The organism is Campylobacter sp. CH278, assembly GCF_004378845.1.
In the GTDB taxonomy this organism is placed as follows: domain Bacteria; phylum Campylobacterota; class Campylobacteria; order Campylobacterales; family Campylobacteraceae; genus Campylobacter_D; species Campylobacter_D jejuni.
Window position 1 is genome coordinate 1 of sequence record NZ_RYXZ01000010.1, and the last position, 57671, is coordinate 57671.

At 31.8% G+C, this 57671-nt stretch carries 58 protein-coding genes, 5 tRNA genes, 2 pseudogenes and 1 riboswitch (1 of these 66 running past the window's edge); of the genes and pseudogenes, 50 read left to right on the forward strand and 15 right to left on the reverse strand.

The features are described from left to right. Positions 1–84 precede the first annotated feature (84 nt). Positions 85–1293, reverse strand: a complete 1209-nt coding sequence (gene murD, locus ELQ04_RS07940) for a UDP-N-acetylmuramoyl-L-alanine--D-glutamate ligase (protein ID WP_134224505.1) — start codon at positions 1291–1293, stop codon at positions 85–87. Next, positions 1293–2354 carry a phospho-N-acetylmuramoyl-pentapeptide-transferase gene (gene mraY / locus ELQ04_RS07945; RefSeq protein ID WP_002938056.1) on the reverse strand — a complete coding sequence of 354 codons (1062 nt, stop codon included), beginning with the start codon at positions 2352–2354 and terminating at the stop codon, positions 1293–1295. Before mraY ends, murD begins: the two co-directional genes overlap by 1 nt. A 79-nt stretch (positions 2355–2433) precedes the next feature. Between mraY and gpmI the strand changes: the two genes are divergently transcribed. From gpmI to sdhE, 9 genes and pseudogenes are all read left to right on the forward strand, one after another. Next, entirely contained in the window at positions 2434–3912 is a 1479-nt protein-coding gene (gene gpmI / locus ELQ04_RS07950) for a 2,3-bisphosphoglycerate-independent phosphoglycerate mutase (protein WP_002938051.1), read from the forward strand. Between the two features lie 72 nt (positions 3913–3984). Then, a complete protein-coding gene (fabG, locus tag ELQ04_RS07955) occupies positions 3985–4728 on the forward strand; it encodes a 3-oxoacyl-ACP reductase FabG (RefSeq protein ID WP_002938048.1) in 744 nt (247 codons plus the stop codon). A gap of 6 nt (positions 4729–4734) precedes the next feature. Then, complete coding sequence (locus ELQ04_RS07960) at positions 4735–5145, forward strand: pyridoxamine 5'-phosphate oxidase family protein (protein ID WP_079264677.1); 411 nt, start codon at positions 4735–4737, stop codon at positions 5143–5145. A gap of 337 nt (positions 5146–5482) precedes the next feature. Further along, positions 5483–5575: a twin-arginine translocation signal domain-containing protein gene (locus ELQ04_RS07965; RefSeq protein ID WP_002938041.1), complete on the forward strand. Its 93-nt coding sequence runs from the start codon at positions 5483–5485 to the stop codon at positions 5573–5575. Positions 5576–5589: 14 nt separating this feature from the next. Continuing rightward, on the forward strand, positions 5590–5898 hold the full coding sequence (locus ELQ04_RS08960; protein ID WP_250482470.1) for an FAD-binding protein: 309 nt from the start codon (positions 5590–5592) through the stop codon (positions 5896–5898). Continuing rightward, on the forward strand, positions 5895–6677 hold the full coding sequence (locus ELQ04_RS08915; protein WP_250482468.1) for an FAD-binding protein: 783 nt from the start codon (positions 5895–5897) through the stop codon (positions 6675–6677). Before ELQ04_RS08960 ends, ELQ04_RS08915 begins: the two co-directional genes overlap by 4 nt. Positions 6678–7067: 390 nt before the next feature. Continuing rightward, on the forward strand, positions 7068–7196 hold the full coding sequence (locus ELQ04_RS08920; RefSeq protein WP_243833008.1) for a hypothetical protein: 129 nt from the start codon (positions 7068–7070) through the stop codon (positions 7194–7196). A gap of 113 nt (positions 7197–7309) precedes the next feature. Continuing rightward, positions 7310–8274 (forward strand): annotated as a pseudogene (gene sdhB / locus ELQ04_RS07975) (8-methylmenaquinol:fumarate reductase iron-sulfur subunit). Between the two features lie 14 nt (positions 8275–8288). Continuing rightward, the gene (sdhE, locus tag ELQ04_RS07980; protein ID WP_134224508.1) at positions 8289–9134 is read left to right on the forward strand and encodes an 8-methylmenaquinol:fumarate reductase membrane anchor subunit; all 846 of its coding nucleotides are present in this window, start codon (positions 8289–8291) and stop codon (positions 9132–9134) included. Positions 9135–9157: 23 nt separating this feature from the next. Here sdhE and tenA read toward each other — a convergent pair whose 3' ends face one another. Beyond that, complete coding sequence (tenA, locus tag ELQ04_RS07985; RefSeq protein ID WP_079264676.1) at positions 9158–9826, reverse strand: thiaminase II; 669 nt, start codon at positions 9824–9826, stop codon at positions 9158–9160. Between the two features lie 109 nt (positions 9827–9935). Between tenA and acpP the strand changes: the two genes are divergently transcribed. The 5 genes from acpP to ELQ04_RS08010 all read left to right on the forward strand — a co-directional run bounded on the left by acpP (position 9936) and on the right by ELQ04_RS08010 (position 15234). Then, positions 9936–10169 (forward strand): acyl carrier protein, encoded by a 234-nt coding sequence (acpP, locus tag ELQ04_RS07990; RefSeq protein ID WP_002854831.1) that lies wholly within the window; start codon positions 9936–9938, stop codon positions 10167–10169. Between the two features lie 25 nt (positions 10170–10194). Next, positions 10195–11409 (forward strand): beta-ketoacyl-ACP synthase II, encoded by a 1215-nt coding sequence (locus ELQ04_RS07995; protein WP_002882383.1) that lies wholly within the window; start codon positions 10195–10197, stop codon positions 11407–11409. Position 11410: 1 nt separating this feature from the next. Continuing rightward, positions 11411–12349 (forward strand): acetyl-CoA carboxylase carboxyltransferase subunit alpha, encoded by a 939-nt coding sequence (locus ELQ04_RS08000; protein WP_002854780.1) that lies wholly within the window; start codon positions 11411–11413, stop codon positions 12347–12349. A 151-nt stretch (positions 12350–12500) separates the two neighbouring features. Next, positions 12501–14555 (forward strand): TonB-dependent receptor, encoded by a 2055-nt coding sequence (locus ELQ04_RS08005; RefSeq protein ID WP_032595180.1) that lies wholly within the window; start codon positions 12501–12503, stop codon positions 14553–14555. An 82-nt stretch (positions 14556–14637) separates the two neighbouring features. After that, on the forward strand, positions 14638–15234 hold the full coding sequence (locus tag ELQ04_RS08010) for an NUDIX domain-containing protein (protein ID WP_002920998.1): 597 nt from the start codon (positions 14638–14640) through the stop codon (positions 15232–15234). Between the two features lie 30 nt (positions 15235–15264). On the opposite strand, the gene ELQ04_RS08015 is transcribed toward ELQ04_RS08010, so the two are convergent. The 3 genes from ELQ04_RS08015 to rpmB form a co-directional block, all read right to left on the reverse strand. After that, on the reverse strand, positions 15265–16362 hold the full coding sequence (locus tag ELQ04_RS08015) for a methyl-accepting chemotaxis protein (RefSeq protein ID WP_002938031.1): 1098 nt from the start codon (positions 16360–16362) through the stop codon (positions 15265–15267). Positions 16363–16371: 9 nt separating this feature from the next. Then, positions 16372–16587, reverse strand: a complete 216-nt coding sequence (locus ELQ04_RS08020) for a YdcH family protein (RefSeq protein ID WP_002855201.1) — start codon at positions 16585–16587, stop codon at positions 16372–16374. A gap of 184 nt (positions 16588–16771) precedes the next feature. Beyond that, positions 16772–16966, reverse strand: a complete 195-nt coding sequence (gene rpmB, locus ELQ04_RS08025) for a 50S ribosomal protein L28 (protein ID WP_002854974.1) — start codon at positions 16964–16966, stop codon at positions 16772–16774. Between the two features lie 139 nt (positions 16967–17105). Here rpmB and rpe point away from each other — a divergent pair, with 139 nt between their 5' ends. The 3 genes from rpe (at position 17106) to thiC (ending at position 19986) form a co-directional block, all read left to right on the forward strand. Then, a complete protein-coding gene (gene rpe, locus ELQ04_RS08030; RefSeq protein ID WP_002859889.1) occupies positions 17106–17753 on the forward strand; it encodes a ribulose-phosphate 3-epimerase in 648 nt (215 codons plus the stop codon). Beyond that, positions 17750–18511 carry a 3'-5' exonuclease gene (locus ELQ04_RS08035; protein WP_044778196.1) on the forward strand — a complete coding sequence of 254 codons (762 nt, stop codon included), beginning with the start codon at positions 17750–17752 and terminating at the stop codon, positions 18509–18511. The genes rpe and ELQ04_RS08035 overlap by 4 nt, the downstream gene beginning before the upstream one ends. Positions 18512–18532: 21 nt before the next feature. Next, a riboswitch (TPP riboswitch) is annotated at positions 18533–18637 on the forward strand. A gap of 56 nt (positions 18638–18693) precedes the next feature. Continuing rightward, positions 18694–19986: a phosphomethylpyrimidine synthase ThiC gene (thiC, locus tag ELQ04_RS08040; protein WP_002933069.1), complete on the forward strand. Its 1293-nt coding sequence runs from the start codon at positions 18694–18696 to the stop codon at positions 19984–19986. On the opposite strand, the gene ELQ04_RS08045 is transcribed toward thiC, so the two are convergent. The 6 genes from ELQ04_RS08045 to ELQ04_RS08070 are packed head-to-tail and all read right to left on the reverse strand — an operon-like array spanning position 19978 to position 24124. Continuing rightward, the gene (locus tag ELQ04_RS08045; RefSeq protein WP_002938029.1) at positions 19978–20496 is read right to left on the reverse strand and encodes a hypothetical protein; all 519 of its coding nucleotides are present in this window, start codon (positions 20494–20496) and stop codon (positions 19978–19980) included. The genes thiC and ELQ04_RS08045 overlap by 9 nt on opposite strands. Further along, positions 20486–21013: a hypothetical protein gene (locus ELQ04_RS08050; protein WP_002858498.1), complete on the reverse strand. Its 528-nt coding sequence runs from the start codon at positions 21011–21013 to the stop codon at positions 20486–20488. The genes ELQ04_RS08045 and ELQ04_RS08050 overlap by 11 nt, the downstream gene beginning before the upstream one ends. Next, a complete protein-coding gene (locus ELQ04_RS08055; RefSeq protein ID WP_134224510.1) occupies positions 21010–21969 on the reverse strand; it encodes a clan AA aspartic protease in 960 nt (319 codons plus the stop codon). The genes ELQ04_RS08050 and ELQ04_RS08055 overlap by 4 nt, the downstream gene beginning before the upstream one ends. Position 21970: 1 nt before the next feature. Further along, positions 21971–22600, reverse strand: coding sequence for a lysophospholipid acyltransferase family protein (locus ELQ04_RS08060; RefSeq protein ID WP_002938027.1), 630 nt, complete (start codon positions 22598–22600; stop codon positions 21971–21973). Beyond that, complete coding sequence (miaB, locus tag ELQ04_RS08065; RefSeq protein ID WP_002857621.1) at positions 22584–23885, reverse strand: tRNA (N6-isopentenyl adenosine(37)-C2)-methylthiotransferase MiaB; 1302 nt, start codon at positions 23883–23885, stop codon at positions 22584–22586. The genes ELQ04_RS08060 and miaB overlap by 17 nt, the downstream gene beginning before the upstream one ends. Beyond that, positions 23882–24124, reverse strand: coding sequence for an HP0268 family nuclease (locus ELQ04_RS08070; RefSeq protein WP_002851103.1), 243 nt, complete (start codon positions 24122–24124; stop codon positions 23882–23884). Before ELQ04_RS08070 ends, miaB begins: the two co-directional genes overlap by 4 nt. Before the next feature lie 126 nt (positions 24125–24250). Between ELQ04_RS08070 and nusA the strand changes: the two genes are divergently transcribed. Next, entirely contained in the window at positions 24251–25339 is a 1089-nt protein-coding gene (gene nusA, locus ELQ04_RS08075; RefSeq protein ID WP_002938025.1) for a transcription termination factor NusA, read from the forward strand. 15 nt (positions 25340–25354) lie between these two features. Here the strand turns inward: nusA and ELQ04_RS08080 are convergent, their stop codons facing one another. Then, complete coding sequence (locus ELQ04_RS08080; RefSeq protein ID WP_044778197.1) at positions 25355–26542, reverse strand: MFS transporter; 1188 nt, start codon at positions 26540–26542, stop codon at positions 25355–25357. A 73-nt stretch (positions 26543–26615) separates the two neighbouring features. Between ELQ04_RS08080 and ELQ04_RS08085 the strand changes: the two genes are divergently transcribed. From ELQ04_RS08085 to recG, 3 genes are read left to right on the forward strand one after another with little or no spacing between them, the layout of a single operon-like run. Then, a complete protein-coding gene (locus tag ELQ04_RS08085; RefSeq protein ID WP_002938020.1) occupies positions 26616–27662 on the forward strand; it encodes a dehypoxanthine futalosine cyclase in 1047 nt (348 codons plus the stop codon). Next, positions 27662–28882: a pitrilysin family protein gene (locus ELQ04_RS08090; RefSeq protein ID WP_002938018.1), complete on the forward strand. Its 1221-nt coding sequence runs from the start codon at positions 27662–27664 to the stop codon at positions 28880–28882. The genes ELQ04_RS08085 and ELQ04_RS08090 overlap by 1 nt, the downstream gene beginning before the upstream one ends. Continuing rightward, a complete protein-coding gene (gene recG / locus ELQ04_RS08095; RefSeq protein WP_002938013.1) occupies positions 28872–30695 on the forward strand; it encodes an ATP-dependent DNA helicase RecG in 1824 nt (607 codons plus the stop codon). Before ELQ04_RS08090 ends, recG begins: the two co-directional genes overlap by 11 nt. Here recG and ctb read toward each other — a convergent pair. Then, the gene (ctb, locus tag ELQ04_RS08100) at positions 30692–31075 is read right to left on the reverse strand and encodes a truncated hemoglobin Ctb (RefSeq protein WP_002938007.1); all 384 of its coding nucleotides are present in this window, start codon (positions 31073–31075) and stop codon (positions 30692–30694) included. The two genes, recG and ctb, sit on opposite strands and share 4 nt — an antisense overlap. 94 nt (positions 31076–31169) lie before the next feature. Here ctb and nssR point away from each other — a divergent pair, with 94 nt between their 5' ends. The 19 genes and pseudogenes from nssR to rpoC all read left to right on the forward strand — a co-directional run bounded on the left by nssR (position 31170) and on the right by rpoC (position 47794). Then, the gene (gene nssR, locus ELQ04_RS08105; protein ID WP_002868789.1) at positions 31170–31766 is read left to right on the forward strand and encodes a nitrosative stress-sensitive transcriptional regulator NssR; all 597 of its coding nucleotides are present in this window, start codon (positions 31170–31172) and stop codon (positions 31764–31766) included. A gap of 16 nt (positions 31767–31782) precedes the next feature. Beyond that, entirely contained in the window at positions 31783–32484 is a 702-nt protein-coding gene (locus ELQ04_RS08110; RefSeq protein ID WP_002858512.1) for an amino acid ABC transporter permease, read from the forward strand. Further along, the gene (locus ELQ04_RS08115; RefSeq protein ID WP_002937993.1) at positions 32477–33133 is read left to right on the forward strand and encodes an amino acid ABC transporter permease; all 657 of its coding nucleotides are present in this window, start codon (positions 32477–32479) and stop codon (positions 33131–33133) included. Before ELQ04_RS08110 ends, ELQ04_RS08115 begins: the two co-directional genes overlap by 8 nt. A gap of 1 nt (position 33134) precedes the next feature. Further along, positions 33135–33895, forward strand: a pseudogene (locus tag ELQ04_RS08120) (amino acid ABC transporter ATP-binding protein). Between the two features lie 91 nt (positions 33896–33986). After that, a tRNA-Thr gene (locus ELQ04_RS08125) sits at positions 33987–34062 on the forward strand. Positions 34063–34111: 49 nt separating this feature from the next. Further along, positions 34112–34197, forward strand: a tRNA-Tyr gene (locus tag ELQ04_RS08130). A 6-nt stretch (positions 34198–34203) separates the two neighbouring features. Then, positions 34204–34280: transfer RNA gene (locus ELQ04_RS08135), tRNA-Gly, on the forward strand. Between the two features lie 104 nt (positions 34281–34384). Beyond that, positions 34385–34459 (forward strand) — tRNA-Thr (locus ELQ04_RS08140). A gap of 68 nt (positions 34460–34527) precedes the next feature. Next, entirely contained in the window at positions 34528–35727 is a 1200-nt protein-coding gene (tuf, locus tag ELQ04_RS08145) for an elongation factor Tu (protein ID WP_002855271.1), read from the forward strand. 52 nt (positions 35728–35779) lie between these two features. Further along, positions 35780–35938, forward strand: a complete 159-nt coding sequence (gene rpmG, locus ELQ04_RS08150) for a 50S ribosomal protein L33 (RefSeq protein ID WP_002793551.1) — start codon at positions 35780–35782, stop codon at positions 35936–35938. 12 nt (positions 35939–35950) lie between these two features. Further along, a tRNA-Trp gene (locus ELQ04_RS08155) sits at positions 35951–36026 on the forward strand. Between the two features lie 18 nt (positions 36027–36044). Then, the gene (gene secE, locus ELQ04_RS08160) at positions 36045–36224 is read left to right on the forward strand and encodes a preprotein translocase subunit SecE (protein ID WP_002854985.1); all 180 of its coding nucleotides are present in this window, start codon (positions 36045–36047) and stop codon (positions 36222–36224) included. 9 nt (positions 36225–36233) lie between these two features. Continuing rightward, positions 36234–36767, forward strand: coding sequence for a transcription termination/antitermination protein NusG (gene nusG / locus ELQ04_RS08165; RefSeq protein ID WP_002851098.1), 534 nt, complete (start codon positions 36234–36236; stop codon positions 36765–36767). 25 nt (positions 36768–36792) lie between these two features. Further along, entirely contained in the window at positions 36793–37218 is a 426-nt protein-coding gene (rplK, locus tag ELQ04_RS08170; RefSeq protein ID WP_002779452.1) for a 50S ribosomal protein L11, read from the forward strand. 54 nt (positions 37219–37272) lie between these two features. Further along, positions 37273–37974 (forward strand): 50S ribosomal protein L1, encoded by a 702-nt coding sequence (gene rplA / locus ELQ04_RS08175; RefSeq protein ID WP_002854928.1) that lies wholly within the window; start codon positions 37273–37275, stop codon positions 37972–37974. 151 nt (positions 37975–38125) lie between these two features. Further along, positions 38126–38605 (forward strand): 50S ribosomal protein L10, encoded by a 480-nt coding sequence (gene rplJ / locus ELQ04_RS08180; protein ID WP_002937981.1) that lies wholly within the window; start codon positions 38126–38128, stop codon positions 38603–38605. Between the two features lie 20 nt (positions 38606–38625). Further along, the gene (gene rplL, locus ELQ04_RS08185; RefSeq protein ID WP_002854820.1) at positions 38626–39003 is read left to right on the forward strand and encodes a 50S ribosomal protein L7/L12; all 378 of its coding nucleotides are present in this window, start codon (positions 38626–38628) and stop codon (positions 39001–39003) included. Positions 39004–39111: 108 nt separating this feature from the next. Further along, positions 39112–43248 (forward strand): DNA-directed RNA polymerase subunit beta, encoded by a 4137-nt coding sequence (gene rpoB, locus ELQ04_RS08190; RefSeq protein WP_074469341.1) that lies wholly within the window; start codon positions 39112–39114, stop codon positions 43246–43248. Further along, entirely contained in the window at positions 43241–47794 is a 4554-nt protein-coding gene (rpoC, locus tag ELQ04_RS08195; protein ID WP_134224511.1) for a DNA-directed RNA polymerase subunit beta', read from the forward strand. The genes rpoB and rpoC overlap by 8 nt, the downstream gene beginning before the upstream one ends. A gap of 30 nt (positions 47795–47824) precedes the next feature. Here the strand turns inward: rpoC and ELQ04_RS08200 are convergent, their stop codons facing one another. Beyond that, the gene (locus tag ELQ04_RS08200; protein WP_002793545.1) at positions 47825–48586 is read right to left on the reverse strand and encodes an IclR family transcriptional regulator; all 762 of its coding nucleotides are present in this window, start codon (positions 48584–48586) and stop codon (positions 47825–47827) included. A 229-nt stretch (positions 48587–48815) separates the two neighbouring features. On the opposite strand from ELQ04_RS08200, the gene ELQ04_RS08205 reads away from it, so the two are divergent. The 10 genes from ELQ04_RS08205 to rpsL form a co-directional block, all read left to right on the forward strand. Beyond that, positions 48816–49724: a dihydrodipicolinate synthase family protein gene (locus ELQ04_RS08205; RefSeq protein ID WP_002793543.1), complete on the forward strand. Its 909-nt coding sequence runs from the start codon at positions 48816–48818 to the stop codon at positions 49722–49724. Continuing rightward, positions 49721–49984 carry a UxaA family hydrolase gene (locus ELQ04_RS08210; protein WP_002779462.1) on the forward strand — a complete coding sequence of 88 codons (264 nt, stop codon included), beginning with the start codon at positions 49721–49723 and terminating at the stop codon, positions 49982–49984. The genes ELQ04_RS08205 and ELQ04_RS08210 overlap by 4 nt, the downstream gene beginning before the upstream one ends. Positions 49985–49986: 2 nt before the next feature. Next, complete coding sequence (locus ELQ04_RS08215) at positions 49987–51153, forward strand: UxaA family hydrolase (protein WP_002937975.1); 1167 nt, start codon at positions 49987–49989, stop codon at positions 51151–51153. Between the two features lie 11 nt (positions 51154–51164). Next, positions 51165–52451 carry an MFS transporter gene (locus ELQ04_RS08220; protein ID WP_002937974.1) on the forward strand — a complete coding sequence of 429 codons (1287 nt, stop codon included), beginning with the start codon at positions 51165–51167 and terminating at the stop codon, positions 52449–52451. After that, positions 52452–53240 carry an SDR family oxidoreductase gene (locus ELQ04_RS08225; RefSeq protein ID WP_044778199.1) on the forward strand — a complete coding sequence of 263 codons (789 nt, stop codon included), beginning with the start codon at positions 52452–52454 and terminating at the stop codon, positions 53238–53240. It abuts the gene before it with no gap. A 10-nt stretch (positions 53241–53250) separates the two neighbouring features. After that, positions 53251–54507 (forward strand): L-fucose:H+ symporter permease, encoded by a 1257-nt coding sequence (gene fucP / locus ELQ04_RS08230; RefSeq protein ID WP_002874343.1) that lies wholly within the window; start codon positions 53251–53253, stop codon positions 54505–54507. After that, entirely contained in the window at positions 54491–55261 is a 771-nt protein-coding gene (locus ELQ04_RS08235; protein WP_002872873.1) for an amidohydrolase family protein, read from the forward strand. Before fucP ends, ELQ04_RS08235 begins: the two co-directional genes overlap by 17 nt. After that, complete coding sequence (locus tag ELQ04_RS08240; RefSeq protein WP_002825110.1) at positions 55262–55579, forward strand: L-rhamnose mutarotase; 318 nt, start codon at positions 55262–55264, stop codon at positions 55577–55579. A 13-nt stretch (positions 55580–55592) separates the two neighbouring features. After that, positions 55593–57032 carry an aldehyde dehydrogenase gene (gene aldA / locus ELQ04_RS08245; RefSeq protein WP_002937972.1) on the forward strand — a complete coding sequence of 480 codons (1440 nt, stop codon included), beginning with the start codon at positions 55593–55595 and terminating at the stop codon, positions 57030–57032. Positions 57033–57359: 327 nt separating this feature from the next. Beyond that, a protein-coding gene (gene rpsL / locus ELQ04_RS08250; protein ID WP_002782934.1) for a 30S ribosomal protein S12 crosses the window boundary here: on the forward strand, positions 57360–57671 show its 5' portion. 75 nt of this gene lie beyond the right edge of the window; the window shows 312 of its 387 coding nt (coding positions 1–312); it begins with the start codon at positions 57360–57362; its stop codon lies off the right edge, out of view.

A 57671-nucleotide genomic window follows, 5' to 3' on the forward strand; every position in this document is an offset into this window, starting at 1 on the left:
GTTACTGGTTAGGGTTTTTAGAGAGAATAGGGTGTTTTTAGGGGTTTGGAAAGTTTAATATATTTGTATGGATTGTAAAATAAATTAAATTTTATTCACACATTCTTTAAAGACTTTTCCACGCTCTGCGTAAGAGTTGAACTGATCTAAACTTGCACAAGCAGGACTTAAAAGAGCCACTTCATTGACTCTTAAGTGATTTGAAATTTCATTTACAGCCTTAGATAAAACTTCACATTTATAGGCTTTCAAATTCGCTTTTTTTGCATAATCAAGCATTTTTTCGGTACTAATACCTATAGCATAGAGTTCTATGTTAAAATTTTTCATAAAATCAAATAAATTGCTAAGATCTACACCCTTATCATCTCCCCCTATGATAAGATGGATTTTTTTATCTTTATAGCGACTAAGTGCAGCCATTACAGCACTTTCATTTGTAGCTTTAGTGTCATTTACCCAAAGCCTATTTTGACTGTCTTTAAGCTCTTCGAGTTTATTTTTTTCCATTACAAAGCTATGTAAAAGCTCATAGCTTAAAGTATCAAGTAGAATTTTTTCTATAGCTAAAGCCATGATAGCATCGAGTAAAAAAGGACTTTTAAAGGAAATTTTTTCCGTATCAATGCCAAATTTAACAGCTAGATCTTTTTCATCTTCATAGCTTATTTTATGAGCTTTTGTTGGAGTATTTGCATAAATTTTAGGCAGTATTACTACATCACATTCATTCATTCTTTTTAAAACGCTTAGCTTATCTTGAACATAATTATCAAAACTTCCATGCCAAGAAAGATGATCAGGACTTATAGGTAAAAGTGCATAAATTTCAGGTTTAGCTTTATGAGTGTAGTGTAGGGTAAAAGATGAAGTTTCAAGTATCCAAAGTTTTGCATAAGGATTAAGCTCTGCTAAAGGAGTTCCAACATTTCCACCCATAACAGCACCAATGTGTGATAATAAATGTGTAGCCATTTGTGTGGTGGTGGTTTTGCCATTGGTTCCGCTTATCCAAACGGATTTTGGCATGATATCATAAAAAAAGTCATATTCGCTTTGTAAATTTTTTGCTTTTTGAATGAGTTTGTGCTTTGGTGGAAAACCTGGACTAGGAATTTCAATATCGCTTAAATTATCATCAAAATCATTAGGATTTAAAAGTAAATTTCCTAGTGTATCTTTTTTTGTTTCTGTAAAATGATCATCATAGATATCAAAAGACCCAAATTTATCTACCAAATTTTCAGCAATAGCGCGTGTGGTTTTTCCGTATCCAAAAAGTGAAATTTTCATTATCTTAGCTTTATTGATGCAAGTGCAAGTAAATTTGAAAGTAAGGCTATCATCCAAAAACGCACTATAATTTTATTTTCTACCCAGCCAACTTTTTCAAAATGATGATGAATAGGTGCCATTTTAAATACTCTTTTATTAAAAATTTTAAAACTTCCAACTTGTAAAATTACAGAAACAGTTTCAAGAACAAAAACAAAACCTATGAGTAAAAGTAAAATTTCATTTTTGCTAATAACGGCTAAAAATCCTATAAAGCCACCTAAAGCTAAACTTCCACTATCTCCCATAAAAACTTGTGCAGGATAACAGTTGTACCATAAAAATCCCATTAAAGCACCGATTAGTGCTGCACAAATAATCACTACTTCACCAAGTCCTTGAATTTTTGGCAAAAGTAAATATTCACTATAATTTAAATTTCCACTCAAATATAAGAATATCCCTAAAGTAGATAAAGAAAAAATACTTGGAACTGTAGCTAAGCCATCAAGTCCATCGGTTAAATTTACAGCATTAGAGCTAGAAATTAAAACCAAAATCCAAAAAGCAATGGCAAAAATTTCCATATCAAAAAGAGGGTGTTTGTAAAAAGGTATAAAAAGTTGAGTGCTAAGCTCTGAACTAAAATATAAAGGTAAGATGCAGATAAGTCCAGCGATGATTTGTGCTAAAAGCTTCATTCTTGGACTAAGTCCTGAATGATTATCTTTTTTTAGAACTTTGCCTAAATCATCTATGAGTCCTATCAAACAAAAAAGTATTAAACAAAGTAAAGCACTTATAGCAAAAATATTATCAAATTTGATACAAAATAAACTTGCGATTACTGCAGAACTGATGAAAATAAGCCCACCCATGGTTGGAGTATGACATTTGGTTTTATGAGTTTCTGGGGCGTATTCGTAAATAGGTTGACTAGCATTTTTAGCCTTTGCCCAAGTAATAAATTTAGGCATTAAAAATAAAGACAAACATAAAGCGATAAAAAATGCAAATCCTGCACGCACGCTAATATAAGTAAAAAAAGCATAATGACTTAAATCTGAAAGATAATACAAAACCTAGCCTTCTTTTTGGTTTTTAAAAGTTTAATTTTAGTAAAATCTAACCAAAAAAATTCTTATAAAAGAGAGAAAAATGAAGCAAAAATGCGTTTTAATTATAACAGATGGTATAGGATATAACAAAAGTAGTAAATTTAATGCTTTTGAAGCGGCCAAAAAACCAAACTATGAAAAGCTTTTTAAAGAAGTGCCAAATTCTTTACTAAAAACGAGTGGCTTGGCCGTAGGTTTGCCAGAAGGGCAGATGGGAAATAGTGAAGTAGGGCATATGTGTATAGGCAGCGGGCGTATTATTTATCAAAATTTAGTGCGTATTAATAAGTCAATTGAAAACAAAGAGCTTGAAAAAAATGAAAATTTGCAAAAACTTTTAGCAAAATGTAAAAGAGTGCATATTATAGGGCTTTATAGTGATGGCGGGGTGCATTCTATGGATACACATTTTAAAGCTATGCTTGAAATTTGTGCCAAAAATGGCAATGAAGTTTTTGCTCATGCAATCACTGATGGGCGTGATGTGAGTCCAAAAAGTGGCTTAAATTTCATAAAAGATTTAAAAGGATTTTGCGAAAACTTAGGCGTGCATTTTACTACGCTTTGTGGGCGTTTTTATGCTATGGATAGAGATAAGCGTTGGGATAGGGTGAAAGAGTATTATGAGTGCTTGTTAGGTAAGACTTATAAAGTGCCAAATTTGTTAGAATACATGCAAAAATCTTACGATGAAAATATTACTGATGAATTTATCAAAGCAGCTCAAAATGAGAATTACAAGGGCATGAGAGAAGAAGATGGCATTATCTTTATCAATTTTAGAAATGATAGAATGAAGCAACTCGTTGAAGCGTTAAATTCTAAAGATTTTAAAGAGTTTGAACGCGAAAAAGTCTTTGAAAATTTACTTACTATGAGTGTTTATGATGATAAATTTAAGCTCCCTGCGCTTTTTGAAAAAGAAAAAATTGAAAATACCTTAGCCCAAGTGATTTCTAAAGCAGGGCTTAGTCAGCTTCATACCGCAGAAACCGAAAAATATGCCCATGTAACTTTCTTTTTTAATGGTGGAAAAGAAGAACTTTTGGAAAATGAAACAAGGGTTTTAATCCCAAGTCCTAAGGTAAAAACCTATGATGAAAAACCTCAGATGAGTGCTTTTGAAGTGTGTGATGCGGTAAAAAAAGGCATAGAAAAGGGTGAGGATTTTATAGTAGTAAATTTTGCAAATGGAGATATGGTAGGACATACGGGTGATTTTAATGCTACTATAAAAGCCGTTGAAGCGGTGGATACTTGTTTGGGTGAAGTTGTAGAATGTGCAAAAAAGCATGATTATGCTTTTATCATTACAAGTGATCATGGAAATTGCGAAGCTATGCAAGATGAAAAAGGAAATTTGCTTACTAATCACACTACTTTTGATGTCTTTGTTTTTGTGCAAGCAAAGGGAATTTCAAAGATTAAAGACAATATGGGGCTTAGCAATATAGCTGCAAGCGTGCTTAAAATTTTAGATTTAGAAATTCCAAAAGAAATGAATGAGGCTTTGTTTTAGTTTGTTTGCCTTTTTTTGTAAGAAATTTGTTAAGATTGTAATTTTTAAAATTAAACTTATTAAGGATAGATAATGAAATTTAGCGGAAAAAATGTTTTAATTACCGGAGCAAGCAAAGGAATAGGTGCTTCTATTGCAAAAACTTTGGCAGGTTTTGGGCTCAAAGTTTGGATCAATTATCGTTCAAAACCTGAGCTTGCAGATGCTTTAAAAGATGAAATTATTGCAAGTGGTGGCAATGCTGCTGTGATTAAATTTGATGCAAGTAAAGAAGATGAGTTTGAAAATGGTGTAAAAACTATAGTGGAGAGCGATGGAGAACTAAGTTATCTTGTAAATAACGCAGGCGTTACAAATGATAAACTTGCTTTAAGAATGAAATTAGAAGACTTTAGTGGCGTTGTAGATACGAATTTAAGTTCAGCTTTTTTAGGTTGTAGAGAAGCTTTAAAAACCATGAGTAAAAAGCGTTTTGGTGCCGTTGTAAATATCGCTTCTATTGTCGGAGAAATGGGCAATGCTGGACAGGTGAATTATTCTGCTAGTAAAGGTGGAATGATAGCTATGACTAAATCTTTTGCCAAAGAAGGGGCAAGTAGAAATTTGCGTTTTAACTGCGTAACTCCAGGTTTCATAAAAAGCGATATGACTGAAGTTTTAAGCGATGAAATCAAACAAGCTTATCAAGATAATATCCCTTTAAAACGCTTTGCAGAGCCTGAAGAAGTGGCTAATTGTGTAGCGTTTTTGCTTAGTGATTATGCTTCTTATGTGACAGGTGATGTGCTTAAGATCAATGGCGGTTTATATATGTAAGAAAAAATGATGGATTTAAAAGAAATAGTGCAATTTTTAGATGATAATGCACCGGCATTTTTAGCCACTTTAGGAACTTGTGGAAATCCTAGAGTGCGTCCTATACAAAGTCCATTGCTTGTGGGAGATAAAATTTATTTTTGCACAGCAAATACAAAAGGACTTTTTAAGCATATAAAAAATTATAATGGTATTGAATTTTGTTCTTGTGCAAAAGATGGGACTTTTTTAAGACTTAGAGCTAATGCGGTTTTTGAACCAAATTTAGAAGTTAAAAAAATGATGTTTGAAAAATATCCTTATCTTGTAAATCTTTATGAAACTCCGCAAAATCCAAAATTTGAAGTTTTTTATCTTGATCATTTAAGCGCTAGAATGCAATTTATGAATGGAGAATTTAAGCTTTTTAAGGCTTAATGATTCGATAATTTTATTAACTATATATTAATTAATATAAATATTATATTAATTAATATTAACTTTTTGTTATTTTTTAAGGTGTAATCATTCTGTTTAATTTGCAAGGAATAGATTATGATATATTGCAAAAATTTTTTAATATTTATTTTATTATATTCATCTATTTTCTTTTTGATTACTTATTTTATACTTTTTTATATTTACTAAATTATAAATTTATTTTTAATCCATTTTATATTGAAAGGAGAGCTTGTTTTTGGATTTTTGGCATGCGGTTGTGTAAGATTGATTTACATTAAAAATTATTATTAATTTTTTAAATAAGGAGAATAATATGGATGAATTTTCTAGAAGAGATTTTATAAAAACAACCTGTATTAGCGTAGGAGCTTTAGCTGCAAGTTCAAGTGGAGTTTTTATGCCTTAGATGATTCATCTAAGATGGATAAAGATACAAATTTACCTTCTTGTGATGTTTTGGTAATTGGATCAGGTGGAGCAGGTTTGCGTGTTGCAGTCGCAGTGAGAAAAGAAAATCCAAAATTAAGCGTTGTAGTAGCTACAAAGATGATGCCATCGCGTAACGCAACTTGTATGGCAGAGGGTGGAATTAATGGAGTTACTGATTTTTCTAATGGAAATTCCTATAAATTACATGCTTATGATACTATCAAAGGCGGAGCTTACTTGGTAGATCAAGACGCGGCTTTAAAATTTTGTGAATTAGCTGGAAAGGCTATTTTAATATGAATTTTATAGGAATCTTGTTTTCAAGAAATGAACAAGGTGGAGTAGCTCAGCGTTTAATGGGAGGAGCTTCTAAGAAACGCTGTAACTATTCTGCAGATAAAACAGGTCATATTTTAATGCATTCTTGTTTAGATGATGCTATTAGTAGCGGTGTGAAATTTTTAATGGATCATGAACTTTTGGATATAGGTGTTGTAGATGGAAAATTTGAGGGTGTTGTTTTAAGAGATACACAAAGCGGTGGAATTTATCTTGTATTATGCAAAGCTTTGGTGATTGCTACAGGGGGATACACAAGGATATTTTATAATAGAACTTCAACTCCTTTTATTGCCACAGGAGATGGTGTGGCAGCTACTCTTAGGGCAGGACTTGGTTTTGAAGATCTTGAGATGATACAATTTTATCCAACAGGAGTTGCAAATGGTGGAACTCTTATTATAGAAGCGGTGCGCGGTGAAGAGGGGTATCTTTTAAATAATCGTGGTGAGCGTTTTATGAAAAATTACCATGAAAAAATGGAGCTAGTGCGAGATGTGGTTGCGCGTGTTATAGAAACAGAAATCGCGAAGGTAGAGGTTATGTCGAGGGACTTGGAGCTTATGTTTTGTGCGATGTATACCACTTTAGGAAAAGAAAAAATTTTAAAAGATTTGCCAAAAATTCGTCACACTGCAATGCTTTTTGAAAATATTGATTTAGTGGATACTCTTGTGCTTATCCGTCTAACGCGCATTATTCTATGGGTGGAATTGAAGTGGCTAAATTTGAAGATATGAGCACTAAAATTGCTGGAATTTATGTAGGTGGAGAAGCTTCTTGTATTTTTATATATGGAGCTAATAGACTAGGGGAAATTCTTTAGCCGATGCAGTTGTAACGGGGGTATTTAGTAGGCATTGCGACAAATTATGCCAAAGATGCAAGTTTTGAAAAAGGGGTAAAAACTCATGAACTTGCTCAAAAATGGCAGGCTAAATTTAAAGAAATTACAAATAATGGTGGAAATGGTCAAGAAATGTATCAATTGCGAGAAGAGCTAGGAAGTCAAAATCGGGATAATATGGGGATTTTTAGAACTCAAGAAAAACTCGATCTTCTAGCAAAAAATTTAAGAAGATATACAAGCAAGATATGAAAAAATTCGTATTCCAAATCCTAATGAAGTGATGAATACTGCTTTTACAGATTATGTAGAGCTTGGCAATTTGATTTTACTTTCTCGCTGTGCTTGTTTAGCAGCTAGAAATAGACTTGAAAGTCGTGGTGCTCATGCTAGAGAAGATTATCCAAAGTGAGATGATAAAAATTTCTTAAAACATAGCATTGTAAATTTAGAAAATGATGAATTAAAACTTAGTTATAAAGATGTCGTGGCAACTGAGTTTTCTCTTGATGGAAGGAGAGTGCAATGAAAATCATCATAGATCGTTTTAATGGCAAGGAAAAATATGAACAAAGTTATGATATTGATGATAAGGATATACAAGAAAAACTCTGCTCTCTCTTTTGCTTTTTATCAAAAAAACGAAAGATATTACTTTAAATTTTACTGCCTCTTGTCAATCTGCAATTTGTGGGGCTTGTGCAGTGCGTGTGAATGGGCATTCTTATCTTGCTTGTGATACTAAAATGCAAGATTTGTTAAAAGAATATGATAATCCTTCAAGTATACGCATTTCTCCGCTTGGAAATTTTAGAGTAATTTCTGATTTAATTGTGGATTGGGAGCCTTCTATAGAAAATTTAAGAAAAATTCGTCCTGCCATGGTGGCAAAAAATGAATTTTCAGCAGAAAAGGGCTGTAAACAAAGTCAAGAAGAATTTGATCGTATTAGTAAGCAATGGGATTGTATTTTATGTGGTAGCTGTGCTTCAGAGTGTAATAAATTAGAAGCAGATAGTAGCGATTATATGCAACCTTTTGTTTTTACTCATGCTTGGCGTGCAGCGGCAGACTCTCGAGGTAAGGATCCTATGTTGCATGTAAAACCTAGTGTAATGAATGGACTTTGGCTTTGTGTTCATTGTCAAGAGTGCGCTGATCGTTGTCCAAAGGGTATAAGTTCAGTAAGTGATATAGCAAATTTAAGAGTGATGGCGATTAAAAAAGGTTTAAATGAAGGCTTAGGGCCTGATCATGCTGAAGCTTTTTATAAAGATTTAGTTGAAGGTTCAGGACGCTTGAATGAAATTTATCTTGCTTTACGTTCTGAGGGTGTTATAGGTTCTATGGGCAAAACAGATATAGCTTTTAAACTTATGCGCGCAGGAAAAATGAATCCTATGCATGTTTTTGGCGAGGATGAAATAGAAGGGCATAAAGATTTGGTTAAAATGATAAAGGCGGCACAAGAAGCTGCTGTTAAGGAGTAAAATATGCAAAAAGAATACGCTTTTTTCCAGGTTGTGTTTTATCTCAAGCTGCAAAAGAATCTAAAATTTCACTTGAAGCTATTGCACCTATTTTGGGTTGGAAGTTGAATGAAATTAAGGGGTGGAGTTGTTGTGGAGCTTCTCAAGCGCAGTGTGTTGATCCTATTGCGACTTTGGTAGCTAATGCAAGAAATATTGCTTTAGCGGAAGAGATGAAAATGCCAATGTTTACAACTTGTAGTACTTGTATGCTAACTTTAACTAAAGCAAAAAATACTCTTGATAAGGGTGCAAAAGAACGCATTAATACTTTTTTAGCACAAGGTGGAATGAAATATCAAGGTTCAACGCCTATTACAAGTCTTTTGTGGGAGCTTTATGAGGATTTGGATAATTTAAAAAGCAAGGTGAAAAAGCCGCTTTCAAATTTAAAAGTAGCTTTATTTTATGGTTGCCATAGTTTAAGACCTGAAGATGCTTTCGGTAAAAAAGAAAGTTCAACCAATCCAAAAAGTTTTGAAAGTGTAGTAGAAGTTTTAGGGGCTAAAATAGTTCCTTTTGAAAAACGCCTTGATTGTTGTGGTTTTCACGCTTCTTATCCTGCAGAAAAATCTGTGAAAAAAATGTCTAGTCAAATTGTCAATAATGTAAGTGAAAATCAAGCTGATTGTGTTGTAACACCTTGTCCACTTTGTCAAATACAGCTTGATATCTATCAAGAAAGATTTCAAGATTATACTAATTCTAAAGCAAGATTGCCTATTATTCATTTATCACAATTAGTAGGACTTGCATTAGGACTTTCTAAAGAAACGGTTGGTTTAGATTATAATATTATTGATGCAAGTAAAATTGCATAAAAACATGGGCAAAAAGCCCATGTTTAAAGATTTAATTCCATTCTTAAAGAATGCTCCCAAAAAGCCACTTCCAAGCGTGTTACAGTATGAAAAATTTCGCTGAGTTTTTGGAATTTTTGTGCACTAACACTTGAAGTATAAGAATTAACAAAATCTTCAAATTCTTTAGCTTCATTTTGAAAATTTTCACTTCCATAGGTCAAAATCCATTCCTTGTAAGGATGATCTTTTAAATTTTCATTTTTTAAACGATTTATAATTTCAGCACCTATTTTTGCATAGCCTATAGCGCAAGCACTAAGAGCAACTAACATATCTAAAAAATCTCCATTTTCACCTATGCTTAACATATAACGCGAATAGGCTATATTGACTAAACTTTCATCTTTTGCATCGAGTTCATCTGCATTAATGCCAAGAGATAAAATTGCACGATGAAGCTCCATTTCTCCTTCAACTATATAATTTTGAAATTTCATAGCAAAACGAAGTTCTTTTGCGGTATTTGAGTTAAGTGCTAATCTTGCATAACATTTTGCGTAATTAAGCAAATAAATATAATCTTGCTTGAGATAAAAAAGAAAATTTTCTTGCTTTAGGCTTTTATCTTCCAATTTTTTAACAAAATCATGATGTAGATAAGCATTCCAAATTTTTTGATTTTCTTTGATTAAATTAGAGAAAAGCATCATTTTTCCTTTATGTTTTAATATTTTATTTTCAAGTATAATGAAAAACTATAAATATTTTAAGCTTTTTATAGTAAAATACGCTTTATTTTAATTTTTTGAAGGAGAACAAATGGCAACATTTGATGATGTAAAAGCAGTAGTAGTAGAGCAATTAAGTATTGATGCAGATGCAGTTAAAATGGAATCAAAAATTATTGAAGATTTAGGTGCTGATTCTTTAGATGTTGTAGAGCTTATTATGGCTTTAGAAGAAAAATTTGAAGTAGAAATTCCAGATAGTGATGCTGAAAAATTAATTAAAATTGAAGATGTTGTAAATTATATTGACAATTTAAAAAAATAATTTTTTTCTTGCAAGGAGCTTATTCTTGAAAAGAGTTGTAGTTACAGGTATTGGTATGATCAATGCCCTTGGTTTAGATAAAGAAAGTTCATTTAAAGCAATTTGCAATGGAGAAAGCGGAGTAAATAAAATTACTCTTTTTGATGCCACGGACTTTCCTGTTCAAATTGCAGCTGAAGTTAAAAATTTTGATCCATTAGAGGTTGTTGATGGCAAAGAAGTAAAAAAAATTGACCGTTTCATACAACTTGGAATTAAAGCAGCAAGAGAAGCAATGCAGGATGCTGGATTTAGTGAAGAATTAGACAAAGAAGAATTTGGCATTGTTTCGGCTGCTGGTATTGGAGGTTTGCCTAACATAGAAAAAAATTCCATTATTTGTTCCGAGCGAGGTCCGCGTAAAATTTCCCCTTTTTTCATACCTTCAGCACTTGTAAATATGTTAGGAGGTTTGATTTCTATAGAGCATGGACTTAAAGGGCCAAATATTTCTTGTGTTACAGCTTGTGCAGCAGGAACTCATGCTATAGGAGAAGCTTATAAAAGTATAGCTTTGGGAAATGCTAAAAAGATGTTAGTCATAGGTGCAGAAGCTGCGATTTGTCCTGTGGGTATAGGTGGTTTTGCTTCAATGAAAGCTTTATCAACTAGAAATGAAGATCCACAGCATGCTTCAAGACCATTTGACAAAGAAAGAGATGGTTTTGTCATGGGAGAAGGTGCTGGAGCTTTAGTTTTTGAGGAATATGAAGAGGCTAAAAAACGCGGTGCTACAATTTATGCTGAATTAATTGGATTTGGAGAAAGTGCAGATGCGCATCATATTACTTCACCAACTTTAGATGGGCCTTTAAGAGCTATGAAAAAAGCTTTAAATATGGCAGGGAATCCAAAGGTAGATTATATCAATGCACATGGAACTTCAACCCCTGTAAATGACAAAAATGAAACAGCAGCAATTAAAGAGCTTTTTGGCAATAATATCCCGCTTATAAGTTCCACCAAAGGACAAACAGGTCATTGCTTGGGTGCTGCAGGTGCAATTGAAGCAGTTGTTAGTGTTATGGCTTTAAGAGATGGGGTAGTTCCACCTACAATCAATCAGCTTGTAAAAGATGATGAATGTGATCTTGATTATGTTCCAAATATATCAAGAAAAGTAGATTTAAAAGTGGTGATGAGTAATTCTTTTGGTTTTGGTGGCACAAATGGCTGTGTTGTATTTAAAAAAGTAGATTAATATGGCTTCTTATTTAGATTTTGAAAAAAATATTCAGCAAATTGATGAGGACATTATCAATGCTCAGATTAAAGGAGATACTGAAGCTGTATCGATTTTAAAGAAAAATCTTGAAAAAGAAATTTCTAAAACTTATAAGAATTTAAGCGATTTTCAACGTTTGCAATTAGCGCGTCATCCAGATCGCCCTTATGCTCTTGACTATATTGAACTTATTTTAAATGACGCTCACGAAATACATGGTGATCGTGCCTTTAGAGATGATCCTGCTATTGTTTGTTTTATGGGTTATTTAGGAGAGAAAAAAATAATTGTAATTGGTGAGCAAAAAGGACGTGGAACAAAAGATAAAATCGCTAGAAATTTTGGGATGCCACATCCTGAAGGATATCGTAAAGCCTTAAGAGTAGCAAGACTTGCAGAGAAATTTCAAATTCCTATTTTATTTTTGATAGATACTCCAGGTGCTTATCCTGGAATAGGTGCTGAAGAAAGAGGGCAAAGTGAAGCTATCGCTAGAAATTTATATGAATTAAGTGATTTGAAAATACCGACCATTGCTATAGTTATCGGAGAAGGCGGTAGTGGCGGGGCGTTAGCTATAGGGGTTGCAGATAGACTTGCAATGATGAAAAATTCTGTTTTTTCAGTAATTTCTCCTGAAGGTTGTGCTGCAATACTTTGGAATGATCCTGCAAAAAGTGAAGCTGCAACCAAGGCTATGAAGGTAACGGCTGATGATTTAAAATCTCAAGGTTTAATTGATGATGTTATAGATGAGCCTACAAATGGTGCACATCGCAATAAAGAAGCTGCAGCAGTAGCTATTGCTGATTATGTAAAAAAATCTCTAAATGAACTTGAAAATATTGACGTACGAGAACTTTCTGCAAATCGTATGCAGAAAATTTTAAAGCTTGGAGCCTATCAAGAGGCTTAGGCTTTTACTTCGCTTTTTTAAATAATTTTATTATTTATAATTGTTATCAAAATTAAGTTAATTAAAAGTATTCTTTTTTTATACTTCAAAAATGATTTTAAATATCAAAATAATTATTTTTAAAGGAATTAATTTGACTCAAATTAAAAATATGAAATTTAAAAAAAGTTTACTGTGTTTTTTAATTTTATCTGGAGCTTTGTTAAAAGCAGAAGAAAAATATCAACTTAATGATGTTGTGGTTAGTGCTAGTGGTTTTGAACAAGATTTGGTTGATGCGCCTGCTAGTATTTCTATCATTACAAAAGAAGAGCTTGAAAAAAAGCCAATTAAGGATATAGGGGAGGCTATAGGAGATATTCCAGGTGTAGATGTGACTATGAATAAAACAGGCACTTATGATTTTAGCATACGAGGTTTTGGTAGTTCTTATACTCTAGTTTTAATTGATGGAAAACGTCAAAGTGTTGCAAATGGGTTTTATGATAATGGTTTTAGTGGCAGTGAGTCAGGATATCTACCACCTTTGTCTATGATAGAGCGTATTGAGGTTATACGTGGTCCAGCTTCTACACTTTATGGCAGTGATGCTGTAGGCGGTGTGATAAATATTATCACTAAGAAAAATCCTGATAGGACTGAGGCGAATATAGAATTTAACACTCTTTTGCAACAGCACTCTAATCACTATGGCAATGCTGGGGGATTTAACGCTTATGTGGCAACTCCTTTGATTGAAGATACATTATCAATTTCTGCAAGGTTGAAGTATTATGATAAGGCAGCTTCTGATTTAAAATGGCCTACACCGGTTTGGAATAGTAGTCAACAAAGACCTGATAATTATCAAATTGCTAGCCATAGTCCAGGTGCTTTTACTAGTTTAGGTTTTGGTTCTAGGCTTAATTGGACAGTAGATGATAAAAATAATATATATTTTGATATAGAACGATATATTAATGAAATTTCAGTGAATTCTACAAGTAGTAGGGCTATTAAAAGTGAAAGACAACTTTTTAAGGATAATATTGTTTTAAATCATGATGGTAACTATGATTTTGGTTCAACTAACTCATATTTACAATATGGTAGCACTAAGGATAAGGAGCTACATAGCCAAATTTGGGTAGGAGAAGGTAAGGTTGTTTTACCTTGGAATTTAGGTCAGTACGGTAATTTAGTAAATACCTTTGGTGCAAGGATTGATTATGAGATGTTAAAAAACGATCAAGCAAGCGCAGGTAGTCAAATAAGAGGTAAAAATCTTGATCAAACCACGGTTGCGCTTTATGGGGAAAATGAGTATTTTATAACAGATGATTTGATTTTTACTACAGGTTTGCGTTATATTTATAGCGATTTGTTTGATTCTGAATTTACTCCTAGGGTTTATTTGGTTTATCACTTAAATGATAATATAGCCTTTAAAGGAGGTGTTTCAAAAGGCTATAAAACTCCTGCTGCTAAGGAGTTGACAAATGGATATTATAATTATAGCAATGACAATGCTTATTTTGGAAACCCTGACTTAAAACCAGAAGAAAGTATAAATTATGAATTGGGCGTTGATTTTAGGGTATTTGATTTTGCACATTATTCTATTACAGGATTTATTACTGATTTTACAAATCAAATCAGTAGTGAAGATTTAACAGGTACGCAAAATGGTATTAATTGTAGCAATGCCACTGTTTGTACGCGTCCTATTAATCTTGGAAAAACACAGACTAAAGGTATAGAATTTGCATTTAATACTAAAACTTACAATGGTTTTAGCCTAAATTCAAGTTATACTTTTATGGATAATCGCTACAAAGATGGTCAAAAAAATTGGTTTGGTGGTGATAGAATAGAAAATTTACCAAGGCATATAGCAATGTTAAAATTAAACTATGAGCGAGGTAAATTTAGTTCCTATATAAAAACACGAGCAAGACTCGATACTATAGCTAAAGCAAAAGGTGGCGGTAATGGTAGTTTGCCATGGCAAAAATATAAGCCTTTTTATATAGTAGATTTAGGGATAAATTATAAAATCAATAAGCAATCTAGCTTAAGTTTTGCAGTACAAAATCTTTTTGATAAAAATTTCTTTGATCCGCAAGTTACTAAGTGGAACGGAGCTAATCCTGCTGGATATGCAAATCGTTATCAAGACTATACAGAAGGAAGGAGTTTTTGGTTGAGTTATAAATATGATTTTTAATTTTTTAAGGCTTTAATTACCTTTATATTTTCAAAAAAGCAAAAATAAAGTACAATGTGAAAAATAAATAAAAGGTTTTATTATGGCGTTTAAAAATTTAAAAGAACTTTCTTTTGAAAAATCAAATTATATTAAGCCTAAGAGATTTGCTTATGAAAGTAATGGTAAGTTTTGCACTTGGGATTTTATAGAATCTAAAGATAGTGTTTCAGTGCTTTTGTATCATAAAGAATTAGAAAGTTTTATTTTTGTACGCCAATTTCGTATACCACTTTGGTATCATCAAATGCATGATAAAGATTATGTAAAAGATGATAATATGGGCTATACTATAGAGCTTTGTTCTGGGCTTGTGGATAAAAAATTATCTTTAGAGGAAATAGCAAAAGAAGAATGTATAGAAGAACTAGGATATGCTCCTAAAAATTTAGAAAAAATAGGAGATTTTTATACAGGGTTTGGTTCAGGTGTAAGCAAGCAAAGCTTTTATTTCGCAGAAGTTGATGAAAAAGATAAAATTTCTTCTGGAGGTGGAGTTGATGATGAAGAGATTGAAGCTGTTTATGTTAAGGTGCAGGATTTTGAAAAAAAATGTAAAAATATGATAAGAACGCCTTTGCTTGATTTTGCTTATATGTGGTTTTTAAAGGAGAAGTGGGGAAAATTAAAGATTATTTAGGTTAAACCTTAAAAAGGTTCAACCTAGGATTTAATGATCTGACTCATCAAGCATTTCTTTAAATACATTGAAAAGATCAAGCGATGCATTTTCAGCAACTTCGCATTTATTAATTATGCTGTGTTGAGTAATATCTTTGCTAATATCTTCTGTATTTGCTATTGTTATAGCATTATTCATATTTTCATGAACTTTTTCATGTGGCTCGTTAATTTTTAAGAAGCTTTTATTTTGCCCAAATCTTTCTTTTCCTGTGCTAGCAAGCCATTTTCCTAAGCGACAAGATGTATGATCGGCTAATTGCTTTCCTGATTTGGAAAAAATTTCTTTATAACCATTTAATTTAAAAGCTATATGATCTAGTTTTGCTAAAGATACGAAAGCTTCTGAAGCGATACCAACTGCATTTGAATTAGTAGAATGCGCTTCATTTACTAAGTGAGTAAATTTTTCGGAAAAACTCATAATATGAGCATTAGAATCTATAGAAATTTTTTCAACTTGCTCACTTTGAGTATACATTTCATTTGCATTTTGCTTTAGAAGGTTGATATTCATTTCAACTTCTGTGGTTGCTTTTTGTGTTTTTTCAGCTAGTTTTCTTACTTCATCGGCAACAACAGCAAAACCACGCCCATGTTCACCTGCGCGTGCAGCTTCTATAGCAGCGTTAAGGGCTAAAAGATTAGTCTGATCAGAAACATCTTTAATTAGATTAATTACATTAGTAATTTCATCCACACTTCTATGCAATGTTCCTGCAACATCTCTTGTTTTATTGGCTGATTCTGTAATATCCCCTAAGGAAGCATTGATAGAATTAGCAATATGGTTAAGTTCATCCATTTCAGCAATAGAAGTTTTAGAATAGCTAGAGATAACTTCTGCCTTATTTACATTTTCTAACATATCGCCTTGAACAATAGTAATATTTTTTAAAACCCCAGTTAATAAAACATTTAAAAGATCTGTTTTAAGTTTAGACTCTAAAGCCGCTTGTTCTAATGATGTAATTTTATTTTTTAATTCTAAATTTTCCGATTGAAATTTTTCAATTTTATGTGCAAGATTTTTATTTTCTTCTTCAAGTTTTTGAAGATCAGAATGGTTTATTTTACTTCCAAACATTGTTTTGCCTTATTTTTTATAATTTGCTAGATATTGGCTAAGTTCATCTTTTACATGAAGCTTTTCTTTTTTTAAGGTTGAAATTTCCATGCTGCTAAGAGAAGTTCTACCTTCTTCTGCATCTTTAATCATGTCATCAAGTTCATTATGACGATCAAATAGTTTATCAAAATGAGCATCTTTACCTTTTAGCTCTGACATTAATTCTCTATATTCATGTAGCATAAACTCTCCTTGTATTAGTGAAATTTAAAATTCATTTAACAAGGTATTATACACTATTAAAAGATATTTTTGGCTTAAAAAATAATAAAATTAATAATAATTTTTAAATGTGTGTTATATAAGTGATTTATTAAAGTTTATTTTTAAATTGGAAATTTTAAAATTGAGGAATAAATCCTCAAAATTATTTAGAATTTTGTTTTTTTAGAGTTCTTAGAGTAGAAGCTGCAATTCTCATTTTTCTCGTGGTGCCATCTTCTAAAGTTACACGAACTGTTCTGAGATTAGGTAAAAAGCGTCTTTTTGTTTTATTGTTAGCATGGCTGACATTATTACCCACCATTGGACCCTTGCCTGTGATTTGACATACTCTTGCCATTTTCTTGTCCTTATGAAAATTTCTAAATGGAGATTTTATCAAAATTAAGCTTAAAATATTCCATAATTTATAGTTTTTTTAATATATAAGTCGATAAAATATTATTTATCACATTTATATATACTTTAAGGTTTTGATCATGTATGTAGCTCCAAGTTTATTGTCTGCAAATTTTTTGAAATTAGAAGAAGAAGTTAAAGCTATTGAAGCTGCAGGTGCAGATCTTTTACATATTGATGTAATGGATGGACACTTTGTTCCAAATTTGACTTTTGGACCTTGCGTGATCGAAAAAATTTCAACTATTAGTAAGTTGCCATTAGATGTGCATTTGATGGTTAAAGATGTAAGTAAATTTATAGATCTTTTTATCCCTTTGAAACCAAAATTCATTTCTTTTCATATGGAAAGCGAAGTTCATCCTATAAGACTTTGTGAATATATAAGAAGTCAAGGAATCCATCCTGCTATTGTTTTAAATCCGCACACTCCTATTGATTCTATTAAACACATGCTAGAATTTGTAGATATGGTACTTTTAATGAGTGTTAATCCTGGATTTGGTGGACAAAAATTTTTACCTTTGGTACATGAAAAAATCAAAGAATTGCGCCAAATGATTGATAAAAAAAATGCTAAAGTTTTTATAGAGGTTGATGGTGGTGTTAATGGTTTAAATGCTAGCGATTTAGAAGAATCCGGAGCTGATATTTTGGTGGCTGGAAGTTATATTTTTTCTTCTAATGATTATAAAACTGCAATTTCATCTTTAAAGCTTGAATTTTGAGTTTACGGCAAATTGATCAGATTATTTCTATATTAAATAAGCAAAGCAAGCCTTATGATTGGGTGATGCAAGAGTTTGCCAAAGTTGAAGAATTAAAAAATTTTGATTTAGATTTGGAAACTTTTGAGCTTTTGGGTTTGGGTTTAACTTTGAATAAAGATAATATTTTTATCCTTAAAACACGCACAACAAAAATTAAAGATGAAATTTTTTGCATAGTAGATATAGAAAGTACTGGCGGCGTAAGTAAGGGGGAAATTTTAGAAATTGGAGCAGTAAAAATTCAAAATTCTAAAGAAATTGGACGCTTTCAAAGTTTTGTTAAAGTAAAAGAAATTCCAGAAAATATAACCGAACTTACGGGTATTACTTATGAGATGGTGGAAAATGCTCCAAGTTTAGCAAAGGTTTTAAGTGATTTTAGGCTTTTTTTAAAAGACAGTATTTTTGTAGCGCATAATGTGCGTTTTGATTATAGTTTTATTTCTAAGGCTTTAAATGAGTGTGGTTTTGGCATTTTGCTTAATCGTCGTATTTGCACTATAGAATTTGCACAATGTTGTATAGAAAGTCCAAAATATAAACTAGAGGTTTTGAAAGAATTTCTGGGCGTGGAAAATACGCATCATAGGGCCTTAGATGATGCTTTAGCAGCTGCTGAAATTTTTAAATATTGCCTTGGAAAACTTCCTTATCATATAAAAACTACAGAAGAACTTATAAATTTTACAAAGACTGCACGCATAAAGCAAAAATAAATATTTAAAGTGTATAATTAAAACATAAATGACGGGAGCTTGTGTAACAGGCTGAGAGTAAGCTAAAAGCTTAGACCGAACCGGATCTGGATAATGCCAGCGTCGGGAAGATTTATAAATTTCAATACTTTAAAAATTTATACTCACCCTTCATTTATCCAAATTTTTTAAAGGATAAATTTATGAAAACTCAAATGAATTATGCCAAACAAGGTGTTTTTACTAAAGAAATGCAGATTGTTGCACAAAAAGAAAATTTAAGTAAAGATTTTTTGCTTGAAAATATTGCTTGCGGTAAAATTATTATCCCTGCAAATATTAATCATAAAAGTCTTGATCCAAATGGTATAGGTTTTGGACTGCGTACTAAGGTTAATGTAAATTTAGGAGTTTCAAATGATTGCGTTGATTATAGCGAGGAAATGAAAAAAGTAGAGCTCGCTCATAAATTTGATATAGAAGCGATTATGGACTTAAGCAATTATGGTAAAACAAGTCGTTTTAGAGACGAGCTTGTTAATGTTTCAAAAGCTATGATAGGAACAGTTCCTGTATATGATGCAGTAGGATTTTTAGAAAAAGATTTAAAACAAATTGGTGCTAAAGACTTTTTAGATGTTGTATATCATCATGCTAAAAGTGGTGTTGATTTTATGACAATTCATGCAGGTATTAATTCTCGCGCAGCGCATATTTTTAAACAAAGTAAAAGACTTACAAATATAGTTTCAAGAGGAGGCTCTGTGCTTTATGCTTGGATGATGATGAAAGATGCCGAAAATCCTTTTTTTGAGTATTATGATGATTTGCTTGACATTTGTTTAAAATACGATGTAACTTTATCTTTGGGCGATGCTTTGCGTCCTGGCTCTACTCACGATGCAAGTGATGGGGCGCAAATTTCAGAGCTTATAGAATTATCGCTTCTTACCCAAAGGGCTTGGGATGTTGGGGTTCAAGTAATGATAGAAGGTCCAGGGCATATGGCTATTAATGAAATAGAGGCAAATATGCAATTAGAAAAGCGTTTATGCAAAGGAGCGCCTTTTTATGTCTTAGGACCTTTGGTAACAGATATTGGCGCAGGGTATGATCATATTAGTGGTGCTATTGGAGGAGCTGTGGCTGCAGCTAGCGGTGCTGATATGCTGTGCTATGTAACACCTGCTGAACACTTAAGACTTCCAAATTTAGAAGATGTTAGAGAGGGTATAGTTGCGACTAAAATTGCAGCTCATGCAGGAGATATAGCTAAACTTCCAAAAGAAAGATCAAGAGATGATGAGATGAGTAAGGCTAGACAAGAGATAGATTGGGAGAAAATGTTTAAACTTGCTATTGATGGAGAAAAGGCTAAAAAAATGTTTAATGAGCGTCGCCCTGATGATTTAAACTCATGTTCCATGTGTGGAAAAATGTGTGCAATGAATACTATGAATCAAATTTTAAAAGGCGAAGATGTGAGTTTAGCTTGAATAAACTTTGAGAGTAAGATCTATAAAGATACCTTGCTCTCCTGCTTTAAGATTAAGTGGATAATCAAGCTTGATTAAGTTGTTATAGTTTTTTAGAGCATCAATAAAATCATAAAGTCTTCTAGGATTGTTCATTGTCGCTTTAATGGCTAAGCGGTTTTTTAGATATTTTTCTTGTTTTTCGAGCTTAGTTTCTTGAATTTTTACGTTTTGAAAATATTTTTGTAAAAAAATATCAAAATTTCCTATATTAAAATTTTGCTCAAATTGCTCTAAACTTTTGTTGTTTTCGCTTCTTAGAGTTGATATTTTATCTTCACTAAAGTCAAATTTTGATTTAGCGGCTTTTAAGATAGCAAGTTGTGAGTTTTCTCTAAGATTTGCTTGTTTGTAATTTTTTAATGTCGGTAAAAGTAAAAATAAGATCAAGGCTGTGCAAACGCTTATAAAACTTAACGCGCAAATGATAAGCTTTAATAAATCAATTTCTTCTAGACTTTTATCTTTCATCTGCAACTCCTGGAATTTGTTTACTAATACTAACAAAACGATACCACCCATTATCTAAGCGATAATAGGTTGTATAGCTTTGATCAAAGATGCTTTTTAAAGGGGTTTCTAAAAGTAGAGTAAACATTTCTCTTGTAGGAGTGACTCCGATAAGTTTTAAGGAATATTCGTCTTGTTCAACACTTTCAAGAGTTATATTATCAGTTTTTACAATAATATCAAATAGATTTCTTAAGCTTTCTTTAACAATTTGATTTTGAGTGTTAAAATTTTTCGCTATTTGGCTTTGATCAAATAAAATTTCATAAAGCATTTCATTTTGCTTAGTTTGATTTTGAAGCACTATAACTTGTTGTTTTTCATCATCGATAGAGCTATTGATTAATGCAATTTTTATTGTATATGTAAAATATACTAGCAAGATAAATAATATACTAAAACCAAAAAGTCCTAGCCAAATTTTATCAAAGAGTGTGAAAATAGGTTTTTTTCTTGGCTGTATGAAGCTATAAGTCATTTAAGCTCCTTTCGCATCAACTCTATCATAAGATCTAAGGTGTTGATTTGTTTCGTTTTTATCTCTAAAAAAGTTTCACTTTCTAAAAAATCAATAGCACTTATGTTAATATCTGATTCGCTATATAATAAAATACCATTGATAAATACCCCAGCATATTTATCATCATTGTAAAATTTTTCAATGCTCGTAATAATATAACGGCAAAGTTCCATATCATTGCTAAATTGATTTAATTCATCAAGATTAAAATTATCATTATTATCCAAAGTTTCAAGATTATTTTCTTGATCAAGTAGATCAAATTTATTATTTAAGGCTTCATTGAAGTTATCTAAGGTAACTTCAGTATCATCGTTGTTGTTTTCAATTTCTTGATTATCTTCTGATGGAAGTTCAAGCTCTAAACCTAATTCTTGCTCAAATATTTTAAAATCACCGTATAAAATAGTATTGCCTTTAGCAACAATAATTGCCAAAAGATGTCCTTGTTTAAATCCATAAAGTAAAATTTGATCATCAGGCTGTTTTTCTTTTTGTATATTGTAGTAAAGAAGGGCAAAAGGGGAATATAAAAAATCTAAACCTCTATATTCTTCAAAAAGCTCGCTATAATATTCCACATGTTCGGTAGCCGTATAAACAAGGGCATTATTAAATAAAATATGCTGTAAGCTGATTTTTCTTATATTAAAGTGCTCACAATCTTGAATATTTGTACTAGGTATTAATCCTTGTTCTTTGGCGTCTAAAAATAAAGCAGTGTGGTAAAATAAGAAATGCTTGCTTAAATTTTTTATGTATTCTAATAAATTTTCACTTTTATCAAAAGTTTTTTCATTGCTACTGATTAGTTTATTTCCTCTGTAAATAGAAGTTTTTACAATATTTTTTTTATCTTCTAAAATAATACTAATAAAAAGTTGTGGAAATATTTTTTTAAGTAAAAATAACATTTCATTCCTTAAATTGATCAGCTAAGCTAATTTTATCAAATTGTTCCATTAGAAATTCTTTAGCTTTTTCTTTATCTAAAGATAAAATATCCAAAGGTTCACTTAGACTATAAGTAATCTTACTAAAAGGTTTTGGTAAGATCATCTTATCCCAACTTTTAAATTTCCAAAAACGATTTGCTTCATAGTTTAAAATTCTTATCTTTAGTTCTTTTTTTTGAGCCAAAATGATAGAACCATCTGAAATACTATGATAAGGCCCACGTGGACCATCAGGCGTGATAACTATATCGTCATTTTGTTCTAAAACTTTAAATGCAGCTCTAAGTGCACTGCTAGCACCCCTTGAAGTGCTTCCTCTTACAGTATCAAGACCGAAAAGCTTGATGATTTTTGCAATTTGTTCTCCATCTTTATGGTGGGAGATCATGACATAGGCTTTTTTATTTTTTTGTCTATAATGTCTAAACGCAAAAGGCATGAGTGCTAATTTTCCATGCCAAAAAAGTATCACACTAGCTTTACGGTCAACTTTTTCACCTTTATAGTGCTTTTTACAGCTTAAAAAAATAAGCCATTGCAAGATGAAAATTATATATGTTAAGCAATGGATTTTAAACGATTTCCCCATATAAAACCATACGCTTTGCATTAGTGATTTTTACTTCTTTAAATTGCCCTAAAAGTTCTTCGCTACCTTCAACTTGAACTAAAAAATTATTATCTGTTCTTCCAGCAATGCTATTGCCTGCTCTTAATTCTTCAAATAAAACTTTAAAAGTTTTATTTTCTTGTTTTTTTACAATTTCATCTAAAATTTCACTATGACGATTTTGTAAGGTGCTAAGTCTTCTTGAAGCTGTTTCTTCATCGATTTGATTAGGCATGGTTGCGGCTTTTGTTAAAGGGCGTTTGGAGTATTTAAAAGAAAAAATTTGTTCAAAACGCACTTTTTCCAAAACATCCATAGTTTCTTCAAAATCTTTTTCACTTTCCCCTGGAAAAGCTACAATAATGTCTGTAGAAATGCTAACATTTGGACAAAGTTCTCTAAGTTTTAAAGCTCTATTTAAATACCATTCTTTAGTATAGCCACGCTTCATAGCTTTTAAAATTTCACTTGAGCCGCTTTGTAAAGGCATGTGCATGGATTTGCAAACTTTTGGATTATTGGCAAAAACTTCTAAAAATTTATCATCCATATGCAAAGGATGTGGACTTGTAAAGCGAATGCGTTCCAAACCTTCTATAGTGCTAAGTTCTTCTAAAAGATCTGAAAAGTCCATTTTTTTATGTTCGTTTCTAAATCTTTTGCCGTAGTTATTGACATTTTGTCCTAGCAAGAAAATCTCTTTAGCACCTTTTTCAACGGCTTTTTGAGCTTCTTTATAGATAATATTAAAAGGTATGGAAATTTCATCTCCTCTAGTATGTGGCACTATACAATAAGTGCAGTGTTTATCACAACCTATGGAGATATTAATATAGGATTTATAAATACTATTTCTAAAATCTGCAAAAGCAAATTCACTTTCATCATAGTCTATGTCCACCCCCATAAATTTTGGAGTTTTTATAGCTTGAGTGATTTTGGAAATATTTCTTGCCCCTAGAACAAAATCCACATAAGGAGCACGTTTGAAAATTTCATTTCCCAAATGTGATGCAGTGCATCCACAAACTCCTATTTTAGCACCTTCTTTTTTAACTTTTTCAAAGCCACCCACTTCTGAGAAAAGTTTATGCACAGGTTTTTCACGCACTGAACAGGTATTGATAAGAATAAGATCTGCTTCTTTGATATCTTCTGTTAGTGCGTAATTTTCTTTTTGTGTTAATTCTGCGATCATATGCTCAGAATCTCTAACATTCATCGCACAACCTAAAGTTTGGATAAAAAGTTTTTTAGCACTCAAAGAATATGTACCTCATACATAAAATCATTATCATCAAGTCCGTATTTTACGGTTCTATGATAAATGCTTACTCCTTTTTTTTCAAAATGGTTTACAAGGGCAATGAGTTGTTTGTGTGTATTATCTTTATCAAAATAAAAAAACTTTTGTCCTTCTTTTTCTATAGCCTCTTCGATTTTTTCTAGGCTAATATTTTTAGGTTTTTCATTAATCAAAGTTCTTGCCAATTTTAATTCCATAGCTAAATCCTTAAGAATTTTCATTTTAATCTATAATTTTAGCAAATTTTACTTTTAATTAAACTTATTAAGGATATAATTTTTATCTACATTTTTAAATTTCCCACAAAAAAGGTTTTATAAAATATGGAAAAGATAGCAGATATTATCGAATCTATTGCTAATGAAAAAAATTTAAACTTAGAGAATGTAAGAGAAAAGGTAGCTACCGCTTTAATCAATACTGCAAAAAGAATTTATGGACAAGAATATGAGTTTTTTGTGGATCCTAAAAATTTAAATCTTTATCAAAAAATTACCATAGTAGCAGATAATGACGAGAGATTGCAAAATAAAAGTGAGAGTTTTATCGCGTTAAGTAAGGCAAAATCAGAAGCTCCAGATGTTGAAATAGGAGATGAATTAACCTATGAATGTTCTTTGGAAAATTTAGGAAGAACTGCGGTAAATACCTTGCATAAAGAACTTGAATATCATATACAAAAATTATTAGAACATACTATTTTTGAAAAATATAAAAACAAAGTAGGGCAAATGGTTTTTGGTACAGTTGTTAGAGTGGATAATGAAGAAAATACTTTTATTGAAATAGATGAATTAAGAGCTTTTTTACCGAGAAAAAATCGCATTAAAGGGGAAAAGTTTAAAATAGGTGATGTGGCAAAAGCTGTGATACGCCGTGTTTATACAGATAAGGGTATTAAAATCGAGCTTAGTCGTACAAGTCCTAAATTTTTAGAATGTTTACTTGAAGCTGAGGTTCCAGAAATCAAAGATGGTTATGTCAATATTATAGGATGTGCTAGAATTCCAGGTGAAAGAGCAAAAATCATTCTTCAGGCCAATGGAGCAAATATCGATCCTGTAGGTGCTACAGTAGGTGTTAAAGGTGTAAGAATTAATGCAGTAAGCAAAGAGCTTCATAATGAAAATATTGATTGTATAGAATTTACAAATGAGAGTGAAATTTTAATTTCTCGTGCCTTGGCTCCTGCTATTGTAAATTCTGTAAAAATTGAAGATAAAAAAGCTATTGTAAGTTTAAATAGCGAACAAAAAAGCAAAGCTATAGGAAAAAATGGTATTAATATTCGCCTTGCTTCTATGTTAAGTGGTTATGAAATAGAGCTCAATGAATTAAGCTCATCGCAGCTAAATAATGCCATTAGCAATGAAGAAGCAATGAAAAATCTTCAAGATTTGTTTAAAATTTAAAATATTTGTGAATTTTCACAAATATTTTTTATAAAACCACTTCCAATAAAATGCCGCAAAGATAAAAATCATACCCAATAAACCTGTAATCAGTTCTAAACTCAAGCCTATTTCAAATAAAAAGCCCATAAGCATTGAAATAATAGCGCTAAAACTAAGATAAATCATATCTGTATAAGCGATTACCCTACCATGATATTCTTTGTCGGCATTTTTTTGTATCATGGTGTAGGTATAAGCCCAAAGTGCTGAGGTAAAAAAACCTGCACCAATTAAACCTAAAAAAGAAATATAAAAATTAAATTGAGTTAAAGCCCAAAGTATAATACCCAAGCCTTGACCAAGATACATGTAAAATAAATTTTTATCATTAATAAATTTGCTTAAAATCATAGGTCCTATAGCTAAAGAACAAGCACGTACCGCATTTAAAAACCCTATTACTAAAGCAGCGGATAAAACTTCTTTATATTGATGTTGTGCTAAAAGCGTAACCAAGGTTTCATAAGCAGTTAAACCTATAAAAGCGTGAAGCAAGATAAGATGAAAAATTATCTTATTGTTTAAAACATAGAAAAATCCTTCTTTTATCATGGTAAAAAAGCGACTTTGTGTTTTTTGATGAAAATCAGGAATGCTTAATCTTACTAAAAAAGAAATGCCTATGAGTATAAGTACACAGTCAAATAAAAAAGCGGTTTTAACTCCTAGAAAATAAATAAAAATTCCCGCACTTGCCATACCTGCTGTATAAGAAATCGCCCAAATGACACTGTGCATTTCATTAGCGAGTTTAAGTTCTTGAGGGGTTAAAATTTTGGCCAATAAACTCATTTCAGCTTGAAAATAAATCGAAGCAACACAAAGTCTTATGAAAATTAAAATAAATAAAAGCCAAAGCATACTAAGACTTGTGACAAAAATAAGACAAAAAATAGAAATTAATTCTATGCTAATCATACTGAGTAAAAGTTTTTTAGGTTTATTTTTCTCTACTATGACGCCATTAATAGGAGCAAGTAAAACTCCAGGTAAAAAAGCAAGCATAGCACTTGTAGCTGTTGCCCAAGTAGGAGCATTAAGTTCGACTAAAAGGGTAAAAACTCCCGTTTGAGAAAACCATGCTCCAAAATATACTATAAACTGAACCGAAGCTAATATTCTGATATTTTTATTATTTTTTAATAGTTCAATGTAATTCATAAGCGAAACTATAGCATAATTTATATTTTAAATGCTATAATTATTTTAATTATGTAAAAAACAAGGAAAAATTTTGAAAAGACTGGATAAAAAAGAAGCTTTAGATTTATTACATCATGCGAGTTTAACTGAACTTGGAGAAATGGCTTATAAAAGAAAATTAGAACTTCATCCTGAAAAAATTACCACTTTTGTTGTGGATAGAAATATTAATTATACCAATGTTTGTTGTATTGATTGTTCTTTTTGTGCTTTTTATCGCCATCATAAAGAAGATGATGCTTATATTTTAAGCTTTGAAGAGATAGGCAAAAAGATAGAAGAGCTTGAAGCTATTGGGGGTACACAAATTCTTTTTCAAGGCGGGGTGCACCCAAAATTAAAAATAGAATGGTATGAAGAACTAGTTTCTTGGATAAAAGAACATTATCCAAATATCACTGTACATGGTTTTTCAGCGGTTGAAATCGCTTATATTGCAAAAGCATCTAAAATTTCCATCACCGAAGTTTTAAAAAGATTACAAACTAAGGGTTTATTTTCTATACCAGGAGCAGGTGCTGAGGTGCTAAGCGATAGGGTGCGTGATATCATTGCACCCAATAAATGCGATACAGCTACTTGGTTAGAAGTACATTGCCAAGCTCATAAAATCGGTATGAAAAGTACAGCTACTATGATGTTTGGAACGGTTGAAAATGATGAAGAAATCATCGATCATTTTGAGCATTTGAGAAAATTACAAGATGAAACAGGGGGATTTAGGGCTTTTATTTTATGGAGCTTTCAAAGTGATAATACTGCTTTAATCCAAAAACATCCAGAGATTATGAAACAAAGTTCTAACAAGTATTTAAGACTTTTAGCTTTAGCAAGACTTTATTTAGATAATTTTAAAAATTTACAAAGTTCTTGGGTAACTCAAGGCTCACTTATAGGTCAACTTGCTTTAAAATTTGGGGCTAATGATTTAGGCTCAACCATGATGGAAGAAAATGTAGTAAGTGCCGCAGGAGCAAGTTATAGAATGAATCAAGATGAGATGATAAGGCTGATTAGAAGTTTAGGCGAAAATCCAGCTAAACGCAATACCGCTTATGAAATTTTAGAAAGGTTTTAATGCAGTATTTAGAGTGTAGGGGTATTAAAATCCCTTTTATTTTTGAAAAAAATTCTGATTTTCCCATTGTTGTTTTAAAGCTTGTTTTTAGAAATTGCGCTAGAAGTTATGATGAAATAGCAGGCTTAGCTAAGATGTTTTCACGTATTTTAAATGAAGGCGTGGATGATAAATTTTTTAAGGATTTAGAATTTAGAGCGATAAATTTAGAGGCAAGTAGTGGTTTTGAAAGTTTGGAAATCAATCTTTCTTGCTTGAAAGAAAATTTTGATTTTGCTTTAAAGAGTTTAGAAAAATTGCTTTTAAAACCAAGAATAGAAGAAAAAATTTTGCAAAAATTAAAAATCAATGCCTTAGGTGAACTTGCGAGTAAAAATAGTGATTTTGATTATTTAGCAAAAAATTTACTCAATGCTCAAATTTTTAAATGTAAAGAATTTCAAAGTCCAAACGATGGAGATGAAAAAAGTATAGAAACTTTGTCTTTAAAAGATTTACAAAATTTTTATAAAAATTTTATCCATCTTAGTGATTTGGTTGTGATTTTAGGAGGAGATTTAGAAGAAAAACAAGTTAAGGAAGATCTTTTAAAACTCTTATCAAAACTTCAAATAGGTAAGAAAAATACTCCAAAAAAATATGAGTTAAGCAAAAACATCAAAGATGAAATTTTGCTACGCCCAGAAAGCGAACAAGCTTATATTTATTTTGCTACGCCTTTTTTTGCTGATTTTAAAGATAAGGATTTATATCTTGCAAAAATTGCTTTATTTGTTCTAGGGCAAGGAGGATTTGGTTCAAGGATTATGGAAGAAATTCGCGTTAAAAGAGGTCTTGCATACTCAGCTTATGCTATGCTTGATATGAATATGTCTTTTTCTAGAGTTTTTGGATATTTACAAACTAAAAATGAAAGCGCTAAAGAAGCTAAAAAAATCGTAAAAGAGCTTTTTGAAGATTTTATAAAAAATGGCATGACTCAAAATGAACTTGATCAAGCTAAAAATTTTCTCATAGGATCAACTCCTTTGCGTTATGAAAGCTTAAGCAAGCGTTTATCTATGTCTTTTAACGAATTTTATCAAGGTTTAAATTTGGGATATTATAAAGAAGAGTTAAAACTTATGGAAAAGGTTAAACTTGAAACCATCAATGCTTATATTAAAAAACATCAAGAGCTTTTAAATATAAGTTTTGCAAGCATACAAAATGAAAATTAAAGAAAGTGATTTTGAATTTTTTAAAAAACTAAAAATTAGAAGTGGTATTGATTTAGCCCTTCTTTTACCTAAAAAAATTGAAAATTTAAATCCAAGTAAAAATCCTAAAGAAAATGAAATTTGCACCCAAAAAATCACTATAAAAAGCGTTAGTTCAAGAAAAAATCAACTTTTTGGTTTAGGTTTTTGTGAAGAATGGCAAGAAAATATTTCTTTTGTGTTTTTTCATCCTAGAGCTTGGCATTTTGGGATTTGTAAGGTAGGAAAAGAGCTTATTTTTAATGCCAAACTCTCGCGTTTTAATCACACTTGGCAATTTAACAATCCTAAAATTTTAACTTCTTTTGAGGGTTTTAGTCCAAAGTATCAAATTTTAGGTTTAAAAGATACAAAAATTGCTACTTTTATACATAAATATCTTAATTATGAAAATTTAAAAGAAAGTGGTATAGAAGATAAATATATACATTTTCTTTTAAATTTGCACGCTTATGATGAAAAAAGTTTTTTTATGTTTGAAAATTTGCAAAATTTTAGCAAAGATTTAAAATATATAGAAATATATAATTTTTTAAAACGTTTAAAAGCTAAAAAAACGCATTTTAAAGCTCATCAAATCAATGTTTTTAATATAGCCAATTGGATTAAGGATTTGCCTTTTTCTCTTACTAAAGATCAGCTTAACGCCTTAAAAGATATAGAAAAAGATTTGCATTCAAAAGAAGCCAAAAGGCGTGTGATTATGGGTGATGTGGGGTGTGGTAAAACCTTGGTTTTACTCGGTGCGGCTTTGATGGTTTATCCTAAGCAAGCTATTTTAATGGCACCTACTAGTATTTTAGCGTATCAGCTTTATGAAGAGGCTAAGAAATTTTTACCTGATTTTATGAATATTTTGTTTATTAAAGGGGGTAAAAAAGAAAAAGATTTAGAACAAAATATCCAAAAAGCAAATCTTATCATAGGCACTCATGCTTTAATTCATTTAGAAAGTCATAATGCCGTGCTTGTAATGATAGATGAACAACATCGTTTTGGATCAGCTCAGCGTGAAAAAATTCATTCTTTAAATAAACAAGAATTTGCCCCTCATTTTATACAGTTTTCGGCTACGCCTATTCCAAGAACTTTAAGCATGATACAATCTGAACTTTTAAATTTTAGCTTTATTAAACAAATGCCTTTTAAAAAAGATATTACAACTTATTGTATACAAAATGAAGGTTTTTCTAAGCTTAGCGAGAAGATCAAGGAAGAAATTTCTAAAAATCATCAAATTATCATTATTTATCCCTTAGTGAGTGCTAGTGATAAGATTCCTTATCTTTCTTTAGAGCAGGCCAAAGAATATTGGCAAAGTCATTATGAAAAAGTTTTTGCAACTCATGGAAAAGATAAACAAAAAGATGAAATTTTAGAGCGTTTTAGAGATGAGGGAAATATTTTACTAAGCACTACAGTGGTGGAAGTAGGTATTTCTTTGCCAAGATTGAGCATGATAGTGATTGTGGGGGCGGAACGTTTAGGACTTGCTACTTTACATCAACTTCGTGGTCGTGTAGGTCGTGTAGGACTTAAAAGCACTTGCTACCTTTATACTAAACTTAAGGAAATTCCGAGTCGTTTAAAAGAATTTGCTAGCACTTTAGATGGGTTTAAAATAGCAGAGCTTGACCTTAAAAATCGTTTGAGTGGAGATTTGCTTGATGGTTTTATGCAGCATGGAAATGAGTTTAAATTTTTTGACTTTTCTAAGGATGAGGAGATTTTAGAAGAGGTAAAAAAAGATTTGGCAAAAAAATTGCCAAATTAATGTCCGCCGTACTTATAAAGCATATTTTGAAAATGTGAAGCTATCATTTGTGCACGCTGTAAAATGACATTTTTCATTTCCTCATTATAAACCATATTTAAACTTTCTTCAAAAAGTTTTAGCCAAACTTCAAAAAATTCTTGTGGAAAAGGAGGTAGATCTAAGTGCTTTTTTAAGGGTTGCCCATTATAATCACCTTCGCCTAAAAGCATGCCTGCCCAAAAATTTCCTATTTTTGCTTTATGTTCTTTCCACTCTTCATCGCTTGTTCCAATAGCATTGTTAAAAATAGGACCTAAATCCTTATCTTTTCTAACTTTTTCATAAAATATTTCCATGAGTTTTGCTATGCTTTCTTGATTAATTGTTTCAAATTTCATATAAGCCTTTCTTAAATGTTAATTTTATGGCGTTAATATAGCAAAAATAAGATAAATTAAATTTAACATAAGTTAAGAATGGAAAATGTATATAATGAAAGATTATTTAGAACTTTTATCTAGTGTAGGAAAATTAAAAAAATTTCAAAAAAATAGTATTTTATTTTATGAAGGCGAAGAGGCTAAAAAATTTTTTATTTTACTCAAGGGAAAAATACGCATTTATAAAAGTACAGCAAGTGATAAAGAAATTACTTTGCATTATTTTAATCCTCCAAATTTTATAGCAGAAATGCCTGCTTTTAAAAAATTAAATTATCCTGCTAATGCTATATTTGAGGAAGATGGAGAAATTTTGGAAATTGATTTTATTAATTTTCAAAATTTATGCAGTGAAAATAAAGAATTCAATTTTTTACTTATCAGTTCACTTTTTGATAAAATTAAAATTTTAGAAAAGAAATTATCTCAAAATGCATTAGATTTAAGGACGAGATTATTAAAGTATCTTTTGGAAAATGAAAAAAATTTAGATACAATTTCACAAAAACAAATTGCAATTGATTTAAATGTTAGAGCACAATCTTTATCTCGAGTGTTAAAAGAACTTAAAATTTCAGAACTTATTGATACAAAAAAAGGTAGAATTGAAATTTTAAATAAAGATATGATCATGAAAGAACTTTGGTAAAAATTTAAGGTAGAGAATGGATTTTGATTTTATATTAGCTCAAGCTCCTGCTTTTTTAACGGCTGCTTGGCTTACGATAAAACTAAGCTTTTTTGGAATTATTTTTTCTTTGATAATAGGCTTGTTTTGTATTTTAATGAGTTATTTTAAAATAAAAATTTTAGAAAATATTTGCAAGCTTTATATAGAGTTTTCAAGAAATACGCCTTTATTAATTCAACTTTTTTTCTTATATTATGCTTTACCTAAATTTAATATACATTTAGAGCAAATTCCACCGCTTGATTTGATTTGCTTAAGCGTAGAAGAAACTTTAAGGCCTTCTTTTGCTTGTGCTATAGTAGGACTTAGTTTTTTAGGGGGTTCTTATATGGCTGAAAGTTTAAGGGCGGGATTTGAAGCCATAAGAAAACAGCAGTTTGAAGCAGGTCTTTCTTTAGGTTTTTCAAAATTTGGAAATTTGCGTTATGTGATTTTGCCGCAAGCTTTGGCTATTTCTATGCCAAGTATTAGTGCTAATATTATATTTTTAATCAAAGAAACTTCAGTTGTTAGCATTATTGCCTTGCCAGATTTGGTGAATTTAATGAAGAGTTTAAATTCCTTAACCTATAAGACAGATGAGCTATTGTTTTTGTTGTTTATGGGATATTTATGCATTATTTTGCCTTTGTCTTTTATTTTGCTAAAGTTTGAAAAAAGGTTGCTTCATGCTTGAACTTTTAAATACCGATATTCTTTTAAGACTCTGGCAAGGGCTTTTTGTCACTCTTGAAATTTCATTTATCAGCATTATTATTACTTCGATAGGTGGGTTGTTTTTGGGAATTTTAATGAGTTTTAAAAATACCTATATCTATGCTTTTTGTCGTTTAGGTTTAGAATTTGTGCGTGTTATGCCGCTTTTGGTATGGCTTTTTGTGGTGTATTTTGGTTTTCCTAGATGGTTTGGGTGGGATTTGAGTTCTGTAAGTGCAGCTATTATTGTTTTTAGCATTTGGGGTTGTTTTGAGATGATGGATTTGGTGCGTGTTTCCTTGCAGAGTATTCCAAAACATCAGTATGAAAGTGCATCATCTTTAGGTTTAAATACGGTGCAAAGTTTTGCTTATGTTATTATTCCACAAGCTATGCGTCGTTTAACTCCTATGAGTATGAATTTACTTACTCGTATGATTAAAAGTACAACCTTTGCTTATTTAATCGGCGCGGTAGAGCTTGTAAAAGTAGGGCAACAAATTATAGAATTTCATAATAGAAATGATTTTGCACCTTTTATTATTTATGGTTTGATTTTTTTTATCTTTTTTATACTTTGTTATCCTATCACTTTATATTCAAGAAAATTAGAGAAAAAATGGAGCTAAAATGAGCATACTAAAAATAGAAAATTTACAAAAGTATTATGGTTCGCATCACGCCTTAAAAGATATTAATTTAGAAGTTAAGGCTAAAGAAGTTGTGGTGATTTTAGGTCCTAGCGGATGTGGAAAATCTACGCTTTTGCGTTGTATTAATGGGCTTGAAGAGATTGCAAGTGGTAATATTTATATTGATAATGAGAAAATAGATAAAGATTTTAAAGAATGGCCAAGAATGCGTCAAAAAGTTGGTATGGTTTTTCAATCTTATGAGCTTTTTGAGCATTTAAGTGTTGAAGAAAATATACTTTTAGGGCCTATGAAAGTGCAAAAAAGAAAGAAAGATGAGGTTTTAAAAGAGGCTAAAATTTGGCTTGAAAAGGTGGGGCTTTTGCATAAAATTTATGCTTATCCAAGAGAACTTAGCGGAGGACAAAAGCAAAGAATTGCCATAGTAAGAAGTTTATGTATGAATCCTGAGTTAATGCTTTTTGATGAGGTTACAGCAGCACTGGATCCTGAGATTGTTAGAGAAGTTTTAGAAGTGATGTTAAATCTTGCAAAAGAGGGTATGACTATGCTTATTGTCACTCATGAAATGGGTTTTGCTAAAGCTGTAGCAGATAAAATTATTTTTATGGATGAAGGAAAAATCATCGAAGAAAATGATCCTAAAAGTTTTTTTGAAAATCCAAAAAGCGAAAGAGCAAAGAAATTTTTAAATTTGTTTGATTATCATAAATAGATAAAAATAATATTGGTTTATGATAATAAACTTTACAAGACTAAAATTTTATAGAAAAACTAAAAAAGTCTTGACAAAAATTTTTTTTTGAGTTATAATCTCACTTTTATTTTTGCTGGTTTAGCTCAGTTGGTAGAGCAGCTGCCTTGTAAGCAGCAGGTCGGGGGTTCAAGTCCCTTAACCAGCTCCATTTATTTTAGCAGTGTTTGACCAGAATATTGAAAAAGCAATATTTTTATGGTGAGTTACTCAAGTGGCCAACGAGGGCAGACTGTAAATCTGCTGGCTTTCGCCTTCCGTGGTTCGAATCCACGACTCACCACCATGCTTTGCGGGAGTAGCTCAGTTGGCTAGAGCATCAGCCTTCCAAGCTGAGGGTCGCGGGTTCGAGTCCCGTTTCCCGCTCCAATAATTTAAAAGAACTGGGAGCTGTATTTTAAAACCTTTAACTTACAGTATATATCCCATTTAAGAGTTTTTGTTGTCTGTTATTGTGTATAATTTTTCTGAGCGCTCGTATGGCTCAGAGGTAGAGCACTCCCTTGGTAAGGGAGAGGTCGCGGGTTCAATTCCCGCTATGAGCTCCATGAATTGAAAAAATTATATAGATATAAGACTTGCTTTGCTCAATTTATTTTTTATACGGAGGAAAAAAATGGCTAAAGAAAAATTTTCACGTAATAAGCCACACGTAAATATTGGTACTATTGGTCACGTTGACCATGGTAAAACTACTTTAACAGCTGCTATTTCTGCTGTTCTTTCTAGAAGAGGTTTAGCAGAGCTTAAAGATTATGATAATATCGATAATGCTCCAGAAGAAAAAGAGCGTGGTATTACTATTGCTACTTCTCATATTGAATATGAAACAGACAATCGTCACTATGCACACGTTGACTGCCCAGGTCACGCAGATTATGTTAAAAACATGATTACAGGTGCTGCACAAATGGATGGAGCGATCTTGGTTGTTTCTGCTGCAGATGGCCCTATGCCACAAACTAGAGAGCATATTCTTCTTTCTCGTCAAGTAGGCGTTCCATATATTGTTGTTTTTATGAATAAAGCAGATATGGTTGATGATGCTGAACTTTTAGAGTTAGTTGAAATGGAAATTAGAGAATTATTAAGCTCTTATGATTTCCCAGGCGATGATACACCTATTATTTCTGGTTCTGCTTTAAAAGCTCTTGAAGAAGCTAAAGCTGGACAAGATGGTGAATGGTCAGCAAAAATTATGGATCTTATGGCTGCAGTTGATAGCTATATTCCAACTCCAACTCGTGATACTGAAAAAGACTTCTTGATGCCAATTGAAGACGTTTTCTCAATTTCAGGTCGTGGTACTGTTGTTACAGGTAGAATTGAAAAAGGTGTTGTAAAAGTAGGTGATACTATCGAAATCGTTGGTATTAAAGATACTCAAACAACAACTGTAACAGGTGTTGAAATGTTCAGAAAAGAAATGGATCAAGGCGAAGCAGGAGATAACGTAGGTGTTCTTCTTCGTGGTACTAAAAAAGAAGAAGTTATCCGTGGTATGGTTCTTGCTAAACCAAAATCAATTACTCCACACACTGACTTCGAAGCTGAAGTTTATATCTTAAATAAAGATGAAGGTGGTAGACATACTCCATTCTTTAACAACTATAGACCACAGTTTTATGTAAGAACAACTGATGTTACAGGTTCGATTAAATTAGCTGATGGTGTTGAAATGGTTATGCCAGGTGAAAATGTGAGAATTACTGTAAGCTTGATCGCTCCAGTAGCACTTGAAGAAGGGACTCGTTTTGCTATTCGTGAAGGTGGTAAAACTGTTGGTTCAGGTGTTGTTTCTAAAATTATTAAATAATTTAATAAAGCCAAGTTAAAAGCTTGGCTTTAATTTTTTAAGGAAAATTGAAATGAGAATTAAAGTTGGTTTAAAGTGTGAAGAATGTGGTGATATTAATTATAGCACCTATAAAAATAGTAAAAATACTACTGAAAAATTAGAATTAAAAAAATATTGCCCAAGATTAAAAAAACATACACTTCACAAAGAAGTTAAGTTAAAAAGTTAAGCTTGCGCCCTTAGGGCAATAGCTCCAACGGTAGAGCGCCGGATTCCAAATCCGATGGTTGGGGGTTCGAATCCCTCTTGCCCTGCCATAATTAAGGTTTAAATAAATGGAAAAATTAATAACTTATTTTAAATTATCAAAAGCCGAATTAAGGAAAGTAATTTTTCCTTTAAAAGAACAGGTAAGAAATGCCTATATTACAGTTTTTGTGGTTGTTGCGGTGATTTCTTTGTTTTTGGCGTTAGTGGATTGGCTTATGTCCTCTATTGTTTCTGCGATCGTATAAGGAGAGTAAATGAGTACTCATAAATGGTATGCAATTCAAACTTATGCTGGCAGTGAAATGGCAGTTAAAAGAGCCATTGAAAATTTAGTAAAAGATAACGGAATTGAAGAACAACTTAAAGAAATTGTTGTTCCAACTGAAGATGTTATTGAATTTAAGAATGGAAAGGAGAAGATTAGCGAAAGAAGTTTGTATTCAGGATACGTTTTTGCACTTCTTGATTTAAATACAGAGCTTTGGCATCGCATTCAATCTCTTCCAAAGGTTGGTCGTTTTATTGGAGAATCCAAAAAGCCAACCCCTTTAACAGAAAAAGATATTAATTTGATTTTGGAAAAAGTTCACAATCGTGCAGCGCCTAAACCAAAGATTTCTTTTGAAGAAGGGGAAAATGTGAGAATCACAGAAGGGCCATTTGCAAACTTTACTGCAATTGTAGAAGAGTATGATATGGTTCGTGGTTTATTAAAATTAAATGTTTCTATTTTTGGACGTTCAACTCCAGTGGAGATCTTATATTCTCAAGTTGAGAAAATAATTTAATTTATATCAAGTAAGGAGATTTGTTATGGCTAAAAAAGTCGTAGGCGAAATTAAATTGCAAATTGCTGCCACAAAAGCAAACCCATCACCACCTGTTGGTCCTGCTTTGGGTCAGCAAGGTGTTAATATTATGGAGTTTTGTAAGGCTTTTAATGAAAGAACAAAAGATATGGCAGGTTTTAATATCCCTGTTGTTATCACTGTTTATGCAGATAAAAGTTTTACTTTTATTACAAAACAACCGCCAGCTACGGATTTGATCAAAAAAGCAGCTGGAATTTCTAAAGGTACGGATAATCCACTTAAAAATAAGGTTGGCAAATTAACTCGTGCTCAAGTTTTAGAAATAGTAGATAAGAAAATTGCAGATTTAAATACTAAAGATAGAGATCAAGCTGCTAAAATTATTGCAGGTTCAGCTCGTTCTATGGGTGTTGAAATCGTAGATTAATCCTTTCACCGCCAAGGTAAAAGGCGGTAGCACTTTAAAATGCGGAGAAAATAAATGGCTAAGATAGCAAAAAGATTAAAAGAATTATCACAAAAAATTGATTCAAATAAAGAGTATGCTTTAAGCGATGCAATTGATACAATAAAGACTTTAAAGTCTGCTAAATTTGATGAGACTGTAGAAATTGCTTTAAAACTCAATGTTGATCCAAGACATGCAGATCAAATGGTAAGAGGATCTGTTGTTTTACCTGCTGGAACGGGTAAAAAAGTTCGTGTTGCTGTAATTGCAAAAGACGCAAAAGCTGATGAAGCGAAAAATGCTGGTGCAGATATTGTGGGTAGCGATGATTTAGTAGAAGAAATTCAAAAAGGTAATATGAATTTTGATGTTTTGATTGCTACTCCAAATTTAATGGGACTTGTTGGTAAAGTTGGTAGAATTTTAGGCCCAAAAGGTTTAATGCCAAATCCTAAAACCGGAACAGTGACTATGGATGTTGCTCAAGCAGTTAATAATGCAAAAAGTGGTCAGGTAAATTTCCGTGTTGATAAGCAAGGAAATATCCATGCAGGTCTTGGTAAAGTAAGTTTTTCCAAAGAACAATTATGGGACAATGTTAGCACTTTTGTAAAGGCAATTAACAAACATAAACCTGCCGCAGCTAAAGGTAGATATATTAAAAATGCGGCTTTATCTTTGACAATGAGCCCTTCTGTAAAGCTTGAAACACAAGAATTGCTTGATATGAAATAAGAGTTGCTTTTTTGCAACTCTTTTGTTTTAAAATAAACATTTGAAAAAATTTTTGATTTTTTGAGATGTTTATTTTAGATTGAAGATAGTCGAGGCGTAAGCTTAATTGGATTTCCACTCTACTTGAAATCTCAATCGGAAAGGAGAAAATGTGACTAGAAGCGAAAAAGTTGAGATTATTGCTAAACTTGAAGAAGGTTTTAAAGCTAGTGAAGCTATTGTAGTTTGTAATTACAGAGGTCTTAGCACAAAAAAACTAGAAGAGCTTAGAAATAATGCAAGAGAAAACAATGTAAAAGTTCAAATTGTTAAAAATACTTTGGCTAACATTGCTCTTAACAATTCCGGTAAAACAGGTCTAGTTCTTAAAGATACAAATATTTATCTTTGGGGCGAAGATCAGCTAAGTGTTTCAAAAGTAGCTGCTAAATTTGAAGAAAATAACGATAAATTTGAAATCAAAACAGCTCATATTGAAGGCGAAGTTGCAGATGTTGCTAAGGTTAAAGCTCTTGCTAAAATGCCTTCACGCAATGAGTTGCTTGCTATGCTTTTGCAAGTTTGGAATGCGTCAATTACCAATTTCACAATAGGTTTAAATGCGCTTAAAAATAAAAAAGAATCTGAATAAATTAAATAAAAGGATAAAAAATGGCAATTTCTAAAGAAGATGTATTAGAATATATTTCAAATTTAAGTGTTCTTGAGTTATCAGAACTTGTAAAAGAATTTGAAGAAAAATTTGGTGTGTCTGCTGCTCCTGTAATGGTGGCTGGTGGTGCTGCAGCTGGTGGTGCTGCAGCTGCTGCTGAAGAAAAAACTGAATTTGATATCGTTTTAACTGATGGCGGTGCTAAAAAGATTGAAGTTATTAAAATCGTTCGTGCTCTTACAGGCCTTGGTCTTAAAGAAGCAAAAGATGCAGTTGAGCAAACTCCTTCAACTCTAAAAGAGGGTGTGGCTAAAGCTGAAGCTGAGGAAGCTAAAAAACAACTTGAAGAAGCTGGTGCTAAAGTAGAACTTAAGTAATTTTAAGCTTTAAAGTTAGAAGAAGATTTGCCAAGGCAAGTCTTCTTTTTTTATTTTTACCTAATTTTTAGGTCTTCTTTTTTAAATTTACAAAATTTACCATGAGGTATGTGCGATATGTTAGATAATAAATTAGGAAATCGTTTAAGAGTAGACTTCTCAAACATTTCAAAACAAATAGAAATCCCAAATCTTCTACAATTACAAAAAAAGAGTTTTGATTATTTTTTAAATCTTGATAATGGTGAAAGTGGTATAGAAAAAGTTTTTAAATCAATTTTTCCTATTCATGATCCGCAAAATAGATTGAGTCTTGAATATGTTAGTAGTGAAATAGGCAAGCCAAAATATACCATTCGCGAATGCATGGAAAGAGGTTTGACTTATTCTGTAAATTTAAAAATGAAAATCCGTCTTACTCTGCATGAAAAAGATGAAAAAACAGGGGAAAAAGTTGGCGTAAAAGATATTAAAGAACAAGAAATTTATATCCGCGAAATTCCTTTAATGACAGATCGTGTATCTTTTATCATTAATGGGGTTGAGAGGGTGGTTGTAAATCAATTACATAGAAGCCCTGGTGTTATTTTTAAAGAAGAAGAAAGTTCAACGGTTGCAAATAAGCTTGTTTATACAGCACAAATTATTCCTGATCGTGGTTCGTGGCTTTATTTTGAATACGATGCCAAAGATGTTTTGTATGTAAGAATCAACAAGCGTAGAAAAGTTCCTGTAACTATGCTTTTTAGAGCTTTAGGGTATAAAAAACAAGATATTATTAAGTTGTTTTATCCTATTCAGACTATACATGTGAAAAAAGATAAATTTTTAACAGAATTTAATCCAAATGATTTTATGGATAGAATAGAATATGATATTAAAGATGAAAAAGGAAAAATCGTTCATCAAGCTGGAAAAAGACTTACAAAGAAAAAAGCAGAACAGCTTATTAAAGACGGTTTAAAATGGATAGAATATCCTGTAGAAATTTTACTTAATCGTTATTTAGCAAATCCTATTATTGATAAAGAAAGTGGAGAGATTTTATTTGATTCTTTAACTTTGTTAGATGAGAGCAAGCTTGCTAAGATTAAAGAGCAAAAAAGTTTTGATATAGCAAATGACTTGGCTAATGGCGTTGATGCAGCGATTATTAACTCCTTTGCTCAAGATGGAGAAACTCTAAAACTTCTTAAGCAAAGTGAAAATATCGATGATGAAAATGATTTAGCTGCGATTAGAATTTACAAAGTTATGCGCCCAGGTGAACCTGTGGTAAAAGATGCAGCGAAGGCTTTTGTAAATGATTTATTCTTCAATCCTGAAAGATACGATCTTACCAAGGTAGGTCGTATGAAAATGAACCATAAGTTAGGTCTTGAAGTACCTGAGTATGTTACTGTTTTGACTAATGAAGATATTATTAAAACTGCAAAATATTTAATTAAAGTAAAAAATGGTAAAGGACATATTGATGATAGAGATCATTTAGGAAATCGTCGTATCCGTTCTATAGGTGAACTTTTAGCCAATGAACTTCATTTAGGTCTTGCAAAAATGCAAAAGGCGATCAGAGATAAATTTACTTCTTTAAATGCGGATCTTGATAAGGTAATGCCTTATGATTTAATCAATCCTAAAATGATTACTACAACTATCATTGAATTTTTTACAGGAGGTCAGCTTTCGCAATTTATGGATCAAACCAACCCTTTAAGCGAGGTTACTCATAAGCGTCGTTTATCAGCGCTTGGTGAAGGTGGACTTGTAAAAGAAAGAGCAGGTTTTGAAGTGCGTGATGTTCACGCGACGCATTATGGTAGAATTTGTCCAGTTGAAACACCTGAAGGTCAAAATATTGGTTTGATTAACACTCTTTCTACTTATGCAAAAGTAAATGAACTTGGCTTTGTTGAAGCGCCATATAGAAAAGTTTTAAATGGTAAAGTGACTAATGAAGTTGTTTATCTTACAGCGACACAAGAAGAAGGCTTGTTTATCGCACCAGCTTCAACTAAGGTTGATGCTAAAGGCAATATAGTAGAAGAATTTGTTGAGGCTAGACAAGATGGTGAAACTATACTTGCAAGACGCGAAGAAGTGCAATTAATTGATCTTTGCTCAGGTATGGTTGTTGGGGTTGCGGCTTCTTTGATTCCGTTTTTAGAGCACGATGATGCAAACAGAGCGCTAATGGGTTCAAACATGCAACGTCAAGCTGTGCCACTTCTTACTGCTTCAGCTCCGATAGTAGGAACAGGCATGGAACAAATTATTGCACGTGATGCTTGGGAAGCTGTTAAAGCAAAGCGTGGCGGTGTGGTTGAGAAAGTGGATAATAAAAGCATTTTCATTTTAGGTGAAGATGATAAAGGTCCATTTATTGACCATTATACTATGGAAAAAAATTTAAGAACCAATCAAAATACAAATTATATTCAACATCCTATTGTTAAAAAAGGTGATATAGTAAAAGCAGGACAAATTATCGCAGATGGTCCTTCTATGGATCAAGGCGAACTTGCTATAGGTAAAAATGCTTTAATCGCTTTTATGCCTTGGAATGGTTATAACTATGAGGATGCTATAGTTGTAAGTGAGAGAATTATTCGTGAAGATACCTTTACAAGCGTGCACATTTATGAAAAAGAAATTGAAGCAAGAGAACTAAAAGACGGTATAGAAGAAATTACCAAAGATATCCCAAATGTAAAAGAAGAAGATGTTGCACATCTTGATGAGAGCGGTATTGCAAAAATTGGTACTCATATCAAACCAGGTATGATTTTGGTGGGTAAGGTTTCTCCAAAAGGTGAGGTTAAACCAACTCCTGAAGAAAGACTTTTAAGAGCTATTTTTGGAGAAAAAGCAGGACATGTTGTGAATAAATCCCTTTATGCAACCGCTTCTTTAGAGGGTGTTGTTGTGGATGTTAAAATTTTCACTAAAAAAGGCTATGAAAAAGATGATCGCGCAATAAAATCTTATGATAAAGAAAAAATGGCTTTAGAAAAAGAACATCATGATAGACTTTTGATGATGGATAGAGAAGAAATGCTTCGTGTTTGTGCTCTTCTTTCCAAAGCCCCTTTAAATAGCGATCAAAAAATTGGAGATAAAAATTATAAAAAAGGACAAACCGCGGATATTAGTGAACTTGAAAAAATCAATCGTTTTACTTTAACAACTTTGATTAAAGCTTATTCTAAAGAGATTCAAAAAGAATACGATGATTTAAAAAATCATTTCCAAAATGAGAAGAAAAAATTAAAAGCAGAACACGATGAAAAGCTTGAAATTTTAGAAAAAGATGATATTTTACCAAGTGGGGTAATTAAGCTTGTTAAAGTTTATATTGCTACAAAGAGAAAGCTTAAAGTCGGTGATAAAATGGCAGGACGTCACGGAAACAAAGGTATAGTTTCAACTATAGTTCCTGAAGTGGATATGCCTTATTTACCAAATGGCAAAAGCGTGGATATTGCGCTTAATCCACTTGGCGTTCCAAGTCGTATGAATATAGGCCAAATTTTAGAAAGCCATTTGGGTTTAATTGGACTTAGACTCGGAGATCAGATTCAAGAAATTTTTGACAGAAAGCAAAAAGATTTTCTTAAAGAATTAAGAGCAAAAATGCTTGAAATTTGTTCTATTCCAAGACTTGCAAGCGAAAAAGAATTTATTAAAAGCTTAAGCGATGAAGAGCTTTTAAACTATGCTAGAGACTGGAGTAAAGGAGTTAAATTTGCTACCCCTGTTTTTGAAGGTGTAAATATAGAAGAATTTAGCAAGCTTTTTGAAATGGCCAAGATAGATATGGACGGCAAAACAGAACTTTATGATGGACGCACGGGTGAGAAAATCGCAGAGCGTGTTCATGTGGGATGTATGTATATGCTAAAACTCCACCACTTGGTTGATGAGAAAATTCACGCAAGAAGTACAGGACCTTACAGCTTAGTTACCCAGCAGCCTGTGGGTGGTAAAGCACTCTTTGGGGGACAAAGATTTGGGGAGATGGAAGTTTGGGCACTTGAAGCTTATGGAGCGGCTCATACTTTAAGAGAAATGTTAACTATCAAATCAGACGATGTAGAAGGTAGATTTAGTGCTTATAAAGCATTGACAAAAGGTGAAAATGTTCCAGCAACGGGAATTCCTGAAACATTTTTTGTATTAACCAATGAGCTTAAATCTCTTGCTTTAGATGTTGAGATTTTTGATAAGGATGAAGATAATGAGTAAATTTAAAGTAATAGAAATCAAAGAAGATGTAAGACCTAGGGATTTTGAAGCGTTTCAACTAAGACTTGCAAGTCCTGAAAAAATCAAATCATGGTCTTATGGAGAAGTAAAAAAACCAGAAACTATCAATTATAGAACCTTAAAGCCTGAAAGAGATGGGCTTTTTTGTGCAAAGATTTTTGGACCTATAAGAGATTATGAATGTCTTTGTGGTAAGTATAAAAAAATGCGTTTTAAAGGTGTTAAGTGCGAAAAATGTGGCGTTGAAGTAGCAAATTCAAAAGTGCGTCGTTCTAGAATGGGACATATCGAGCTTGTAACTCCTGTGGCTCATATTTGGTATGTTAATTCTCTTCCAAGTCGTATAGGAACGCTTTTGGGTGTTAAGATGAAAGATCTTGAGCGTGTGCTTTATTATGAAGCTTATATCGTTGAAAATCCAGGCGATGCTTTCTATGATAATGAAAGCACCAAAAAAGTAGAATATTGTGATGTTTTAAACGAAGAGCAATATCAAAATTTAATGCAACGCTATGAAAATAGTGGCTTTAAAGCAAGAATGGGTGGAGAAGTTGTTCGTGATTTACTTGCAAATTTAGATCTTGTAGTACTTTTAAATCAGCTTAAAGAAGAAATGGCGGCTACAAATTCAGAGGCTAAGAAAAAAACTATCATTAAACGCTTAAAAGTTGTAGAAAATTTCTTAAATTCAAATTTAAACGCCAATACCGATAGCGATGAAGCCGTACCAAATCGTCCTGAATGGATGATGATTACAAATCTTCCAGTTTTACCGCCAGATTTGCGTCCTTTAGTGGCTTTAGATGGTGGAAAATTTGCAGTTTCTGATGTGAATGACTTATATCGTCGCGTTATCAATAGAAATACACGTCTTAAAAAACTTATGGAACTTGATGCACCGGAAATCATTATAAGAAATGAAAAAAGAATGCTTCAAGAGGCTGTTGATGCACTTTTTGACAACGGTCGTCGTGCTAATGCTGTAAAGGGAGCAAATAAACGCCCATTGAAATCTTTAAGTGAAATTATTAAAGGTAAACAGGGACGTTTCAGACAAAACTTATTAGGTAAGAGGGTGGATTTCTCAGGTCGTAGCGTTATTGTTGTGGGTCCAAAACTTAGAATGGATCAATGTGGTTTACCTAAAAAAATGGCTTTAGAACTTTTTAAACCACATCTTTTAGCTAAACTTGAAGAAAAAGGTTATGCAACCACAGTAAAACAAGCTAAAAAAATGATAGAAAACAAAACCAATGAAGTTTGGGAATGTTTAGAAGAGGTAGTAAAAGGGCATCCTGTTATGCTAAACCGTGCGCCTACTTTACATAAACTTTCTATTCAAGCTTTTCATCCTGTTTTAGTGGAAGGTAAGGCTATACAACTTCATCCTTTAGTTTGTGCAGCATTTAACGCAGACTTTGATGGGGATCAAATGGCGGTGCATGTGCCACTTTCTCAAGAGGCTATTGCAGAATGTAAAGTGCTTATGCTTTCATCAATGAATATTCTTTTGCCAGCAAGCGGTAAGTCTGTAACCGTTCCATCGCAAGATATGGTTTTAGGAATTTATTATCTTTCATTGGAAAAAGCCGGTGCTAAAGGTTCGCATAAAATTTGTACAGGCATTGATGAAGTGATGATGGCGCTTGAAAGCAAGTGTTTGGATATTCATGCGAGTATACAAACCATGGTAGATGGTAGAAAGATTACCACTACAGCAGGAAGATTGATTATTAAATCTATTTTACCTGATTTTGTGCCTGAAAATAGTTGGAATAAAGTCTTAAAGAAAAAAGACATTGCCGCGCTTGTGGATTATGTTTATAAACAAGGTGGTTTAGAGATTACAGCAAGTTTCTTGGATAGACTTAAAAATTTAGGTTTTGAGTATGCAACTAAAGCAGGTATTTCAATTTCTATTGCAGATATTATTGTTCCTAATGATAAGCAAAAAGCTATCGATGAAGCAAAAAAACAAGTAAGAGAAATTCAAAATTCTTATAATCTTGGTTTGATTACTTCAGGGGAAAGATACAATAAAATCATTGATATTTGGAAAAGTACAAATAATGTCCTTTCAAAAGAGATGATGAAGCTTGTAGAAAAAGATAAAGAAGGTTTTAACTCTATTTATATGATGGCAGATTCTGGTGCTAGGGGTAGTGCGGCTCAAATTTCTCAGCTTGCTGCGATGCGAGGACTTATGACCAAACCTGATGGTTCTATTATCGAAACTCCTATTATTTCGAATTTCCGTGAAGGGCTAAATGTTCTTGAATACTTTATTTCAACTCACGGTGCTAGAAAAGGTCTTGCAGATACCGCTCTTAAAACAGCAAATGCGGGTTATTTGACAAGAAAACTCATCGATGTTGCACAAAATGTAAAAATTACCATTGAAGATTGTGGAACACATGAGGGTGTTGAAATCAATGAAATTACCGCAGATAGTTCTATTATAGAAACTTTAGAAGAAAGAATTTTAGGCAGAGTTTTAGCTGAAGATGTGATCGATCCTATTACAAATTCTGTGCTTTTTGCAGAAGGTACTTTAATGGATGAGGAAAAAGCAAAAATTCTTGGAGAAAGCGGTATAAAAAGTGTCAATATCCGCACTCCTATTACCTGCAAAGCTAAAAAAGGAATTTGTGCAAAATGTTATGGTATCAATCTTGGTGAAGGTAAATTGGTAAAACCAGGCGAAGCAGTAGGAATTATTTCCGCTCAATCTGTCGGTGAACCAGGAACGCAGCTAACTCTAAGAACTTTCCACAGTGGGGGAACTGCAAGTACGGATTTACAAGATAGACAAGTAAGTGCACAAAAAGAAGGTTTTATCAGATTTTATAATCTTAAAACTTATAAAAATAAAGAAGGTAAAAATATCGTAGCAAATCGTAGAAATGCGGCGATTTTACTTGTGGAGCCAAAAATTAAAACTCCATTTAAAGGTGTGATTAATATAGAAAATATTCATGAAGATGTGATTGTTTCTATTAAAGATAAAAAACAAGAAGTAAAATACATACTAAGAAAATACGATCTTGCTAAACCAAATGAATTAGCAGGTGTAAGTGGCAGTATAGATGGAAAACTTTATTTGCCATATCAAAGCGGTATGCAAGTAGAAGAAAATGAAAGTATCGTAGAAGTGATTAAAGAGGGTTGGAATGTACCAAATCGTATCCCTTTTGCGAGTGAAATTTTAGTAGAAGATGGTGAGCCTGTAGTTCAAAATATCAAAGCAGGCGAAAAAGGAACGCTTAAATTTTATATCCTTAAAGGCGATGGTTTAGATAGAGTAAAAAATGTTAAAAAAGGCGATATTGTTAAAGAAAAAGGATTCTTTGTAGTGATTGCTGATGAAAATGATAGAGAAGCAAAAAGACACTATATTCCAAGAGAATCTAAGATAGAATTTAACGATAGTGAAAAAATCGATGATGCAAATACTATCATTGCAAGTGCTCCTAAAAAAGAAAGAAAAGTGATTGCAGAATGGGATGCTTATAATAATACTATCATTGCAGAAATTGATGGAGTTGTAAGCTTTGAGGATATTGAAGCAGGTTATAGTGCCGATGAGCAAATTGATGAAGCTACAGGTAAGCGTTCTTTAGTGATTAATGAGTATTTGCCAAGCGGAGTTAGACCAACTTTGGTAATCGCAGGAAAAGGTGATAAGGCTGTGCGTTATCAGCTTGAACCAAAAACCGTTATTTTTGTTCATGATGGTGATAAAATCGCTCAAGCAGATATTTTAGCAAAAACTCCAAAAGCTGCAGCTAAATCAAAAGATATTACAGGAGGTCTTCCAAGAGTTTCTGAACTTTTTGAAGCAAGAAAACCAAAAAATGCGGCTGTGATTGCAGAAATTGATGGTGTTGTTCGTTTTGATAAACCTTTGCGTTCTAAAGAAAGAATTATTATCCAAGCAGAAGATGGAACAAGTGCTGAGTATTTAATCGATAAATCAAAACATATTCAAGTAAGAGATGGCGAGTTTATCCATGCAGGTGAAAAACTTACAGATGGAGTTGTTTCAAGTCATGATGTGCTTAAAATTTTGGGTGAAAAAGCCTTGCATTATTATTTGATTTCTGAAATTCAACAAGTTTATCGCGGACAAGGTGTTGTGATTTCTGATAAACATATAGAAGTTATCGTTTCTCAAATGCTAAGACAAGTAAAAGTTGTAGATAGTGGACATACGAAATTTATCGAGGGTGATTTGGTTTCAAGACGTAAATTCCGTGAAGAAAATGAAAGAATCATCAGAATGGGTGGAGAACCAGCTATTGCTGAGCCTGTACTTTTAGGTGTAACAAGAGCAGCGATTGGAAGTGATAGTGTGATTTCTGCGGCTTCATTCCAAGAAACTACTAAAGTTCTAACCGAAGCAAGTATAGCGGGTAAATTTGACTACTTAGAAGATTTAAAAGAAAATGTTATTTTAGGTAGAATGATTCCTGTTGGAACAGGGCTTTATGGCGAACAAAATTTAAAACTTAAAGAACAAGAATAAAACTCTATTTTATAGCCCTTCTGGGCTATATTAATACAGTGTATCTAAATCATTAAAATAAATTTTTAAAACTTTTTCTATTTTATTTTTTTCTTCTAGAAGTATTTTTTTATTTTTTTCTCTAAAAGCTTTATTAGAGCAATAAATTAGATAAGATATACTAATGGCAGCAATTATTTTATTTTTATGTTCTATGCCTATAGCCATACATTCAATTTGAGGATTCATTTCTCCAATTTCTATGGCAATTTTTTCTTTTTTAATTTGTTTGATTTGTTGATAGAGTTCATTTATATTATTTAAGGTGTTTTCTGTAATTTTATCAAAATTTTTAGGATAAAGTTTTTCTAATTCCTTTTTATTTTTATTTGATAGTAAGGCTTTGCCTAAAGATGTTGCATAAGCAGGATACGAAGTGCCTATAAAAGATTTTAATTGCACTGTATTATTGGCATCAATTTTTTCTAAATAAAGCACATTTCCATCTTTTAAAATTCCCATTTGACAAGTTTGATTGGTTAAATTTCTTATATTTTTCATATGCTTTTTGATTATTTCAAAAATATTATTTTCATTTTTTATATTACATCCCAATTCTATAATCTTAAAATCCAAATAATAACTTTTATTTTTTAAATCACATTTGATATATTTTTTTTCTTGAAGAGTTTGTAAAATAGGCCAAAGAGTTCCAGCAGGAATGTTTAATTTTTTAGCTATAGCACTTAAGGTAAGCTTTTCTTTTGCAAGTAATTCTAGAATATTTAACACTCTAAGAGTGGGCTGATGCATATTGTCTTTATCCTTGTTTTATTTTTATAAATTTTAGCATATTTTTTACTTTTAGTAACATAAAATCATAATTTTTATTATTTATTAATTTTAATATTTTTTTGTAAAAATTGGCAGTTAATAAGAATAAAATACGAATTTTTACCAAGTTAACAGCTTGATTTTTTTACAAATATTTTGTTATATTTTTTGTATATAAATATATTTTTGTATATACGAAAGGAAAAAAATGGGAATTTTAAAAGGAACTTTACCGGCTTTACTTACTCCATATAAAGATGATGGAAGTATCAATGAAAAAGAATTTATTCGCTATTGTGAATTTGGTATTTCTAAAGGCTTGAACGGATTGTTTTGTAATGGAAGTGCAGGGGATTCTCAAGCTTTGAGCGTGGAAGAGCAAGTTAAGTTAATGAAACTCACCAAAAAGGCTACAAAAAATAATATACCTATCATCACGGGTATTACCTCGACAATTTATGAAAACACTTTTATTTTGGCGCAAAAAGCTTATGAATTAGGTCTTGATGCCTTATTACTTGCTATGCCTTATTATTATAAATTGAGTGAAGATGCACTTTTTGAATATGTAAAATATTTAGCTTCTGAAGTGAAACTTCCCTTATATGTTTATAATATACCTCTTTTTGCACCAGCACTAAGCTTAAAATTTATAGAAAAGGTTTCAAAGCTTGATAATGTTGTGGGTATAAAAGATAGTAGCGGAGATGCTTTGCTTTTAAATCATATTTTAGATGTAGTACCTAGTAATTTTGATGTTTTTGTAGGAAGAGAAGAATTTTATGTAGGTGCATTATTAGCAGGTGCAAAAGGTTCTATGACTAGCATAGGTGGAGTTTTTCCAGAACTTATGAGTGAAATTTACAAATCAATCAATGAAAAAAATATAGGCAGAGCTTTGCTAATACAAAAAAGTTTATTAAAGGCCATAAGATTTGGTATGAGTATAGCTTTTCCTATGGGTTTTGCTTTGCTTTTAAAGGCCAGAGGATTTGAATTTGTAAATGCTAGTATTCATCCTTTATCACCTGCTACAAAAGAAGAATTAAACACTCGCTTTGATGAAGCAAAGGAGCTTATTAAAACTATAGAAAAAGAAACAGGTATAAAACTATGAAAGGATATATTATAGTCAATGAAAAAGACAATGTTGCCACAGCTTTGCGTGACTTTAAAAAAGGCGAAAAAGTGGCAAATATTGAGCTTTTAAATGATATTGCAAGCGGACATAAATTTGCACTAAAGGATATAAAAAAAGATGAAATTATTATCAAATATGCAGAAGCTATAGCTAGTGCAAGTTGCGATATTAGTACAGGGGAATGGGTGCATATCCATAATACTGCGGGAATTAGAGGTCGTGGAGATAAGGAATGAAAATGAAAAAGATAATGGGTTATAGAAGAGAAGATGGAAAATTTGGCTTAAGAAATAAAGTCATTATCATACCAAGTGTACATTGTGCTAATAAAGTGTGTGAAAATATAGCTAGAAAATGTAATGGAGCAGTTTATATCAACCATCAGCATGGTTGCTCCCAGCTTGAATTTGATGCTTTACAAACTAGAGATGTTTTAATAGGTCATGGGAGCAATGCCAATGTTTTTGGTGTTTTAATTATAGGGCTTGGTTGTGAGGTAATACAAGCCAAAGCAGTAGCAGAAAAAATCAAAGAAGCAACGCCTTATAAAAAGGTTGAATATTTAGTGATACAAGAATGTGGTGGTAGTAAAAATACCATTGAAAATGGTATTAAAATAGTCAATGAAATGCTTGAAAGTGCTGCAAAATTACAAAAAAGTGAAGGAGATTTCAGTGATTTGATTTTAGGCACAGAATGCGGTGGAAGTGATAGCTATAGCGGACTTAGTGCTAATCCTGCTTTAGGAAGTTTGAGTGATTTTGTAATCGATGAGGGTGGTGCGGTAATTTTAGCAGAAACTACAGAGCTTATAGGTTGTGAAGCTATACTTACCAAGAGGGCAAAAAATGATGAAATAGCTAAAAAGGTATATGATAAGATTTTGGGTTATGAGAATTTGGTTAAATCTTTTCATGCTGATATTCGAGGGGCAAATCCTAGTCCAGGAAATATTGCAGGCGGACTTAGTACTATAGAGGAAAAATCTTTAGGCTGTGTTTATAAGGCAGGAACTAGAACTTTAATGGATGTGATTGATTATGCTAAGTCTGTAGTTTCTAAAGGTTTAACTTTTATGAATACACCAGGCAATGATATAGAGCAACTTAGTGCTATGGTGGCAGGTGGTGCAAATATTTGTGTTTTTACTACTGGTCGTGGCACTCCTACGGGTTCGGCTATAGTGCCTACTATCAAAATGAGTTCTAATACCTTTTGTTATGAAAATATGAATGATGCTATTGATATTAATGCAGGAAGCATTATAGATGGAATAAAAACAAAAGAAGAAGTGCGCGATGAGCTTATAGATCTAATCGTTCGAATTTCTAAAGGAGAATTGGTAAAAGCGGAGCTTAACGAACAAAACGACTTTTCGGTTTGGAGACTTGCTACAACTTGTTAAAGGGTAAAGTAATGAAACATGTAAATTCAATAAAGTTAGAATTAGTATGTAAAAAAATATCTTGGCGTATTTTGCCTTTGATTGTTTTAATGTTTTGTCTTTCCATGCTTGATAGAACAAATATTAGTTTTGTTAAATCTCATATAGAAATTGATGCAGGCATCGGCGAGGCCGCTTATGCTTTGGGTGCTGGAATATTTTTTATAGGTTATGCCATTTTTGAAGTGCCTTCAAATTTATTTTTGCATAAATTAGGAGCAAAAATTTGGTTGAGCCGTATAATGATCACTTGGGGTCTTGTAACTATGGCAATGATTTTTATACAAGGAGAAATAAGTTTTTATGTATTAAGATTTTTATTGGGTTTAACTGAAGCAGGTTTTAGTCCAGGCATTATTTTATACCTTAGTTATTTTTTCCCAGCTATATATCGATCTAAAGCTTATGGAATTTATCAAATGGGAGTTCCAATTGCTTTTGTTTTTGGTTCTTTAATTAGCGGTTTTATACTTGATTATACACCAAATATATATTTTAAAAATTGGCAATGGATGTTTTTAATAGAAGGAGGTATTACCGTTTTAGTAGGTATTTTTTGCTTATTTTATCTTGATTCACATCCAAAAGATGCAAAATGGTTAGATATAAAAGAAAAAGATATTTTGCTAAAACATATTGAAATTTCCAATACTAAAGCTAAGGATTATTCTATAAAAGATATTTTTAAAAGTATTTTGGTATGGAAATTTGTATTTGTTTATTTTTGTATTCAATTAAGTGTTTATGGAGTGCTTTTTTATTTACCAAGTAAAATTGCCCAAATATTGCAAATAAATGTAGGTTTTGAAGTTGGACTTTTAAATGCCATACCTTGGATTTTTGTTTTTATCGCCTTGCCAATATTTACCTCATTGGCTGATAAAAAACATTCTTGGAATTTATATGCGATTTTATTTTTACTGCTAGCAAGTTTGAGCATGATAGCTTCAACTTTTGTTACAAATTTGGCGGTATTTTTATTTTTTATTAGCTTGGCTGCTATAGGTTTTATAGTCATTCAGCCTATATTTTGGAATTTACCAACTCAAGTTTTAAAAGGAAAAGGAGTCGCGGCTGCTATTGCTCTTATAGGATCCTTGGGAAATTTAGGAGGTTTTGTAGCACCTACTTTAAAAACATATATAGAAAATCATTTTGGAGTTGAGTTTGGACTTATAGTGTTAGCATTGATAGCAATTTTAGGTGTATTGGTATTAATACATTTAAAAATAACTTTAAATTTAGATAAAGGAGAATAAATGGATTTAAAAATTAAAAATAAGGTTTGTATTATTACAGGAGGGGCTAAAGGTATTGGGTATGGTATTGCTAAATTATGGGCAAGCGAAGGTGGAATTCCTGTAATTTTTTCAAGATCTATGCCTAAAGAGCACGATAAAGAATTAAAAAATTTATCCAGTGAGTATGAATTTTATGAAATTGATTTAAAAAATTATGAGCAAATTGAAAAGCTTGTAAAAAAAGTTGGTATCAAACATGGTGGAATCTATGCTCTTGTAAATAATGCAGGTGCAAATGATAATTTACATATTGAAAATACAAGTACTCAAGATTTGATAAAATCTTATGAAAATAATCTTTTTCATTATTATACTATGACAAAAGAATGTTTGCCTTACATTAAAAAAGAACAAGGCAGTATTTTAAATATAGTGAGTAAAACAGGCATCACAGGACAAGGAAGAACTTCAGCTTATGCTTCGGCCAAAGCGGCTCAAATGGGTTTTACTAGAGAATGGGCTTGTGCTTTTGCTAAGGATAATGTTAGGGTAAATGCTATAGCTCCTGCTGAAGTTATGACTCCTCTTTATGAAAAATGGCTGCAAAATTTTCCTAATCCTAAAGAGCAATATGAAAAAATCGCAAAAGCTATACCTTTAGGCCATCGTTTTACTACCATAGAGGAAATTGCAAATACAGCGGTTTTTACACTTAGTCCCCTTGCTTCACATACTACAGGGCAAATTTTAATGCCAGATGGAGGTTATGTGCATTTAGATAGAGCATTAAATTGGGATGAAAACTAAGGAGTAAAAAATGACTGATTCTAAAAATATAAAAATAGCTATTGTTTTGGTAACTTCTCTTTTCTTTTTATGGGGAGTAAGCTATGGACTTATTGATGTGATGAATAAAAATTTTCAAAATCATCTTCATATTAGCCAGCATGAAAGTGGCTTTTTACAGTTTGCTTATTTTGGTGCTTATTTTATCATAGCCTTACCCGCAGGTTATATAGCCAATAGATTTTCTTATAAAATGGGAATCATTTTTGGCTTAGCTCTTTATGCCATAGGAGCTTTGCTTATTATACCTGCTACAAATTTGGCTTCTTTTCATTTGTTTTTGTTTGCGTTTTTTATTTTAGCTTGTGGTATTGGTTCTTTAGAAACTAGTGCAAATCCCTACATGACAAAGCTTGGTGATGAAAAAAATGCGAGTTTTAGAATCAATGCTGCGCAAAGTTTTAATGGTTTGGGGCAATTTGTAGGACCTATTATAGGCGGAGCTTTATTTTTATCTATTACTAAACAAGAAGAGGGTGCGAGTAAAGAGCAAATCGAGGCTGCATTGGTAGCTAATATGGGAAATGTCCAGCTTGTTTATATAGGAATTGCTGTCATTGTTATTTTGATTTTAATTGCTTTTGTTGCAAATAAGCTTCCAGAAGGAAGTGCGGTAAGTGATGATTATAAGCAAAAAGATGATTCTAAGCCCATATATGTTTTTAAACACAGACATTTTAACTTAGGGCTTTTAGCGCAGTTTTTGTATATAGCCAATCAAGTTGCAGCAGGAGCTTTTTTTATCAATTATGTTGTGGAACATAATGAAGGTTTAAAAGATGCGCAAGGCGCTTATTATTTTTCTATAGCTTTGGTTGCATTTATGTTAGGACGCATTGTTTCTACTCCTTTGATGAAGATAATCAAAGGTGAAAAAATTTTAGGATTTTATTCTCTAATCAATGTGCTTATATGTCTTAGTTTATATTTTGCTAGCGGGTTTTTTAGCATAGTGCTTTTAATAGCTTTATTTTTCTTTATGTCTATTTCTTTTCCTACTATTTTTGCGGTAGCAACAAAAAATTTACCTTTAAATCAAGTAAAACTAGGCGGATCTTTGCTTGTGATGAGTATAGTAGGTGGAGCGATTATGCCTATAATTATAGGCTTTATTAATGATCATTATGGTACAGGCACTGGGTATTTAGCAATGGCACCTTTGTTTTTATATGTGGCTTGGTATGGCTTTATAGGTTCAAAAGTGAGAAAAAATGCAAAAGATTTTTGATGCTCATCTGCACCTTTGGGATTTGGGAAAAATACCTATTTCATGGATAAAAGACGATGAAAAATTAGAGCAAAATTATGATTTTTTTAGGATGAAACAAGAATATAAAGAATTTGAATTTATAGGCGCTATGTATGTTGAGGTTAATAGTGATGATTTGGAAAAGGAAATCTTGTTTGCTTTGGAACAAAAAAAGCTTCATAATCTTTTGCTTTGTCTAGCAGATTTAAAACATAAAGAAAAACTTAATTCTTTTAGAGAAGTAATGCATGTAAGCAAAAAAGGAGCTAAAAGATTGTTTGAAGTAGATTTTGAAGAAAAAATAGAAATTTTAAAAACTTTTAATATACCTTTTGAAGCTTGTATGAAAAATGAAGAACTCAGTTTTTTGGAAAATTTTTTAAATAAAAATTCAAATTTAAAAGTAGTTTTAAATCATCTAGGAAGTCCAAAAATAAATCGTTTAAATGAATACAAAAAAGATTTAAATCTTTTGAAAAAATTTCCAAATTTATATATTAAGCTTTCTACTCCTGATGATTTTTCACAAGAAACTCCTAAGGAATTTATTTTTGAACTTTTTGCTTTTTTAAAAGAAAATTTTAGCGAGGATAAGTTTATATTTGGCAGTAATTATCCAGTGTCTAATTTGTCTCCAAAGCAATGGATTGAGTTGATTATGCAAAGTAAGGTTTTTAAAGATTTGGACTTGATATTTTATAAAAATGCTTTATCAATTTATAAAGGAGAGTGAATGCAAAGATACGGTCAAATCATAAAGATAAAAAAAGAGAAGATACAAAAATATAAAAATCTTCATGCAAAGCCTTATGAAGGGGTTTGTGAGATGATTAAAGAATGTAATATACAAAATTATTCCATTTATTTGTTTGGAGAATATTTATTTGCATATTTTGAATATGTGGGTGCTGATTTTGAAGCAGATATGGCTAAGATGGCAAGAGATGAAAACACGCAAAAATGGTGGAAAGTAACAGATCCTTGCCAAATATCTTTAGGTTATGCAGGACAAAAATGGCTAAATATGGAAGAAGTGTTTCACTTAGACTAAAAAAGGAGAAAAAATGACAACTTATTTAAATTATATTGATGGAGAATTTATCCCACATAATGGAGATTTTATCGAAGTTTTAAATCCAGCTACTAAAGAAGTAATTTCAAAAGTAGCGAGTGCTTCTTTAGAAGATGCTAAAAGAGCGATTGAAGCAGCCAAAAAAGCACAAAAATCTTGGGAGGCTAAGCCAGCAATTGAGAGAGCAAATCATTTAAGAGAAATAGCTAGTTTAATACGCAAAAATGCTAATTTCTTAACAGAAATTTTAATGCAAGAGCAAGGAAAAACTAGAGCTTTAGCCAGCGTGGAGGTTAATTTTACAGCAGATTATATGGATTATACGGCCGAATGGGCTAGAAGATATGAGGGTGAAATCATACAAAGCGATAGAGCTAATGAGCATATATATTTATATAAAAGTGCTATTGGGGTAATTGGTGGAATTTTACCTTGGAATTTTCCATTTTTCTTAATCGCAAGGAAGATGGCACCTGCTTTACTAACAGGAAATACCATAGTGATAAAGCCAAGTAGTGAAACTCCAAACAATGCTTTTGAATTTGCAAAACTTGTTTCGCAAAGTTCTTTACCAAAAGGTGTGTTTAATTTGATTGCAGGTAAAGGTAGTGTAGTAGGATATGAATTATCAAGCAATGAAAATATAGGCATGGTAAGTCTTACAGGAAGTGTTGAAGCAGGGGCTAGAGTAATGGAAGCTGCAGCTAAAAATATCATAAAGGTTTCTTTAGAACTTGGCGGAAAAGCTCCTGCTATAGTGTGTAAAGATGCAGATATTGATTTGGCAGTAGAAGCGATTAAGGCAAGTCGAATTTGCAATAATGGACAGGTTTGTAATTGTGCCGAAAGAGCTTATGTGCATACAAGCATTTATGATGAATTTGTAGATAAATTTGTAAAAGCCATGAGTAAGGTAAGTGTTGGAAATACCTTAAAAGGTGATTTTGATATGGGACCATTGGTCAATCAAGCAGGGGTTGATAATGCTTTAGCAATGCTTCAAAGAGCTACAGCTAAAGGAGCAGTTGTGGAATGCGGTGGAAAAATCACTGATACAAGTGGGTATTATTTTCCTGCAAGTGTTCTTACTAATGTTAAGCATGAGGATGAAATTATGCAAAAAGAAATTTTTGCTCCCATTTTGCCTATTGCTAAATTTGATACACTTGATGAAGCTATTGATATGGCAAATGATTGTGAATATGGTCTTACAAGTTCTATTTATACACAAAATTTAGATATAGCAATGAGAGCTAGCAGAGAAATTAAATTTGGTGAAACCTATATTAATCGTGAAAATTTTGAGGCTATGCAAGGTTTTCATGCAGGCTTTAGAAAAAGTGGCATAGGCGGAGCTGATGGAAAACATGGTCTTGAAGAATATTTAGCTACCCATGTGGTATATTTGCAGTATAATACTAATAAACAATGATTTTTATCCTATCTAAATTTTTAGATAGGAGTTATTATAATCTTGGAATCAAGTATGATGCTTTATAACTATGGATTAAACACTTTTTTAGTAATTTCTTAAAATCAATTTTGGAATTTTTCATTTTGTCTAAAATGAGTAAGATTATTTTTATAAGTAAAACAATAATTAAAAATTAGTTTATGTTTTATAAATATTAATGTAAATTATATAGGTTTATTTTATAAAAATTTTTAAAAGCATTTAAATTATTTCTAGTTTATATTTTTGTAAGTAAATTTTAGATATCATCAAAAGTTTATTACATTTTTAAAGAAAGGAATTATTGTGCCTACCATAAATCAATTGGTTAGAAAAGAGCGCAAAAAAGTTTTAGAAAAATCTAAATCTCCAGCGCTTAAAAATTGTCCACAAAGAAGGGGAGTTTGCACTAGGGTTTATACTACAACACCTAAAAAACCAAACTCAGCGTTAAGAAAAGTTGCCAAAGTAAGACTTACTAGTGGCTTTGAAGTGATCAGCTATATCGGCGGTGAAGGTCATAACTTGCAAGAACACAGCATTGTTTTAGTGCGTGGTGGTAGGGTAAAAGACTTACCAGGGGTTAAATATCACATCGTTCGTGGTGCTCTTGATACA

Coding starts and splice junctions, on each gene's coding strand:
- murD (WP_134224505.1), bottom strand. CDS start 1,293: ATGAAAATTTCACTTTTTGGATACGGAAAAACCACACGCGCTATTGCT.
- gpmI (WP_002938051.1), top strand. CDS start 2,434: ATGAAGCAAAAATGCGTTTTAATTATAACAGATGGTATAGGATATAAC.
- fabG (WP_002938048.1), top strand. CDS start 3,985: ATGAAATTTAGCGGAAAAAATGTTTTAATTACCGGAGCAAGCAAAGGA.
- ELQ04_RS07960 (WP_079264677.1), top strand. CDS start 4,735: ATGATGGATTTAAAAGAAATAGTGCAATTTTTAGATGATAATGCACCG.
- ELQ04_RS07965 (WP_002938041.1), top strand. CDS start 5,483: ATGGATGAATTTTCTAGAAGAGATTTTATAAAAACAACCTGTATTAGC.
- ELQ04_RS08960 (WP_250482470.1), top strand. CDS start 5,590: ATGGATAAAGATACAAATTTACCTTCTTGTGATGTTTTGGTAATTGGA.
- ELQ04_RS08915 (WP_250482468.1), top strand. CDS start 5,895: ATGAATTTTATAGGAATCTTGTTTTCAAGAAATGAACAAGGTGGAGTA.
- ELQ04_RS08920 (WP_243833008.1), top strand. CDS start 7,068: ATGAATACTGCTTTTACAGATTATGTAGAGCTTGGCAATTTGATTTTA.
- tenA (WP_079264676.1), bottom strand. CDS start 9,826: ATGATGCTTTTCTCTAATTTAATCAAAGAAAATCAAAAAATTTGGAAT.
- acpP (WP_002854831.1), top strand. CDS start 9,936: ATGGCAACATTTGATGATGTAAAAGCAGTAGTAGTAGAGCAATTAAGT.
- ELQ04_RS08000 (WP_002854780.1), top strand. CDS start 11,411: ATGGCTTCTTATTTAGATTTTGAAAAAAATATTCAGCAAATTGATGAG.
- ELQ04_RS08005 (WP_032595180.1), top strand. CDS start 12,501: ATGAAATTTAAAAAAAGTTTACTGTGTTTTTTAATTTTATCTGGAGCT.
- ELQ04_RS08010 (WP_002920998.1), top strand. CDS start 14,638: ATGGCGTTTAAAAATTTAAAAGAACTTTCTTTTGAAAAATCAAATTAT.
- ELQ04_RS08015 (WP_002938031.1), bottom strand. CDS start 16,362: ATGTTTGGAAGTAAAATAAACCATTCTGATCTTCAAAAACTTGAAGAA.
- ELQ04_RS08020 (WP_002855201.1), bottom strand. CDS start 16,587: ATGCTACATGAATATAGAGAATTAATGTCAGAGCTAAAAGGTAAAGAT.
- rpmB (WP_002854974.1), bottom strand. CDS start 16,966: ATGGCAAGAGTATGTCAAATCACAGGCAAGGGTCCAATGGTGGGTAAT.
- rpe (WP_002859889.1), top strand. CDS start 17,106: ATGTATGTAGCTCCAAGTTTATTGTCTGCAAATTTTTTGAAATTAGAA.
- thiC (WP_002933069.1), top strand. CDS start 18,694: ATGAAAACTCAAATGAATTATGCCAAACAAGGTGTTTTTACTAAAGAA.
- ELQ04_RS08045 (WP_002938029.1), bottom strand. CDS start 20,496: ATGAAAGATAAAAGTCTAGAAGAAATTGATTTATTAAAGCTTATCATT.
- ELQ04_RS08050 (WP_002858498.1), bottom strand. CDS start 21,013: ATGACTTATAGCTTCATACAGCCAAGAAAAAAACCTATTTTCACACTC.
- ELQ04_RS08055 (WP_134224510.1), bottom strand. CDS start 21,969: ATGTTATTTTTACTTAAAAAAATATTTCCACAACTTTTTATTAGTATT.
- ELQ04_RS08060 (WP_002938027.1), bottom strand. CDS start 22,600: ATGGGGAAATCGTTTAAAATCCATTGCTTAACATATATAATTTTCATC.
- ELQ04_RS08070 (WP_002851103.1), bottom strand. CDS start 24,124: ATGGAATTAAAATTGGCAAGAACTTTGATTAATGAAAAACCTAAAAAT.
- nusA (WP_002938025.1), top strand. CDS start 24,251: ATGGAAAAGATAGCAGATATTATCGAATCTATTGCTAATGAAAAAAAT.
- ELQ04_RS08080 (WP_044778197.1), bottom strand. CDS start 26,542: ATGAATTACATTGAACTATTAAAAAATAATAAAAATATCAGAATATTA.
- ELQ04_RS08090 (WP_002938018.1), top strand. CDS start 27,662: ATGCAGTATTTAGAGTGTAGGGGTATTAAAATCCCTTTTATTTTTGAA.
- recG (WP_002938013.1), top strand. CDS start 28,872: ATGAAAATTAAAGAAAGTGATTTTGAATTTTTTAAAAAACTAAAAATT.
- ctb (WP_002938007.1), bottom strand. CDS start 31,075: ATGAAATTTGAAACAATTAATCAAGAAAGCATAGCAAAACTCATGGAA.
- nssR (WP_002868789.1), top strand. CDS start 31,170: ATGAAAGATTATTTAGAACTTTTATCTAGTGTAGGAAAATTAAAAAAA.
- ELQ04_RS08110 (WP_002858512.1), top strand. CDS start 31,783: ATGGATTTTGATTTTATATTAGCTCAAGCTCCTGCTTTTTTAACGGCT.
- ELQ04_RS08115 (WP_002937993.1), top strand. CDS start 32,477: ATGCTTGAACTTTTAAATACCGATATTCTTTTAAGACTCTGGCAAGGG.
- tuf (WP_002855271.1), top strand. CDS start 34,528: ATGGCTAAAGAAAAATTTTCACGTAATAAGCCACACGTAAATATTGGT.
- rpmG (WP_002793551.1), top strand. CDS start 35,780: ATGAGAATTAAAGTTGGTTTAAAGTGTGAAGAATGTGGTGATATTAAT.
- secE (WP_002854985.1), top strand. CDS start 36,045: ATGGAAAAATTAATAACTTATTTTAAATTATCAAAAGCCGAATTAAGG.
- nusG (WP_002851098.1), top strand. CDS start 36,234: ATGAGTACTCATAAATGGTATGCAATTCAAACTTATGCTGGCAGTGAA.
- rplK (WP_002779452.1), top strand. CDS start 36,793: ATGGCTAAAAAAGTCGTAGGCGAAATTAAATTGCAAATTGCTGCCACA.
- rplA (WP_002854928.1), top strand. CDS start 37,273: ATGGCTAAGATAGCAAAAAGATTAAAAGAATTATCACAAAAAATTGAT.
- rplL (WP_002854820.1), top strand. CDS start 38,626: ATGGCAATTTCTAAAGAAGATGTATTAGAATATATTTCAAATTTAAGT.
- rpoB (WP_074469341.1), top strand. CDS start 39,112: ATGTGCGATATGTTAGATAATAAATTAGGAAATCGTTTAAGAGTAGAC.
- rpoC (WP_134224511.1), top strand. CDS start 43,241: ATGAGTAAATTTAAAGTAATAGAAATCAAAGAAGATGTAAGACCTAGG.
- ELQ04_RS08200 (WP_002793545.1), bottom strand. CDS start 48,586: ATGCATCAGCCCACTCTTAGAGTGTTAAATATTCTAGAATTACTTGCA.
- ELQ04_RS08205 (WP_002793543.1), top strand. CDS start 48,816: ATGGGAATTTTAAAAGGAACTTTACCGGCTTTACTTACTCCATATAAA.
- ELQ04_RS08210 (WP_002779462.1), top strand. CDS start 49,721: ATGAAAGGATATATTATAGTCAATGAAAAAGACAATGTTGCCACAGCT.
- ELQ04_RS08215 (WP_002937975.1), top strand. CDS start 49,987: ATGAAAAAGATAATGGGTTATAGAAGAGAAGATGGAAAATTTGGCTTA.
- ELQ04_RS08220 (WP_002937974.1), top strand. CDS start 51,165: ATGAAACATGTAAATTCAATAAAGTTAGAATTAGTATGTAAAAAAATA.
- ELQ04_RS08225 (WP_044778199.1), top strand. CDS start 52,452: ATGGATTTAAAAATTAAAAATAAGGTTTGTATTATTACAGGAGGGGCT.
- fucP (WP_002874343.1), top strand. CDS start 53,251: ATGACTGATTCTAAAAATATAAAAATAGCTATTGTTTTGGTAACTTCT.
- ELQ04_RS08235 (WP_002872873.1), top strand. CDS start 54,491: ATGCAAAAGATTTTTGATGCTCATCTGCACCTTTGGGATTTGGGAAAA.
- ELQ04_RS08240 (WP_002825110.1), top strand. CDS start 55,262: ATGCAAAGATACGGTCAAATCATAAAGATAAAAAAAGAGAAGATACAA.
- aldA (WP_002937972.1), top strand. CDS start 55,593: ATGACAACTTATTTAAATTATATTGATGGAGAATTTATCCCACATAAT.